Origin of the sequence: Demequina lignilytica (assembly GCF_030418305.1) — a bacterium.
Taxonomy (GTDB): domain Bacteria; phylum Actinomycetota; class Actinomycetes; order Actinomycetales; family Demequinaceae; genus Demequina; species Demequina lignilytica.
The window spans coordinates 457,676-511,266 of the sequence record NZ_JAUHPX010000001.1 but is presented as its reverse complement, the minus strand read 5'-3'; the positions used below and the strand labels follow the sequence as shown (position 1 = coordinate 511,266).

The following is a 53,591-nucleotide window of genomic DNA, read 5'->3' as shown; positions in this document are numbered from 1 at the left end:
GCGAAGCCGCCCAGCGTCGCGAGCAGCGGGCCCGCGACGCTCCCGGTCGGCGCGAGGTAGCCGCGCGCGTCGTCCTGCCACGGCCACAGCGCCACGAGCGACCCGGCCATCACGCCGGTCAGGATCACCAGCGTGAGCCGCCGGTGGTGCTCGAGCAGCCACTGCAGCAGCTTGACGATCGACACGAGGCCGATCACGGCGCCCACCGCGAACTGCGCGAGGTAGCCCAGGTCGCGGTCGTTGAGCGCCTCGAGCGTCGGCTCGTACAGTCCCATGGTCAGCAGCAGGAACGAACCCGACAGGCCCGGGAGCACCAGGGCGGAGACCGCGATCGCGCCTGCGGGCACGAGCACGTAGGGCGCGGGCTCGAGCTGGGCGACCGGCAACGAGAGGATCACCGCGACGACCACCGCGGCGGCCGCCGCGATCGCCCACTCGCGCGCGCCCAGCCGCCCCGGCCCCCGGCGCGGGGCGGACGATGCGGTGGCGTGCCGGTAGGGCACGGCGAGGGAGGCGAGCACCAGGCCGAGGAAGAAGCCGCGCATCGTCTCCGGATGCTCGGTGACCAGCGTCTCCATGACGTGGGCCATCGACACCAGCGCGATGCCCATGCCGATCAGCACGGGCAGGAGCACCGCCCAGCGGACGTTCGCGAACTGGGCTCGTGCCCGCGCGAGACCGCGTCCGCGGACCAGGTCGACGGCTCCCTCACGGATGCCGGCGATCGCATGGCCGGCGGAGGTCAGCAGCGTCTCGTAGACGCCCGTCATGAGCGCCACCGTGCCGCCGCTGACGCCGGGCACGGTCTCGGCGGTGCCGATCAGCGCGCCACGGACCACGTCCAGCGCCGCCTGGGCGGGGGTGCGGCGGCCATGCTCGAGGTGCGTGTCAACCATCGGTCACCACCGCATCGTCCGCCGTCGCCCGGGCCCGACGGCCGCGCAGCAGGAGCGTCAGCGCCACGATCGGGAGCGCGAGCGGCACCCAGCCGTAGGCGGAGCCGTAGCCGGTCCACACCGTCTCGTCGGGCCACCACGAGGACTCGACGTACCCGAGCGTGCCGACGATCAGCACGCCGGCGAGCTCGACAACGGTGCCCGCGACCGCGAGGCTCCTCCACCGCTTCCACAGCGCCACCGCGATCATCACGTACAGCACGGCGGAGACCGCCGACACGGAGTACGCGAGCGGGGCCTCGGAGAACTTGGTGGTGATCTGGACCACCGAGCGGCCGGTCGCCGCGAGCCCGAGGACGGCGTAGGCGACGATCAGCGCGATGCGCGCCACGGGGTTCATGCGGCGGTCTCCAGGATGATGAGCACGCGCCATGCGAGCACGGCGAGCGCGATCGCGACGATCGCGGCCGACGCGGCGTCGACGCGCGCGATCTGGGCGGGCGACAGGACGGGGCGCTCGGGGTCGGGATCGGCGGCCGCCGCCTCCGGCGTGCCCAGCCGTCCGATCCCCAGCAGGGGCAGCAGCGCCACCGAGGCGAGCAGGTAGCCGAGGGTGAGCACCAGCCCCGCCGAGCTTCCCGACAGCAGCAGGATCACCACGGCGACCAGGTGCACGCCGACCGCTCCCCAGGTCGCCGAGACCGCCCACTGGAGCACGCGGTGCGCCGGCGGGTACAGCAGGGTCACGATGCCGGTCACCGCCAGCACGGCGGCGACGATCAGCACCAGGGGGTAGATCACCCCGGTGTAGATCTCCACGCGTCAGGCCTGCTGAGCCGCCTGCTGGACGCGCATCGGCAGGCGCGTCATCTCCTCGCCGTCGATCGAGATCACCCAGGAGAACAGCCGGGCCTTGTCGAAGCGGAGGCCGTCGATGGTGAAGGCGAAGCTCGCGACCTGCTCGTCGCCGTCCACCAGGTGCGGGGGACGGCCGACGGTGAACTCGCCGCCCATCGCGCGCACGGGGGCGGGCTTGCCGTCCGCGTCCGGGCGCACGCCGATCGGGTACTCGACGCCGTCCTCGGTGAGCAGCTTGAGCTCGAAGTTGTGGGTGCGGTTGGTCTCCGTGAACGGGACGTGCACCACGGCGCCGACCGAGAGGCGGCGGTGGACCGCGGGGAAGCCGCGGACGAAGATGATGTTCCATCCCGCGCCCAGCGCGTAGATCTTGTTCTGCACGACCTCGGCCGAGTCGGCGAGGAATGCGTCCACTCTCACAGCTGATGTCCTTCCATCGGGATGCTCGTACCAGGGTAGCGGCCTGCGGTGCCAAGCTCCTCCCGAGCGTTGCGGTGAGGAGCGCTGCGGCCCGCTCCCGCGCCGGTACCCTTGGCCCGTGGCGGGCACGATCAACAGGGACGACATCGCGGCGGTCCGCGAGCGCGCACCCATCGAGGACATCGTGGGCCAGCACGTGTCCCTGAAGCCCGCGGGGGTCGGCTCGCTCAAGGGCCTGTGCCCGTTCCACGACGAGCGCTCCCCGTCCTTCCACGTGCGCCCCGCCGTCGGGCGCTGGCACTGCTTCGGGTGCGGCGAGGGCGGCGACGTGATCGAGTTCGTCATGCGGATGGACGGCCTGCCGTTCGCCGAGGCGGTGGAGTACCTCGCGGATCGCGCGGGTGTCACGCTCCGCTACGAGTCCGGGGGGCGCCGGGGCTCCGAGTCGGGCGCGGGCATGCGCCGCCGCCTGCTCGAGGCGCACCGCGTCGCGGCCGAGTACTTCGCCGAGCAGCTGGCCAGCCCCGAGGCCCGCATCGCCCGGGACTTCCTGAGGGAGCGGGGCTTCGACGGGGAGGCGGCGCGGACGTTCGGCTGCGGCTACGCCCCTCAGGGGTGGTCGCACCTCACCGATCACCTGCGCGGCAAGGGCTTCACGGAGGCCGAGCTGAAGGCCTCGGGGCTCGTATCCGAGGGTCAGCGCGGCGTCTACGACCGCTTCCGCGGCCGGCTCGTGTGGCCCATCCGCGAGGTCACGGGTGACGTCATCGGCTTCGGGGCCCGGCGCCTCCACGAGGACGACCAGGGACCCAAGTACCTCAACACCCCTGAGACGCAGATCTACAAGAAGAGCCACGTCCTCTACGGGATCGACCTCGCCAAGGGCGCCATCCGGTCGGAGCGGACCACCGTGGTGGTCGAGGGCTACACGGACGTGATGGCGTGCCACCTCGCGGGTGTGACGAACGCGGTCGCGACCTGCGGCACCGCGTTCGGGGAGGACCACGTCAAGGTGGTGCGCCGGCTCATGGGCGACACCGGCCAGGCGCAGCTCAAGGTCGGCTCCACCGGGGCGAAGGTGATCTTCACGTTCGACGGGGACGAGGCCGGGCAGAACGCCGCGCTCAAGTCCTTCGCGCTCGACCAGCAGTTCCTCGCGCAGACCTTCGTCGCCGTCGACCCCGAGGGCAAGGACCCGTGCGACCTGCGTCAGCTCTACGGCGACACGGCGGTCGCGCAGCTCATGGACCGGCGGGTGCCGCTGTTCGAGTTCGTCATCAAGGCCTCCCTCGCGGCGCACGACCTCGAGACCCCCGAGGGTCGCGTGGCCGCGCTGCGGACGGCCGCGCCGATCGTCGCCCGGATCCGCGACACCGCGCTGCGGCCCGAGTACGCGCGCCGTCTCGCCGGATGGCTCGGGATGGAGCCCGCCGACGTGCTGCGGGCAGTCTCGCGATCCTCCGGGAGGGACGATGCGCGGGGCGGGACCGGTGCGCGGCCTCCCGGAGCGGGGACGGCCCCCGCGGGCCGGGGCGCCGCATCGTCCCCCGCCGGAGCGGGGGAGGCACCGCGGCCGTACGACGACGGCCCGCCGCCGATGGACCCGGAGACCGGCCAGATCGCGACGGTGGGCGCGGTTCGGCCGAACCCGCGGGATCCCGTGGTGCGCGCCGAGGCGCTGTCGCTGGGCGTCCTGCTGCAGGCCGATCGTCAGGTCGCCGAGGATCCGGCGTGCGTGCAGATCTACCTCGAGCTGTCCCGCGACGCCTTCACCGTGCCGCAGTACGGCCTGATCTACGACGCGATCGAGGCGGCCGGCGGACCCGGCGGCGTCGACGGGGACTGGGTCGGCGCGGTGCTCGAGCAGGCCGGGCCGGACGTGGCCGCGACCGTGTCGCAGCTCGCGGTCACCCCGCTGCCGCACGACAAGCCGTCGGAGCTCGGCGCGTACGCGCGCTCGGTGCTGGCGCGGCTGCTGGACCACAGCCTCACCCGTCAGATCGCGGATCTGCGCGGCCGGATGCAGCGGGCCGGGGCGGGAAGCGAGGGCGCCCAGGAGGCCTTCGCCGAGATGATCCGTCTCGAGCAGCGTCGGCGGGAGCTCCGCGACGCAGGGTGACTCGCCAATTGTCTCGAAATGGCAAAGTGCCGATGAACGGCATGTAACCATGCGAAGAACTCTTGACGACATAGCGGCACTCGGCGCCTCAACCCGATTAGCCTGCCAGGAGGCCGTCCGTCCCCGGGCGGCCTCGCCGCCGGCAGGGCGGCTCAGGATTGACCTGGAGGGTTGAAGCTGTGAAGAACCGGATTTTCGCCTCGGCCGCCGTCGCGGCGGGCCTCGCGATCGCCGTCGCGGGCTGCTCGAGCTCGGGCGACACCACCGACGAGGCCACCGCGAGCGCGGACGCGACCATGGACGCGGGCTCGGGCCTGCCCGAGTCGCTCACCCTGGCGCTGGTGCCGTCGGACGACGTCGAGCAGATCACGACCGACGGCGAGGCGCTCGCGGGCGTGCTGTCGGACGAGCTCGGCATCCCCGTCGAGGTGTTCGTCCCCGACAGCTACAACGCGGTGGTCGTCGCGCTGCAGACGGGCCAGGCCGACATCGGCTTCCTCGGCCCGATCGCCATGTGGCAGGCGCACGAGGAGGCCGGCGCGGAGATCGTCCTCCAGGCGCTGCGCTACGGCTCGTCGGAGTACGTGGGCCAGTGGTTCACCAACGACCCCGGCACCTACTGCCTCGACGACGTCACCACCGAGGCCGACGACGAGGGCATCAACTACTCGTACTGCAACGGCGCCACCGGCTACTCCGGCCCGCAGGGTGAGGACGCGCTCGCGCTCGTCCCGGCCGACGCGAGCATCGCGTGGACCGACGCCACCTCGGCCTCCGGCTACTACTTCCCGGCGACCCAGCTCGCGACCATCCTCGGCGTGGACCCGATCAACGACCTCACCGGCGGCTTCTTCGCCGGCGGCCACTCGCAGACCGTCCAGGCGGTCTACGACGGCGAGGCGGCGATCGGCCTCTCCTACAACGACGCCCGCTCCAACCTCGCGGAGGAGTTCTCGGACGTCGGCGAGAAGGTCGTGGTGTTCGCCTACACCGACAACATCCCGAACGACGGCGTGGTCCTCTCCGGCGACCTCGACGCCTCGGTCCAGGAGACCCTGACCCAGGCGCTGCTCGACGTCGCCGCGACCGAGGACGGCCTCGCCGCCCTCGCCGCCGTGTACGACATCGAGGGCCTCGAGGCCGCGAACCAGGACGCGTTCGAGAACTTCGTCGCTCCGACGTACGAGAACTTCGGCTCCGAGTAAGCAGAAGCGTTCGTCCGTCCAACGCGCCGGCGGTCGGCCCTGTGGCTGGCCGCCGGCGCCCCTTTCTTGATAGGCAAGTCACATGATCGAGCTCTCAGGCGTCACCGTCCGCTACCCCAACGGGGTGGTCGGCCTGGACGACGTGTCCCTCACCATCCCCGACGGCCAGTTCGTGGTCGTCGTCGGCCTGTCGGGTGCCGGCAAGTCGACGCTGATCCGCACCATCAACGGGCTGGTGCCCGTCACCGAGGGCAGCCTCAAGGTCGACGGGGCCGAGGTCGCCGGCGCCTCGCAGCGCAAGCTCCGCGACGTGCGCTCCGGGATCGGGATGATCTTCCAGTCGTTCAACCTGGTGAAGCGCACCTCCGTCATGAACAACGTCATGATGGGCCAGATGCACGGGATCCCCGCGTACCGCTCGCTGCTCGGCGCGTGGACCGCCGACGAGAAGGAGCGCGCCTACCAGTCGCTCGAGCGCGTCGGGATCGTCGAGAAGGCCTGGACGCGGGCCTCGCAGCTGTCCGGCGGTCAGCAGCAGCGCGTGGCGATCGCCCGGGCCCTCGCGCAGGACCCGCGCGTGATGCTCGCGGACGAGCCGGTCGCGTCGCTGGACCCGCCCACCGCGCAGATGGTCATGAAGGACCTGCAGCGCATCAACCGCGAGCTGGGCATCACCACGCTCGTGAACCTGCACTTCCTTGACCTGGCCCGCCAGTTCGGCGACCGGGTGATCGGGATGCGCGCCGGGAAGATGGTGTTCGACGGTACGGGCGCCGAGGCGGACGATGCGGTGTTCGAGGACATCTACGGCCGCTCGCTGACCGCCGACGACGTCCTGCCCGGGCACGCATGACGGCCACGTCCGCGGGCGCCCCGGCGCCGTCGCGTCCCCGCAAGCCCCCGGTGAGCCGGCCGCTGGTCGCGGGCCTGCTCATCACGGCGGCCATCACGGTGTGGGCGGCGTGGGAGATCGACTTCACGCTCCGCCCGCTGTTCACCGACTTCGCCAACGGCTGGGTGGTGGTCGAGCAGTTCCTGCACCCCAACTGGGCGTACCTCGGCAGGTCGTGGAACGCGTGGGTGGAGACCATCTCGATCGCGCTCGTCGCGAGCTTCTTCGGCATCCTCGTGGGCCTGCTGCTCGCGTACATGGCGTCGAAGGTGACCAACCGGTCGAACGCCCTGTACCGGGCGACCAAGTGGTTCCTCGCGGTGCTGCGGTCCCTGCCCGACGTCGCGTACGTGCTGATCTTCGTCGCGCTCGTCGGCGTCGGCTCGCTCGCCGGCATCCTCGCGCTGTTCATCTTCAACATCGGCATCGCGGCCAAGCTCACGGCGGAGACCATCGACGCCGTCGAGCCCGGGCCGCTCGAGGCCGCGGACGCCTCCGGCGCGGGCACGTTCTCGCGCGCCCGCTGGGCGGTGCAGCCGCAGATCCTGCCGAACTTCCTGTCCTACGCGCTCTACATCTTCGAGCTCAACATCCGCTCGTCGGTGGTCATCGGCTACGCGGGCGGTGGCGGCATCGGCCAGCTGATCCAGGTGCAGTTCGCGCGCTTCAACTACGAGAACGTCTCGGCGATCGTCATCAGCATGTTCGTGGTGGTGCTGATCATCGACCAGGTCTCCCAGTACCTGCGAAGGAGGCTCGTGTGAGCGCCGAGACCGCGTCGCCGACGCGTACCGTCCGCCCCGAGGAGCCAGGCAAGGCCCGCGCCACCATCGGCGCGATCGTGCTCGTCCTGCTCGTCGTCGGCGGGGGCTGGCTGTCCAACGCCGACTGGGGCAAGCTGCCGGACATCTTCACCGAGGGCTGGCGGTACTTCTACCTGATGCTCAAGGGGCTCGTGCAGAACCCGTTCTCCGAGCCGTACAGCGAGTACTGGTCCGCCGCGCTGGGCGGCATGCTCGAGTCGATCTCGATGGCGTGGATCGGCACCATGATCGGGGCGGCGCTGTCGATCCCGATGGGCTTCCTCGCCGCGCGGAACGTCTCGCATCCCGTCGTGGTGCAGGTCACGCGCGTGATCCTCAACGCGATCCGCACGCTGCCCGAGCTGGTGTTCGCGATCATCCTGCTGCTCCCGATCTTCGGCTTCGGCGCCAACGCGGGCGCGCTGGCGCTCGGCATCGGAGCGGTCGGGACGCTCGGGAAGCTCACGGCGGAGGCGCTGGAGGGCATCGACCCCGGCCCCGTGGAGGCGGCCCGCGCATCGGGCGCGCCCGGCAGCGCCATCCTGCGCTGGACGTACTGGACGCAGGTGCTGCCCGAGGTGCTCGCGTTCTGGCTCTACCGCTTCGAGATCAACATCCGCGCCTCGGCGATCCTGGGCATCATCGGCGCGGGAGGCATCGGCTCGGTGCTGTCGCAGGCCTTCCGGTACCGCGAATGGGACTTCATCGGGATCCTGCTGTTCGTGATCATCGTGGTGACCGTGCTGGTCGACACGGTGTCCGGTGCCGTCCGTCACCGGATCATCTCCGGCACCGGGACCTCGGACGCGAAGGTCGAGCAGGACGCCGCCACGCTGTAGGTCGCGCGCGTAGGGTGGGAGCAGCCTCGAGAGGAGCCCGCATGCCCGCCCCGCGCGTGTCCTTCATCACCCTGGGGGTCGCCGACCTCGCCCGCTCCCGCGCCTTCTACGAGGCCTGGGGGTGGAGGCCCGCGCAGGCGCAGGAGGGCATCGTCTTCTTCCAGGCGAACGGCGTGGTGATCGGGCTGTTCGGGCGCGAGGATCTCGCCGCGGACCAGGGGAGGCCCGGCGCCGCTCTCGGGACGGGCGCCATGACGCTCGCTCAGAACTACCCGACGGAGGCCGAGGTGGACGCGGTGGTCGACCAGGCGCTGGCCGCCGGCGCGACCCTGCTGAAGCGACCGGAGAAGGTGTTCTGGGGCGGCTACAGCGGGTACGTCGCCGACCCCGACGGCCACGTGTGGGAGGTCGCGATGAACCCCTTCTCGCCCGTGGGCCCGGACGGCACGGTGGCGTTCGGGGGATAGCGCCGGTGCTCCACTTGCGTTCGGGGGCGCCGCTGGTAACGTCCCGAATATGGACGCCGTGCGCACGGTCCGCACGCGGGCGCGCCACGACGTGGCCGCGCTCGACGAGTCGCTCGTGCCCTCGACCCGGGCGCTGCGGGATGTGCGCGTCGCGGCGTTGACCCGGCACGCGCCGGGGGTGGTGCGCCGCGCGATGCGGGACGAGGGCTCCCTGCGCCCGTGGTGGGACCGCTCGCCGCTGCTGATCCTTGCGGCGCCCCTGGTGCTCGCATACGCGATCGTGTTCGGCGACCCCGGCGTGGGGCTGATCGGCGCCGCGCTGCTGGGGTGGGGCGTGCTCGCGGAGCCGCGGCTGAACCGCCGCGAGCGGATCGAGCGGCAGCAGCTCCTCACCGTCTACCGCAACACGGTGGCCGATGCGCTGGTCGAGCGGGCGCATCGCCTGGCGCGGTGAAAGGCCTGGAAAGAGAAGGAGCCGGCCCTCGATGAGGACCGGCTCCGGTGGCTCCCCCGACTGGACTCGAACCAGTAACCTGCCGATTAACAGTCGGCTGCTCTGCCAATTGAGCTACGGAGGATCGCGCTCGAATACTGTACCGGATCTTCGGGCATGGTGATGACACCGCGGGGGCGCCTGCGGCCCCGGCTAGACTGTCCGGCGGCCTCCTCGGGGGCCCCGGGCCAGTAGCTCAGCCGGTTAGAGCAGTGGACTCATAATCCATCGGTCGCGGGTTCAAGTCCCGCCTGGCCCACACGCAGGCACGACTCGGCGATGCCGGGGTCCTTCACGATCTGCGCGATCGAGCCGCCCTGACGGGTGACCGCGACGACATCACGACGGAACTCGGCGGGATAGGACTTGAGCACGGCCGAGATCCTTCCCGCACTGACCGGTGCTCGTGGCGGTCAGAGTCAACCGACACTCGGGCGCACCCACGCGGTGTCGGGACCGGGTGAGACCATTCCGGGAAGAGCGTGTGGCGACGGGAGGTGTGGGATGCGCGGCGAAGCGACGGTGCTCCACGCCGACCTCGACGCGTTCTACGCCTCGGTCGAGCAGCGCGACGAGCCCGCACTGCGCGGACGTCCTGTGATCGTGGGCGGCGGTGTCGTGGTGGCCGCGAGCTATGAGGCGAAGGCCCGGGGCGTGCGCACCGCGATGGGGGTGCGGCGGGCGCGTGCGCTCTGCCCCGACGCCATCGTCGTCCCTCCCCGCATGGAGGCCTACTCGGCCGCGAGCCGTGCAGTGTTCGCGATCTTCCGGGACACCACTCCGTACGTGGAGGGCGTCTCGATCGATGAGGCGTTCCTCGAGGTGGGCGGGCTTCGCCGTCTCGTCGGGACTCCTGAGGAGATCGCCGTGCGCCTGCGAGAGCGCGTACGTGCCGAGGTCGGGCTTCCGATCTCGGTGGGCGTCGCGAGAACCAAGTTCCTCGCGAAGGTGGCGAGCGCGGTCAGCAAGCCCGACGGTCTCCTCGTCGTGGAGCCGGAGAGCGAGGAGGCGTTCCTTCATCCACTCCCCGTCGAACGGCTCTGGGGCGTGGGCGCGGTGACCGCGGAGAAGCTTCACGGCAACGGCGTCTACACCGTCGGGCAGTTGGCCGAGCTCGAAGCGGCGACCGCCGAGCAGTGGCTCGGCAAGGCGGCGGGGGCGCATCTGCACGCGCTGGCCCGGCTCCGGGACCCGCGGCCGGTCGAGACGACCAAGCGCCACGGATCCATCGGCTCGCAACGCGCGCTCGGCAATCGGTCGTACACCGGTGGTGAGCTCGGGCTGATCCTCACCCAGATCGTCGACGGCCTCGCGAGGCGCCTGCGCGATCGCGGATCGGTGTGCGCCACCGTGGTCCTGAGGCTCCGCTACGGCGACTTCACGAAGGCGACCCGATCGCACACGCTTGCCGCGCCTACCGATCGCACCGAGGTGCTGCTCGGCGTCGCCCAGCGATTGCTCGCGGCGGCGGGTCCCGACATCTCCGGCCGGGGCGTCACCCTCATCGGCGTCTCGCTCGCGCAGCTGACCAGCGCCGGCTCGGTGCAGCCCGAGCTCCCGATCGACTGGCATGACGGGGCGCGCATCGACACCGCCCTCGATGCGGTCCGCGATCGATTCGGCTCAGCCGCCGTCACGCGCGCCGCGCTCATCGGCCGTGACCCTGGTTGGTCGGCGCCGCGGCTGCCTGAACACGAGTAGACACATGCAGGCCTGGTCGATGACGTGCACATGGCTCCCGTGGCGCGGAGATGGACGGCACGCAGGCCGGCCGTGGACCGGGGCTCCCGGTACCGTAGCGACATGCCTGCCAGGTCGATTCCGAGTCGTGGCCCAGGTGCGACGCAGCGTGCCCCTCTCGTCGTCGTGATGGGCCCGTCGGCGACCGGCAAGTCCACCATCGGGGCCGCGCTCGCCGCCGCGCTCGGGGTGCCGTTCGCGGACGGCGACGACCTCCACCCTGCCGAGAACACCGCCAAGATGGCCTCGGGCGTGCCTCTGACCGACGACGACCGTTGGCCCTGGCTCGACGCCTGCGGCGCGGCGCTCGCGGAGGCGGAGGCATCCGGAGGCCTGGTGCTCGCATGCTCGGCGCTGCGTCGTGCCTACCGCGACCGCATCCGTGCCGGCGCTCCCACCGCGTCCTTCCTGCACCTTCACCTGACGGAGGAGGAGGCCCTGCGTCGCGCATCGTCGCGCGAGGGGCACTTCATGCCCGCGAGCCTGGTCGCGTCGCAGTACGCGACGCTGGAGATGCTCGACGACGACGAGGCGGGCGTGGTGGTGGACGCCACGCTGCCGCCCGATTCCGTGGTGGCCGCCGCGGTCGCCGCGCTCCGCCGCGCGCTGTGAGGAGATGAGAGTACGAATCAGCCGATTCCGTACCCTCATCTCCTCCCGGGACGCATCGCGCTACCGCTCCTCGGGGATCATGTCGATCGCTCCGCACGGACACTCCGCCGCGCAGATCCCGCAGCCCTTGCAGTAGTCGTAGTCGATCTCGTACCTCATCCCGGGGCCGAGCTTCCGGATCGCGTCGTCCGGGCACATCCCGAAGCAGTTGTCGCACTCGAAGCACGACCCGCAGGACATGCATCGCCGCGCCTCGAACACCGCGTGCTCCGCGTCGAGTCCCGCCAGCACCTCCTCGAAACCGGTGACGCGCCGGGCCGCCTCGAGCTCCGCCCGGTGCTGCTTCGGGGCGTCGGAGTAGTACCAGGCGTTGAGCCGGGACGCCTCCGCCTCGCGGACCACCGGCTCGGCCGGCAGCACGCGCGAGGCCAGCCACGCGTCGACCGCGGCCGCGGCCCGCGCCCCCCGCCCGATCGCGAACGTCGCGGTCCGGGATCCCGGCGAGGCGTCGCCCGCCGCGAACACCCCGTCGCGCCCGGTCATCAGGGTGCCGGGGTCCACGGCGATCACGCCGTCGCGCACGTCGACGTCGTCCACGCCGGACAGCAGCGACAGGTCCGCCTCCTGGCCCACCGCCAGCATCACGGTGTCCGCGTCGAGCTCCTCGAACACCCCGGTTCCGACCGGGCGGCCGGACTCGTCGAGCTCCATCCGCTCGATGGTGACGGTCGGCCCCGACACCTCCGAGATGGTCGACAGCCACTGCACCCGGACGCCCTCGCCGACCGCGTCCTCGAGCTCCGTCGGATGCGCGGGCATCTGCTCGCGCGTGCGCCGGTAGACCACGACCGCGTCGGACGCCCCGAGGCGCCGGGCGGTGCGCGCCGCGTCCATCGCGGTGTTGCCGCCGCCGTACACCGCGACCCGGCGACCCAGCAGCGGAGCGTTGCCCGACGCCACGTCGCGGAGCACGTCGATCGCGTCGACGATCTTCGCCGCCGCGCCCGCGGGGATGTCCACGTGGTGCGCGACCCCGGCCCCCACGGTCAGGACCACCGCGTCGAACTCGGCCTGCGCATCGTCCAGGCTGTCCACCCGCACGCCGCACTCGATCCGGACGCCGGTCGCCTCGATGCGGCGGATCTCCGCGGCGAGCACCGTTCGCGGCAGCCGGTACGCGGGGATGCCGTAGCGCATCATTCCGCCCGGCTCGGCGGCCGCCTCCCGGACCGTGACGTCGTGCCCGCGCTGCCGCAGGTGGTACGCCGCGGACAGCCCCGCGGGTCCGGATCCGACCACCAGGACGCGGCGTCCGGACGATGCGGTGGGCACCGGCAGCGCCCACCCCCGCTCGAGCGCGGTGTCGCCCAGGAAGCGCTCGACCGCGTTGATGCCGACCTCCTCGTCGACCTCGCCGCGGTTGCAGGCCGCCTGGCAGGGGTGGTAGCAGATGCGACCCATGACGGCGGGCAGCGGGTTCGCGGCGACGATGCGCCGCCACGCGGTCTCGAAGCCCGCCTCGCCCTCCTGGGTGGAGCCCAGCCAGGAGCGGATGTCCTCGCCCGAGGGGCACGCCAGCGAGCACGGGGGAGCGAGGTCGACGTAGACCGGCCGCTCGGTGCGCCACGTGCCCGTGTGATAGCTCAGCGAGGTCGCCGGACCCGTGCTCAGCCCCAGGGTCGGAGGGGCGTCGTGGCCGCTCATGGTCGTCCTCCCAGCAGGTCGTAGCGACGGATGTTCGCCTCGGCGAGCGCGCGCCAGCGGTTCAGGGCGTCCTCGCCGCCGGGCTTGAACAGGTGCGCGAAGCGCGCCTGCGGCCGCAGGTACGCCTCGACGTCCATGCGCTCGCGGATGCGCTGGACGTCGGTGAGCTCGCCCGCGCGCGCCTCGACCACGGGGAAGATCCCGGACTGCACGGCGGCCCGCGACAGGGAGATCGACTCCGAGGAGCTCGATCCCCAGCCCAGCGGGCACGGCACCAGCACGTGCAGGTACCGCGCGCCGTGGATCGACATCGCGGTGCGGACCTTGGCCTCAAGATCGCGGAGGTCCGCCACCGTGGCGCTCGCGACGTAGGGGATCTCGTGGGCCATCGCGATCTTCACCATCGACTTGCCGGTGCCCTGGGGCGCGCCCGGCTGGCGGCCCACGGCCGGCGTGGTCGCGGTGCGAGCCGAGGGCGGGGTGGCCGACGAGCGTTGCACGCCCGTGTTCATGTAGCCCTGGTTGTCGTAGCAGACGTACAGCACGTCGTCGTTGCGCTCGAACATGCCGGACACGGCAGCGAGCCCGATGTCGACGGTGCCGCCGTCGCCGCCCTGGGCCAGGACACGCACGTCGTCGCGGCCCTGCGCGTGCAGGGAGGACGCGATCCCGGTCGCCACGGCGGCGGCGTTGGCGAAGAGCGAGTGGATCCACGGCGGCTTCCAGGCGCTCTCGGGATAGAGCGTCGAGAACACCTCGAGGCAGCCAGTCGCGTTCGCGACCACCAGCCTGCCGTCGGCCGCCTCGACCGCCGTGTCCATGACCCAGCGCGCGGCGAGCGCCTCGGCGCAGCCCTGACACGCACGGTGACCCCGGGTGAGCGAGGACGGTCGGTCGGCCTGCGACTGGACCGAGCGCTCCGCATCGTCCAGCAGCCTCCCGCCCACGGCGAGGGTGCCGGTCTGCAGGAACGGGATGTGGACCGTGCTCATCGCGCCACCTCCGTCGCGCCCACGGGCGGCACGGGGACGCCGCCCGTCTTGAGGTCGAGGAACTCGAGCCCGCGCTGCTCGCCCGCCAGCGCCCGGGCGATGACGTCGCGCAGGGAGCCCTCGAGGATCGGGCGACCGCCGAGCCCCGCGACCACGGAGTGGATGCGGGAGCCCGTGCCGGCGAGGGCGCGGCCGACGCATCCCGTGAGCACGCCGCCCGAGCCCAGCTCCAGGGCCCGGTCGATCACCACGATGTGCCGCGACTCGCCCAGCGCCGCCTTGAGCGCCTCCCGCGGGAACGGCCGGTACGCGGAGATCCCGACCAGGCGGACCGGCAGGCCCTCGGCGCGCATCGGCGCGATCGCCTCCTGCAGGGTGCCGATCACCGACCCCATGGCCACCACGACCAGGTCCTCGGCGCCCGCCGGGGGAGCCGACCGGTCGCGGTCCAGCGTGTCGGGGTCGTAGCGGACCGCGAGCCCTCCGGCCTCACGACCGAACGCCTCGGTGAACCGGTCCGACCAGGCCTCGACCACGTCGGCGGCGTCGAGGAACCGCAGGTGCTGCAGGTACTTCGTCTCCGTGAACGACTCCGGGCCCGCCATGGTGCCGATCGTGGTCGGCCGGTCGATGTCGAGCACCTGGGTGGGGGAGTAGGGCGGCAGGAAGCCGTCGATCTGCTCCTGCGTCGCGAGCTCCAGGACGTCCGTGGCGTGGGTGAGCACGAACCCGTCCATGCACACCATGGCGGGGATGCCGAGCTCCTCGGCGGCCGCGAACGCGATCACGTGGAGGTCGGCGGCCTCCTGGTTGTCCGCGGCGTACAGCTGCAGCCAGCCGGAGTCGCGCATCGCCATCGCGTCGGAGTGGTCGTTCCAGATGTTGATGGGCGCGCCCACCGCGCGGTTCGCGACCGTCATGACGATCGGCAGCCCCATCCCGGCGGCGTTGTACACGGCCTCCGCCATGTAGAGGAGGCCCTGCGAGGCGGTCGCGGTGTAGGCCCGCGACCCTGCGGCGGACGCGCCGATCGAGACGGACATCGCGGAGAACTCCGACTCGACGTTGACGTACTCGCAGTCGCGCAGCTCGCCCGTGCGCGCCATCACGGACAGCGCCTCGACGATGTGGGTCTGCGGGGAGATCGGGTACGCGCACACCACGCCCGGACGGCACCGCGCGACGGTGCGCGCCACGGCCTGAGAACCCTCGAGCACCTCACGCATGGGACACCTCCGCGGACGGGACGATGCGCGGGTCGGGCTCGCCGCGCACGTGGGCGTAGGCGACGGCGGCGGCCGTCGCGTTGGCCTCCCCGACCCGGCCGGGGAAGCGGTCGCGGAACACCTGCTGGACGGCGGCGAGGGTGACGTGGTCCGCGCGCCCGGCGTACGCGCCGAGCATCGCAGCGGACGGCTTGGGCAGCCCCACCGTGTCGAGGCTGATCCGGGTGGCGGGCACCGTCACCACGGTCGCGTCGACCTCGCCGTCGCCCGCGTGCTCGCGCACCCAGGGCGCGTCCTCGGTGGTGTTGACGATCACGAGACCGCCGGGGCGCACCCCGGCGAACGGCTGCGCCGGACCCAGCAGCGTGGGGTCCTGGACCAGCACGACGTCCGGCTCCAGCACCGGCTCGCGCGTGCGCAGCGGCACGTCGGCGAACCGGCAGTACGCGACCACCGGCGCCCCGGTCCGCTCGGAGCCGAAGCTCGGGATCGCCTGCACCTCGTGGCCCGCCAGGAAGCCCGCCCGGGCGAGCATCTCCGCGGCGGTGACCACGCCCTGACCGCCGCGTCCGTGGATGCGAATCTGGGTCATGCGCCCGCCTCCAGGGGCGTCGCCGGCGGCTCGCGCGTGGGTCGCGCGGAGACGTCGTCGGTGACGCCCGCTCCCTCCACGCTATGCCCGGAGGGGTGTCCCGCCCGGGACGGAGGTCCCATCCCGCTGCTAGGTTCGCGACATGGCCGAGCACACCTTCGAGGCGACCCTCTACCGGTGGGAGGCGCAGTCCGCGGCGTGGACCTTCGTGGACCTGCCCTTCGACGTCGCCGACGAGATCGAGGACGCCCAGCAGGGGCCGCGCCGAGGATTCGGCGCGGTCAAGGTGGACGTGGCGCTCGGCGGATCGCGGTGGCGCACCAGCATCTTCCCGTCGAAGGAGCGGAAGACCTTCGTGCTCCCGGTCAAGCAGGCGATCCTGCGCGCGGAGGCGATCGCGAACGGTGACCGCGTCACGGTGACCGTGACGCCGGTGTCCTGACCCCTGTCGCAGCATCGAGGTCGCTGGCACACTGGTGCCGAGAACGCCGCAGACGGCGACCCGAGGAGGCCACCGTGTCCGAGCTCCAGTCCCCGCCCGACCCCGTGGCGAGCGTCGGCGCGACCAGCGCGGCCTGGCTCGCGACCGCGATCGGCATCCCGGTCTACGGCGCGTCCGCGCTGATCCTGTCCTACGTGGGCGGACCCGTGGTGAGCGCGCTCGCCCCCGATGCGCAGGGTGAGGAGCACTCGTGGGTGTTCATCGGGGTGGCGTTCACCAACGTCGCGATCGCGCTGCTGGGGATCGTGCTCGTCTCCCACACGGCCGGACGTGTCCTGTTCTCCCGCACCCGCGGGCTCGCGCCCATGGCCGCCGGCCGGGCGTTCGCGATCATGGGAGCGCTGCTGGCCGTCGTACCCGTGGTGTTCATCGCGATGGGGCAGCCGCTCCACGTGGTGGGCGGGCTCTACGCCGCGATCGCCGTCGGCGTCCCGTGCGGCCTGACGGCGGGCCTCACGCGAGCCGTGCTGCCCGGCATCCTCGAGTCGCCGTTCGCGCGCCGCACGGCCGTCTGGGTGGGGGTGCTCGGGTACGTGGTGGTCCTGGGGTGGACGGCCGTCGTCATGTTCGGCATCGGGCGGTAGGCGGGCCGTCGCGAACGCGCCCGACAGCCGCTGTGGTGGGACGATGGAGGTGACGGCGCAGCCGTCCCGCGCCGCCGCTGAGGAGGTGCATCATGGACACCCTCGCGCACGGGAGCCGAACCGTCCGACGTGTCTCTCCTGACGACCTCAGGAGCCTGGCGCTGCCGGTCGGCATGCTCTCCTATCTGCTCGCCACCCTGGTTCTGGTCCCGCTCGGCGCGTTGCTGTACGCGGCGCTCTCGGGCGACTCGATGGCGGATACGAGCGCCCTGATACTCGCCATGGTCGACGGACTCGTCGCCTTGGTCGCGCTCGTCAGCGTGGTCCCGCTCGCCGCCGTCGTCTTCGGACAACGGTACGCCGACCGTGCCGCCGGTCTCGAGCCGTCCCGGCACGTCCTGCTGCAATCCGCGGCAGCGTCGGCGCTCGCGACGCCGTTCGCGATCACGATGGTCGTCATGTCGCTGCTCGGCGACGGAGAGATCGTCGCGACGCTGCTGTCGGTGCTTGTCGGGGTGATCGGCCCGGCGGCGCTGGGAGCGGCGATGGCCGCCGCGGTGGCACGCAGGATCGCCACGCGTCGCGGCTCCTGAGTCCAGGGGTTCGCGAGCCGCCGACGCGAACGTGGCGGGCTACCTGCGGCCGTCGAGAGCGTCCGCGACGGCCGCGGGAACCGCGTCCGCGACGTCGAGCGCCGCGATCGGACCCCCGCCGGACGCCAGCTCCGCGGCGCGCGCGTGGACCCAGGCCGCGCAGGCGCCCGCCTCGGGCGCCGCGACCCCCTGGGCCAGGAGCGCGCCGGCGATGCCGGCGAGCACGTCGCCCGCGCCCGCCGTCGCCAGCCACGCCGGCGCCTCGGGCAGCTCGATCACGCCTCCGCCGGGCAAGGCGATCATGGTCACCGCGCCCTTGAGCAGCACCGTCGCGCGGGCGGCCTCGGCGAGGAGCCGCGCGTGGCCGACCCGGTCGCGCTCGACGTCCGCGGGGGTGACGTCATGACGGAGCGAGTCGAGCGTGCGCACCAGCTCGCCCGCGTGCGGCGTGAGGAGCACGCGGTCCGCGCCGATCGCCCTCGCGCCCGCGGCGCGCGCCCGCGCCACGTGCGTCAGGGCGCCCGCGTCCACCACGAGCGGGGAGCCCTCGGCGATCGCGGCGCCGATCGCCGCCTCCTGCTCCGGCGAGTCCGTCACGCCCGGCCCGAGGATCCATGCCGCCGCGCGGGGGAGCCTCTCGGCCACGTCGGACGGATGGTGGACCACCACCTCGGGACGGTGCCGCAGCACCAGGTCCTGCACGCGCGGGGGGCCGACGTAGCGGACCATCCCGATGCCCGCGCGGACGGCGCCCGACACGACCAGCGCAGCCGCGCCGGGGTACGCCTCGGACCCGGCGATCACCCCGAGGACGCCGCGCGAGTACTTGTCGTCGGCGGCGCCGGGCACGGGCCAGGACGCGGCGACGTCGGCACGTTCCCAGCGACGCGCCGCGGTCATCGCTCGATGATCAGCGCGTAGAGGTCGGAGTCCATCCACCGGCCGTCGCGCTCGAGGTCGCGCTCGATGCGGCGCACGTGCTCGAGTCCCAGGTGCGCCATGACCTTGGCCGAGGCGCGGTGCTCCGGTCGGCAGCGGGCGTGCACCTCGCGGATCTCGAGGTCGGCGATCAGGGCGTCGATCACGGCGCGGACCGCCTCCGTCGCCAGGCCGCGGCCCCACAGGTCACGGCGGATCACCCAGCCCAGCTCGCGGACCTCGGGCGTCTCGTGGATCGGTGCCCGGTCCTCGCCGTAGACGCCGATGCCGCCCACGACGCTGCCTGCCCTCACCGTGCCGCGCGAGCCCAGCGCATCGTCCTTCAGCGTGACCGCCCAATGCGCGGGAAGGCCGGCCGCGGCGGCGCCCTCCACCCAGTGCTCCGTCTGCTCCCGTGTGTTGGGCCCCCAGTCGGTGAACTGGCACACGGCGGGGTCCGATGCGTACAGGTGGACGTCGTCGGCGTCGTCGGCGACGAACGGACGTAGCAGGAGTCTCGCGGTCTCGAGCGTCATATTCCGACGATACGCCCCCTGTGGGGGCATGGAACAATACCGGCATGGCAATGCGTGACATCCGAGTGATCGGCGACCCCGTCCTCCGCACCCCGTGCGAACCCATCGCCCAGATCGACGACCGCGTGCGTCAGCTGGTGGAGGACCTGGTCGAGACCGTGGACCACGAGGGTCGCGCCGGCCTCGCCGCCAACCAGATCGGCGTCTCGCTGCGCGCGTTCTCGTGGAACATCGACGGTGAGATCGGCTACATCCTCAACCCCGAGATCGTCGAGGTGGCCACCGAGCTCCAGGAGCTCGGCGAGGAGGGCTGCCTGTCGGTGCCCGGGCTCTGGTACCCGTGCGAGCGCACCTTCTACGCGCGAGCCGTGGGCACCGACCTCGACGGCGAGAAGGTCGAGATCGAGGGCGAGGAGATCTGGGCCCGCCTGATCCAGCACGAGGTCGACCACCTCGACGGCAAGCTCTACCTGGACCGCCTCAAGCGTGACGTGCGCAAGAAGGCGATGCGCGAGCTGCGCGAGTCGCTCGAGGCGAAGGGCTAGCCGAGCTCGATCCCGACGTCGGCGAGCACCACGCGTCCCGCCGCCGCCCGCGCGGGAACGTCGACCAGGCAGCGCTTGGGCGCCGTGAACGTGACGGTCACGTCCGCACGGACGTGGGCGAGGTCGGCGGCCGCAGAGTCGGCGTCGAGCCCGCTGGGCAGGTCGACCGCCACGACCGGGGCGACGATGCGCGCCACCAGGGCCGCCGCATCGTCCCGAAGGCCGGGCCGGGATCCGATCCCGACGATGCCGTCGACGACGGCGTCGGCGTCCGCGACGGCGGCGTCCGCCTCGATCCCCGGCGGGAGGATGCGCCCACCCGCGGCCTCCAGCAACGTCCGGCCGCGGAGGTGGACCGAGGACCCGAGCGCGACCGCCGTCACCTCCGCCCCCTCGCGGGCGAGCAGGGCTCCGGCGAGCAGCGCGTCGCCGCCGTTGTTGCCCGAGCCGGCGAGCACCGCGACGCGGGGCCCGTCCGATCCGGCCACCAGCAGGCGGACCTCGGCGGCCACCGCCGCCGCGGCCCGGTCCATGAGCGCGTCCTCCGCCACCGCGTGCATCGTCCGCTCCTCGGCCGCCCGGATCTGGGCGACCGTCATCACGGCGTTCGTGGTGGCCATGGCGCCACTGTGCCACGGTGCTGGCGAAACCGGCGATCGTGAGGCACGATAGGTCACGTACACCACGGTGGCCGCAGCTCGATTCCTTCGAGGTCGTAGGGGAAGACGCACCTCACAGGAAGGAAAAGGCTCATGGCAGCAATCACCCGCGGTGTCCTTTTCGTGCACTCGGCCACTCGAGCGATGTGCCCGCACATCGAATGGGCCGCGCAGGGAGTGCTGGGTTCGCGCGCCTCGCTCGAGTGGACCGACCAGCCCGCCGGCTCCGGCCTGCTCCGCGCCGAGCTGTCGTGGCAGGGCCAGCAGGGCACCGGCGCGCGCCTCGCGTCGGCGCTGCGCGGGTGGGAGCACGTGCGCTACGAGGTCACCGAGGAGCCGTCGTTCGGATGTGACGGCGGACGCTGGTCGCACACCCCGTCGCTCGGCATCTTCCACGCCGTCACCGACGTGCACGGCAACATCGTGGTGCCGGAGGACCGGATCCGGGCGACCCTGGAGGTCGGCGGGTCGATGGCGGACTTCAAGCGCGCGATGGACCTGGCGCTGGGCACCGCGTGGGATGACGAGCTGGAGCCGTTCCGCTACGCCGGGCACGGCGCCCCCGTGAGGTGGCTCCACCGGGTCGGGTGATGGCCCCACCATGGCGCTGACCGGCGACCAGACGCTCACCCTCCACGCGCTGGAGGAGGCGATGTGGCGCGCGGAGACCCGGTTCGACTACGCATTCATGGAGCGGATCCTCGATCCCCTGTTCGTCGAGATCGGGTACTCCGGACGTCGGTGGACCCGGGCGGAGACGCTCGACCTGGACCCGATGGACATCGACGTGCGGCTGCCTCTCGAGGACTTCGCGGCCGTCGAGGTGGTGCCGGGTGTCGCGCAGGTGACCTACCGTTCGACCCCGGACCATGGGGTGCGCGGCGCGGCGCTGCGGTCGTCGCTCTGGGTGCTGACCGACGCCTGGCGCATCCGCTTTCACCAGGCCACGCCGACGCCCACCTGACCAGGCACGACGTTGCGCGCTAGGGTGGAGTCGTGACCGAGCACCGCCGCCCCGGGCGACCGCAGATCGCCGATCCGGATGCGATCGCGCTGATCGCCGTCGGCCTGTTCGCGGAGCGCGGCTTCGACGCGGTCACCATGGACGACATCGCGGCCGCGTCCGGGATCTCGCGGCGCACGCTCTTCCGCCACTTCGCCACCAAGAACGATCTGGTGTGGCGCGACTTCTTCGCCACCTACGAGCGGATCTCCCGGCGGATGGAGCAGTCGCCGCCCGCGCCGGGCATCGCCGGGCTGCGTGACGTCATGCGGGAGGGGCTCGCGATCCCCGAGGGGGCCGAGGAGAACGCGCGCATCCGCCTGCGCATCATCGGCGACTCGCCCGAGGTGTTCTCCGCGGGCATCGCGGCGATGAGCGACGTGCGCGACACCCTCGCGCAGCACTTCGCGCGAGGACACGAGGGCGAGGGCATGCCCCTCGAGCCGTGGACCACGGCCTACGCCGTGCTCGCCGGGATGCTCGCCGCGTCCGTGTGGTGGGCGAAGAAGTCGGAGGAGCCGCTCGCGGACGTCGTCGACCAGGCGCTGGTGCGGCTGCAGGCCGGTCTCGCCTAGCCAGCGCCGGACCGGACCGGGCCACCCCGACCCACGATGCTCCGCACGGATCGGGCGGCGACACGCTGAGGCGCGCCCCGCATCGTCCCGACGTCCGCGGCGTGTCGCCCGCGGATCCGTGCAGAGCACGCTGCGGGGGGAGGCGTCAGACCGTGCCGAACACCAGCGCCACGTTGTGGCCGCCGAAGCCGAACGAGTTGTTGATCGCCGCGGTCTGACCCTCGGGCAGCGCGCGCGGGGCGTCGCGGACCAGGTCGACCTGGAGCTCGGGGTCGGGCTCGGTGACGTTGATGGTCGGGGGAGCGGTGCGGGTCTCGAGCGCCTTGATGGTGAAGACGGACTCGAGCGCGCCGGCGCCGCCGAGCAGGTGGCCGGTCATCGACTTGGTCGCGGACAGCAGCACCTGGTCCGCGTGCGCGCCCAGCAGGGACCGGATGCCGCGCGCCTCGATCATGTCGCCCACGGGCGTCGAGGTCGCGTGCGCGTTGACGTGCGAGATGTCGGCGGTGGTGAGCCCGGCCCGCTCGAGGGCGAGCTCCATCGCGCGGGTCTGGCCGGCGCCGTTGGGCTCCGGCGCGGCGATGTGGTGCGCGTCGGCCGTCATGCCCAGGCCCAGCAGCCGGGCGTAGACCTTCGCGCCGCGCGCCTGGGCGTGCTCCTCCGACTCGAGGATCACCACGCCCGAGCCCTCGCCCATGACGAAGCCGTCGCGGCTGACGTCGTACGGGCGCGACGCGCCCGCGGGGTCGTCGTTGCGCTTGGAGAGCGCCTGCATCGAGGCGAAGGCGGAGATCGGCAGCGGGTGGATCGCCGCCTCGGTGCCGCCGCAGATGACGATGTCGGCGCGTCCCGACTGGATCATCTCGAAGCCCATGCCGATCGCCTCGGCGCCGGAGGCGCACGCGGAGACGGGGGCGTGCGCGCCGGCGCGCGCCTTGAACTCGAGCGACACGTACGCGGTCGGCGAGTTCGGCATCAGCATGGGCACGGTGAGGGGCAGGACGCGCGAGGCGCCCCGCTCCTTCACCGTGTCCCAGGCCGTCAGGAGCGTCCACACGCCGCCGATGCCGGAGGAGACGATGCTCCCCAGGCGCTCGGGGTCCACCTCGGGCGATCCCGCGTCGGCCCAGGCCTCGCGCGCGGCCACGATCGCCATCTGGGCGGACGGGTCCATGCGCTTGGTCTCGGGGCGGGACAGCACCTCCGACGGCGGCACCACGAGCTGGCCGGCGAAGGTGACGGGGATCCCGTACTTCTCCTCCCAGTCGTTCTCGAGCGTGCGCACGCCCGAGCGGCCCGCGAGGGCACCCTCCCAGGTGCTGGCGACGTCCCCGCCGAGGGGCGAGGTGGTGCCGAGTCCGGTGACGACGACGTTCATGGGGGGATCTCCGAAGGTGATGAGGGGGATGGGACGCGCAGGAGGCGGAGGCTTACGCCTGCGCCTCGGTGATGTAGGACACCGCGTCGTCGACGGTCACCAGGTCCTTGACCTTCTCGTCGGGGATGCGGACGTCGAACTTCTCCTCGGCGAGGGTGACGATCGTCATCATCGACAGCGAGTCGATGTCGAGGTCGTCGGTGAACGACTTGTCGAGGGTCACCTCGGCGGTGTCGATGTCGGTCTCCTCGGAGACGATCTCGGCAAGACCGGCGAGGACCTCGTCCTTGGACAGTGCCATGTGCTTCTCCTTCATGTCGGCGGCGCACGGTGCGCCGTGTTCGTTGCGAACGGATATGAACTTACTGGGGGTGCCGCGGCTACGGCAGGACCACGACCTGCGCGGCGTACACCAGCCCGGCGCCGAAGCCGATCTGGAGGGCGACGTCGCCGGACTTCGCGACGCCGTCGCGCAGGACCCGCTCGGTGGCGAGCGGGATGGACGCGGCCGATGTGTTGCCGGAGTCGACGATGTCCTTCGCGACCACGACGCTCTCGGGCAGCCCGATCTGCTTGACCATCTGGTCGATGATCCGCAGGTTGGCCTGGTGGGGGATGAACACGTCGATGTCCTCGGGCGTGAGGCCGGCGGCCTCGATCGCCTCGAGCGCGACGGGCGCCATCTTGAAGGACGCCCACTTGAAGACGGACGGCCCCTCCTGGCGCAGGGTGGGGAACGGCAGGTCGCGGTCCTCGCGGATCTCGAGCCAGGTGTGGTTCTGCTTGATCAGCTCGGAGGCGCCGCCGTCCGAGCCCCAGATGGTGGGGCCGATGCCGGGAGTGTCGGAGCCGCCGATGACCACGGCGCCCGCGGCGTCGCCGAGCAGGTACGAGATCGACCGGTCGGCGGGGTCGACGAAGTCGCTCAGCTTCTCCGCACCCACCACGAGCACGTTGCGGGCCGCGCCGGACCGCACCAGCGCGTCGGCCTGGCCGATGCCGTAGCAGTAGCCCGCGCAGGCCGCCGAGATGTCGAAGGCCGCGGCCGGCGTCGCGCCGATGCGGTCCGCCAGCACGGGCGCGCCGCCGGGGGTGATGCGCGGGTAGGAGATGGTCGACAGGATCACCGCGTCCAGCTCCGACGCGTCGATGCCGGCCTGCGCGAGCGCGTCGCGCGCGGCGGCCTCCGAGAGGTCGATCACCGAGGTGTCCTCGTTCGCGCGGACGCGGGTGACGATGCCCGTCATCTTGCGGATCCACTCGTCGGAGGAGTTGATCGGCTCGATCAGGTCGTCGTTCGGCACCGCGTTCTCGCCGCGGGCGACGCCGAGGCCGAGGATGCGCGTGAACTCGGGTCCGCGACGGACGTTCAGGGTGGTCACTCTCAGGCCTCCAGGAGCTCGCGGGCGGCGGCAAGGTCGTCGGGCGTCTTCAGCGCCACGGCGGGCACGCCCTTCATGGCCCGCTTCGCGAGCCCGGTGAGGACGCCGCCCGGGGCCACCTCGACGATACCGGTGACGCCGAGCTCCAGCATGGTCCGCATGCACAGGTCCCAGCGCACGGGGTTGGCGACCTGGCGGACGATGCGGGCGAGGGCGTCCGCGCCGTCCGCGACCTGGGCACCGTCCGCGTTGGACAGCAGTATCGCCGCCGGGTCCGCGGGGGTGGTGACGCCGGCGGCCGCGTCGAGAGCCGCGACGGCGGGGGCCATGTAGGTGGTGTGGAAGGCGCCGGCCACCTGGAGCTCGATGACGCGGGCGCGCGCCGGGGGCGCGGCGACGAGCGCCTCGATGGCCGCCTTGGATCCCGCGGCCACCACCTGACCGCCGCCGTTCACGTTGGCGGGGGTGAGGCCGTGCTCGGCGAGCGCGGCCGCGACATCCTCCTCGACGCCGCCGAGGACGGCGGCCATGGAGGTCGGCTCGGACGATGCGGCGGCCTCGGCCATCGCGTTCGCCCGGACCGTGACCAGGCGCATCGCGTCAGCGTCGGTGAGGGCTCCCGCGAGGGCGGCCGCGCCGAGCTCGCCGACGGAGTGGCCCGCGGTCAGCGCGGGGATGGCGCCGCCGAGCAGCTCGCGGCCCGTCGCGATCGCCGTGGCGACCAGGAGGGGCTGGGCGATGGCGGTGTCGCGGATGGTGTCGGCGTCCGAGGAGGTGCCGTGGCGGACGATGTCGACGCCGGAGGCCTCGGCGAGCTCGCCCAGGCGCGCCGCGACGCTCGGGAGCTCGAGCCACGGAGCCAGCATGCCGGGTGCCTGCGCACCCTGTCCGGGACAGAGAACAGCGATCATGGTGATTAAGCCTGCCTCACAAATCCAGAGGGTCGGGGGCCACGCAGGTACCGATTCGGGCCCGGATTGTTGTGTGAAACCTACAAGCGGTGGCTGTTCGCGTCGCGTAGCCGGCCGAGCGCGAACGCCGTCTCCAGGACGTGGGCGTCGCGGGTGGACAGGACGTCCCAGCCGGTGAGCTCCGCCACCTTCTTGAGCCGGTAGCGCACGGTGTTCGCGTGGACGAACATGGTGCGGCTCGCGAGCTCGAGCGACCGCCCGCAGTCGAGGAACGTGGCGACCGTCTCCCGCAGCGACCCGCCGGCGGCGGCGATCGGGTCGTACGCGACCGCGATCAGGCGGTCGGCGGCGGCCGCATCCCCGACCAGGACCCGCTCGGGCAGCAGGTCGTCGGCGCCGACCGGGCGCGGCGCGAGCGCCCACGCCGGTGCCGCGGCGGCGCCGTTGATCGCCGCCCGGGTCGACCGTGCGACCTCGACCAGCGTGACGGCCGGCGGTCCGACCACGACGGGCCCCGGGCCGAAGCTCGACAGCAGCGATTCCGTGACCGCGTCGCCGCGGGAGTCGGAGCGGGCGATGACCACCAGGTCCTCGCCATGGATCCCCACCAGGGCGCCGGGGGCGGCGCGCCGGATGGATCGGCGCAGCTCCGCGGACTGGACCTCGCCGAGCGGGCCGTCCGTGCGGCCCACGACCACCACGGTCGGCCCTGTCTTCCAGCCGAGCGCTGCGGCGCGCGACGGCAGGTCGTCGTCGACCTCGCCGCGCACGAGCGCGTCCACCACCAGCGCCTCGAGGCGCGCGTCCCACGCGCCGCGGGACTCGGCCGCACGGGCGTAGACCTCCGCCGCGGAGAACGCGATCTCCCGCGAGTAGCGCAGGATCGACTCGCGCAGGAGCGCCTCCGCGCCGGGGGCGGCGAACTCGTCCGAGTGGGACTCGACGATCGCGACGTAGGTGCGCACGATGCTGACGGTGTGCTGCAGCGAGATCGAGCGGGTGAGCTCCGGCGGCGCGGCGGAGAACATCTCGTAGGTGCCGCGGTGGCCCGCCTGCGGATCCGCGAAGTAGGCGACGAACGAGTTGATGCCGGCCTGCGCGACTCCGCCGACCCACGATCGCTCGCGGGCGGGAAGCTCGCGGAACCACGGGTACTCGGCGTCGAGCGACTTGAGGGCGGCGGTGGCGAGCCGGCCGGTGCCAGCGCGGAGTCGACGCAGCGTCTCTGCACGCATCTCGGCCGTCACCATGGGTGTCAGCGTAGCGGTCGATTGTGGATCAGGAACAACGCGAGGTCGCCCTTGAGCGGGGGATGCCCGTATCCGCTCCTTGCTTTTTGGACGATCGCACAAGAGTCGCGGCCGAGGGGCCGTGCCTGCCGGTCATCGCGAGCGGTCGCGGGGCGCTCACGTTAGCGTGAGGACCAGGACTGTTGCAGCCGAGGAGGAACCGATGACACCACGTCCGCGCCCCCTGTTGGGGCTCGTGCTCGGAATGCTGCTGGGGCTGGTGGTGATCGGGTTGCTGTGGCAGCTCGCGCTGGTCGACCCGGGCCGGACGGTGCTGTTCCTGACGGTGGCCGTCGCGGTGCTGGCCGTCGCGGGCCTGCTCACACGGCAGATCTCGGCGGCGCGCGGCCGATTCGTCACGGCGGCGGTGATCGCGGGCGTCCTGGCGGGCGTCGGGCTGACGGGGATCCCGGAGCTCGTGTCCGTGGGACGCGTGAGCGACGGCTGCACGCTCGAGGTCACCGCTGGCGGGCTGACGGCGGCGCCGTCCGACACGAGCGCGCTCACCGCATTCTCGATCGCGGAGGACGACGTGGTCGAGTGGGCCATGACGTCCTCGACCCCGATCGCGGTCGACACCCGGATGGCGGGGATCACGGTCGGCGGCTTCTCGATCCCCGTGCGGACCGTGAGCTCCGACCCAGCCTCGGGGGAGGCCCAGGAGGTGACCGGCACGGTCGACGTGGCGGACGGTCTTGCGACCATCCAGGACAGCACGGGCCTCGAGCTGACGGGCGTCTATCACGTGTACGGCGAGGTCTCGGGGGAGCAGGCGACCTGCGCCGCGGACGGATGGGTGCGGCTCGAGCCGGCCGGCCTGTTCGCGACCAACGTGCTCGTCGGACTGTGGATCGCGCTGGGCGTGCTGCTCCTGCTGATCGCATGGGCGGCCCTTGCCGTCCGCTCGTCGTTCGTGAAGGCGCGTCGCGCGGCGCTCGAGGGCGAGCGTGTCCACACCGGCACGGTGACCACCGCCGCCGGGGGCGCGCTCGCCGGGGGCGCTGGAGCGGGCCACGTCGCCGCCGACGCCGAGCCCAGCGGCACCACCTCGCCCGAGGCCGCCGCCGAGCCGGTGGCTCCCGCCCCGGCCTTCACGCCGGAGGCGCGCCCGGAGGACATGCCTCCCGCCAGCATCGCCCCTGCCCCCGCCGCGGCTGGGGCCGCCGCCGGCGCGGGTGCCGAGGCCCAGGACGTCGCACCGGTGGAGGACGCGGAGCCCGTCCAGGACCCGCCCGAGGATCTGGCAGGTTCCGAGGCGGAGTCCGACGCGGACGCCGAAGGCGAGCCGGAGCCGGCGAGCGACGCCGAGGCTCATGACGAGGCTGAGGACGGCACAGATCCCCAGCCCGAGGGCGACGCGGAGTCCGGGCCCGACGCCGCCGCTGACGACGACCCCGATCGCCGCTGAGCCTGGCGCCCGTGGGCTAGGTGCGTGACGCTCCCGATTTCATGCGCGAGGAGACGGGGGTGATCACGCTCCTTCGTGCATGAATACGGGAGCGTCGCCGACCTCATCCCCCCACGCTGCCCGGTCCGCGTGCTCGCACCGACGCCGACCGCATCGTCCGGACACGACGACGGGGCCCGGTCCGATGATCGGACCAGGCCCCGTCGAACGTCAGAGCGGACGGCTCAGGCGTCGCCGCCCGCGTTGCCCGACGTCCCCTTGCGGACGTCGTGGAGCTCGTAGCGGCGGATCGCCTCGGCGTAGGTGCCGGGCTGGACCTCGCCGCGGCGCTCGAGCTGCTGGAGCACACGCACCGCCGTCGAGGCGCCGTCGATGTGGAAGAAGCGTCGCGCCGCGGCTCGGGTGTCGGAGAAGCCGAAGCCGTCCGCGCCGAGGGTGGCGTAGTCGCCCGGGATCCACGCGCGGATCTGGTCGACGACCAGGTGGTCGTAGTCCGAGGTCGCGATGAACGGACCCGCCGCGCCCTGCAGCTTCTGCGTGAGGTACGGCGTGCGGAGGCCCTGCTCGGGGAACAGGAAGCCCTGCTCCTCGCAGGCCAGCGCCTCGCGGCGCAGCTCGCTCCACGAGGTCACCGACCAGATCGCGGCGCGCACGCCGTAGTCGCGGAGCAGCATCTCCTGGGCCTCGTAGGCCCACGGCACGGCCACGCCGGACGCGAGGATCTGCGCCTCGGGACCGTGGCCCTCGGGGGCCTCCGAGACCTTGTGGATGCCCTTGAGGATGCCCTCGACGTCCACGTTCTCCGGCTCGGCGGGCTGCTGGTACGGCTCGTTGTACACGGTGAGGTAGTACATGACGTTCGGGTCGCGCTGGTCGTCGGGCCCGTACATGCGCTGCAGGCCGTCCTTGACGATGTGGCGGATCTCGTAGCCGTACGCCGGGTCGTAGTGCACGATCGCGGTGTTGGTGCCCGCGATCAGCGGCGAGTGACCGTCGGCGTGCTGGAGGCCCTCGCCCGTGAGGGTGGTGCGGCCGGCGGTGGCGCCGATGATGAAGCCTCGGGTCAGCTGGTCGCCCGCCGCCCAGAACTGGTCGCCGGTGCGCTGGAACCCGAACATCGAGTAGAAGATGTAGAACGGCACCAGCGGCTCGCCCTGCGTCGCGTAGGACGTGCCCACCGACTGGAACGCGGCCGCGGAGCCGGCCTCGTTGATGCCGGTGTGCATGATCTGACCGGCCTCGGACTCCTTGTAGGACAGCATCAGCTCGCGGTCCACCGGCAGGTAGTTCTGGCCGTTCGTGTTGAAGATCTTCGCGCTCGGGAAGATCGAGTCGAGTCCGAAGGTGCGGGCCTCGTCGGGGATGATCGGCACCACGCGGTGGCCGAACTCCTTGTCGCGGACCAGGTCCTTGAACAGGCGGACGAACGCCATCGTGGTGGCGACCTCCTGCTTGCCCGAGCCCTTCGCGAGCAGCTCGTAGGCCTTGTCGTCCGGGAGCGCGATCTGGTTCCGGTCGCCCCGGCGCTCGGGCACGAAGCCGCCCAGCGCGCGCCGGCGCTCGAGCATGTACTGGACCGCGGGGTCCTCGAAGCCGGGGTGGTAGTACGGCGGGTTGTACGGGTCCGCCTCGAGCTCCTCGTCGGAGAACGGGATGTCGAAGGTGTCGCGCAGGACCTTGAGGTCGGCGGCGGCGAGCTTCTTCATCTGGTGCGTGGCGTTGCGGGCCGCGAAGTTCGAGCCGAGGCCGTAGCCCTTGATGGTCTTCGCGAGGATGACCGTGGGCTTGCCGTTCTTCTCCTGCGTCGCACGCGCGTACGCGGCGTACAGCTTGCGGTAGTCGTGGCCGCCGCGCTTGAGGGCCCAGATCTCGTCGTCCGTCATGTCCTTGACGAGCTCCTTGGCACGCGGGTCGCCGCCGAAGAACTGGTCGCGGATGAAGGCGCCGGACTCGGCGCGGAAGGTCTGGAAGTCGCCGTCGGGCACGGTGTTCATGAGGTTGACCAGGGCGCCGTCCTCGTCGCGCTGCAGGAGCGGGTCCCACCCGCGGCCCCACACGACCTTGATGACGTTCCAGCCGGCGCCACGGAAGAAGGCCTCGAGCTCCTGGATGATCTTGCCGTTGCCGCGCACGGGGCCGTCGAGGCGCTGCAGGTTGCAGTTGACCACGAAGGTGAGGTTGTCGAGGTTCTGGTGGGCCGCGAGCTGAAGCATGCCGCGGCTCTCGGGCTCATCCATCTCGCCGTCGCCCAGGAACGCCCACACGTGCTGCTCCGAGGTGTCCTTGAGCCCGCGGAGGTGCAGGTAGCGGTTGGTCCACGCCTGGTAGATCGCCGACGCCGGGCCCAGGCCCATGGACACCGTGGGGAACTCCCACACGTCGGGCATGAGGCGGGGGTGCGGGTACGAGGAGAGGCCGCGGCCGGGGCCCGACTTCTCCTGGCGGAACGAGTCGAGGTCGTCGGCGCCGAAGCGACCCTCGACGAACCCGCGCGCGTACACGCCGGGCGCGGCGTGACCCTGGAAGTAGACCTGGTCGCCGCCGCCGGGGTGGTCCTTGCCGCGGAAGAAGTGGTTCAGGCCCACCTCGTACAGGGTCGCCACCGAGGCGTACGACGAGATGTGACCGCCCACGCCCTTGCCGGCCGCCTGCGCGCGCGTCACCATGACGGCGGCGTTCCAGCGGATCCAGCCGCGGTAGCGGCGCTCGATCTCCTCGTCGCCGGGGAACTCGGGCTCGTCGTCGACGTGGATGGTGTTCACGTACGGCGTGTTGAGGCTGAGCGGGACGCTGAGCTGCTTCTTCGCCGCGTGGTCGACCAGCTGGTCGATGATGTACTCGGCCCGGCTCTCGCCGCGGTCGGCGATGAGGCCATCAAGGGACTCCATCCACTCCGCGGTCTCGTTCGGATCCTTGTCCACCTCGCCGTGATGTGCCACGAGTGACCTTCCTGTCGGGCGCGCGGTGGCGCGCCTATGAATGGGGAGCCGCGGCTGGTATGCCGCCATCGGACACATTCTTCCCACATCTGAGGGGAATGTCACGCCAGCGCCGACGCGCGCGGAACGTGCGTGGCACCCCGCGCCGATTGCACCCGGATGCGGGGTACCTCTACTGTGGTCGGCAGGCACGCCGGCAGATGCGTGTCATCGACTGAAGGGGGTCCCGCCACCGTGGCGACACAGGAGGACGCGAAGGCCGCGACGGAGGCGGCGGTCGCGAGGCTCGGATTGAAGTCCGGGCAGATCATCCAGGAGTTCGGCTACGACGACGATGTTGACGCGGCCTTCCGCGCCGGCGTCGAGGCGGCGACGGGCGAGGATCTGGCCGACGAGGACTACGGGGACGTCGTGGACGGCGCGCTCGTGTGGTTCCGCGACGGCGACGGCGATCTCACGGACCTGCTGATGGACGCGCAGACGCTGCTCGACGATGCGGCCCCCGTGTGGGTCTGCACCCCCAAGGCGGGCAACGGCGGGCACGTCTTCCCGCGCGACGTTCAGGAGGCGGCGTCCCTGTCGGGGCTGCACGCCACCTCGACGTTCGTGCTCGGCGGCTCGTGGACGGCGACCTCGCTGGTCGAGAAGGGCCGCTCGAAGTGAGCCATCCCCTCATCGGCGCTCCGGCGCCGACCTTCGCGATGACGAACACTCATGGGCGCACCGTCACCTCGGCGCAGCTGTCGGGCACGGCTTACATGCTCGTGTTCGTGCCGTTCGCGTTCTCGGACACGTGCACCAACGAGCTCATCGACCTGCGGGGGGCCGAGGACCTGCTCGCGCGCGACGACCTGAAGGTCATCGTCGTGAGCTGCGACTCGATCTACACCCTCAAGGCGTGGGCGGACACGCACTCGTACAAGGCGGAGCTCCTGAGCGACTTCTGGCCGCACGGCGAGGTGTCGCGTCAGTACGGCGTGTTCAACCCCCAGAAGGGTCTCGCGACGCGCGGCACGTTCCTGGTCGACGCCGCGGGCGTGGTCCGGTGGGCGATCGTCAACCCGGAGGGCGAGGCACGCGACCTGGCGGACTACCGCCGCGCGGTGATCGACCTGCTCGACTGAGCACCGGTGCGCGTAAACGCTTATATCTCTACCGTATAAGTGCTAATGTGTCCGATATGGACGCTGTCGCAGCGGTGATCGTCGACATCGTGCGCTCTCGCGAGCTGCGCGACCGTGCCGCTGCACAGGATGCGGTGCTCGCCGCGTTCGCGCGCGCGGAGGCTGCCGCGGAGGTGCTCCGGCCGTTGCGCGCGACCGTGGGCGACGAGTTCCAGTCCGTCTACGCGACGCCGGCGGACGCCATCCGCGTCACCGCGCTGGCGGCGCTCGTCCTGCCTGACGGCGTCGAGGTGCGTGCCGGCATCGGGCTCGGCGAGGTGGTCGATGTCGACGGCGACATCTCCGACGGCAGCGCCTGGTGGCGCGCTCGCGACGCGATCGAGGAGGCGCACCGGCGCGAGGACGCCGGCGAGGGGTCCGTCCGGAGCTGGTGTGTCGGTGGTGACGGGGAGGATGTGTCCATGACCGTCGCCGTCCTCCTGCTCCGCGACCACGTGCTCGACCGCATGAAGGCGCGGGAGCGGCGGATCGCGGCGGCGCTGCTCGAGGGTGACACCCAGTCGGCGATCGCTTCGCGCGAGTCGATCAGTCAGGCCGCGGTGTCGCAGGCCGCGCACCGCTCGGGAGCGGTCGCGCTCCGCGAGGCGCTCGACGGGCTCACCGGGGGAGTCGCATGACCGCCGCGGTGCTGGTCGCGATGGTGGCCGGCGCCGAGGCCCTCGGCTGGCGGCTCGGCGGTCGCACGCGCCTCTTCGCGGTCATGGCGTGGCTGGTGATCGCGTTGGCCGCGGCGGGCGTCACCGGCGCGGTGGGCGGGTGGGGTGCCGCCGGTCTGGGCCTCGGTGCGGGCGCGTGGCTCGTGCTCCGGTGGCGCTGGGGTGCGGACGCCGCGATCGGCTCGCTCGTGGTGATCGCGGGGCTGCTGCTGCTGGCCGACCCCGAGCCGAGCCGCGCCGCCGCGATCCTCGCCGGGCTCGGTTCCGCGGTTCTCCTCACGCACACCGCGAACGATGTGTGTCGCGACGTGATCGCCCGCGCGCGGGTCCTCCCGGGCGAGGACGCGCCGGCGGAGCGTGCGGAGGACGCGCCGCGTCTCCGCGGGGGCAGGTTCATCGGTCCGCTCGAGCGCTGGCTGATCGTCGGGCTCGCGCTGGTGGGGGCCCAGGCCGTGATCGTCGGCCTGATGGCGGCCAAGGGCATCGGTCGGTTCCCTGAGATCTCGGGTGACCGGGGGAGGGGATCCACGGCCGAGGAGTTCCTGGTCGGATCGCTGGTGAGCTGGGCCCTCGCGGGCGCGGCCGCGCTGCTCATCGCGGTGCTGATGCCCTGACGGGTCGAGCGGGCGCACGCGCGCCTGGCAGAATGGTCGGGCCCGTCGCAGGGCCCTTAGCTCAGTTGGTCAGAGCACTGCGTTTACACCGCAGGTGTCATCGGTTCGAGTCCGGTAGGGCCCACCATGGAGCCCCGTCCCGCCTGCTCGCGGGGGGCGTGCCAGGATTGAGGGAGGACGGCCGTCGCCGACGACCGCCGTGCCGAGCGGAGGCACTCATGAGCGCCATGGACCGCGACCTGGCGAGGATCGCCGTCGAAGGCTTCCAGTACTTCTACCCGCTGGTCCTCATGGACGTGACCCGCCGGGTGGCGACCTCGCTGCCGGCCGGGATCCGGCACGGCTTCGCGCCGCCCGACACCTTCGCGCACGCGCGAGCGTTCCCTCCCGGGGACTTCAGGGAGGTGGTGCGTCCGAACTTCGACACCCTGTACTCGACCGCGTGGCTCGATCTCCGTGACGGCCCGCAGGTGGTGTCGATCGCCGCGCCCATCGAGCGGTACTTCATGCTGCCGCTCCTCGACCTGTGGTCGGACGTCTTCGCGGTCATCGGGAGCCGCACGACCGGCGGCGCGCCGGCCGATTACGCGATCGTCCCACCCGGGTGGCCCGGCGAGGTCCCGGACGGGATGGTCAGGATCGATGCTCCCACCGCATGGGTGTGGGTCCTCGGGCGCACGCGCACCGACGGCATCGCGGACTACCCGCGCGTGCATGCGATCCAGGACGGCCTCGCGATCCGGCCGCTTCGCGGTGCGACCGCAGGCGGGGTCGCTCCGGGCGACGACCCGGGCGTGCGCACCTCCCCGATGGATCACGTGGCCGCCATGACCGGCGAGGAGTTCTTCCGGATCGCAGCCGACCTGCTCGCGGACAACCCGCCGCACCTCACCGATCAGCCGATGGTCGCGCGCCTGCGCGCGCTCGGCATCGTCCCGGGGCGCCCGTTCGATGCCGGTGCCGCGTCGCCCGAGGCCCGCGAGGCGATCTCTGCCGCACCGCAGGCCGGGCTCGCGGCCATGGCCGCGGCGGTGACGGGCCTGGCGCAGGCGTCCAACGGGTGGTCGATCCGCCGCTCCGGCATCGGCGTGTATGGAACCGACTACCTGTTCCGCGCCATGATCGCCATGATCGGCCTGGGCGCGAACCTCGCCGAGGACGCGGTCTATCCGATGCTGCTGGTCGACGAGGCGGGGACACCACCCGTGGGCGAGGTCGACCACGTGCTGCACTTCGACTCCTCCGAGCTCCCGCCGGCGGACGCGTTCTGGTCGGTCACCATGTACGACGGAACGGGGTTCCCCGTCCCGAACGCCCTCGAGCGCTACGCGCTCGGCGACAGGGATCCGCTGACCTACGGCGCGGACGGCTCGCTCGACATCTGGATCGGCCGCGAGAGCCCGGGTCCGGAGCGCGACAGCAACTGGCTTCCCGCCCCGGCGGGGCCGCTCGGCCTCACCCTGCGCCTGTACGGTCCGCGGCCCGAGGTGCTCGATGGACGGTGGTCGCCTCCGCTGCTCCGGCGCGCGTGACGCGAGCGCGACGCGATGGACGGCGCTGAGGGGCTGACGCTCGCGACCATCGCGGGGCTGATCGTGACCTGGGCGCTGGTCGGTCGTCGGCTCGAGCGCGCCGGTGTCACGGCGCCGATGGCGTTCATCGTCGCCGGCATGGCGCTCGCGGCCACCGTCGGTGACGGCATCTCGGCGACGACCATCCATCTTCTCGCCGAGATCACGTTGGTGATGGTCCTCTTCCACGACGCGAGCACGGTGCGCCTGAGCTCCCTGCGTCACGACCCGTGGATCGCGGTGCGGCTCCTCGCCGTCGGCTTCCCGCTCGCGGTCCTGCTCGCGACGGGGCTCACGTGGCTGCTGATCCCGGCGCTCGGCGGCGCGGGCGCGCTCCTGGTCGGGGCGGCGGTGAGTGCGACCGACGCGAGCCTGGGGGCTCCCACCGTGCTCAACCCCGCCGTTCCCGAGCGGGTCCGGCGCGCGCTCAACGTGGAGAGCGGCCTCAACGACGGCCTGGCGACGCCGATCGTGATGGTCGCGCTCGGGGTGCTGGTCGACCAGACCGCCGGCGAGGCGCCGGCGCACGCGCTCGACATGCCGCGAGCCGCGTCCGGAGTGGCGGTGGGGGTGAGCATCGGGCTGCTCGCCGCCGTCGCGATGGCGTCGACGCGCCGCGCGGGATTCAGCGACGCCCGCGCGCGCAGCGTGGGTGTGCTGGCGCTCCCGCTGCTCACGTTCGGCTTCGCCGAGCTGGCGCACGGCAACGTGTTCCTCGCCGCGTTCGTCGCGGGCCTGACGTTCGGAGCCGCGGGCCGCGGCGTCGAGCGCGAGCCCGAGGTGTCCGAGGCTCTCGAGATCGCGGCCGACGTGATGGGCATGATCCTGTGGTTCCTGGCGGGCGGCATGCTCGTCCTGGTCCTTGCGCGAGGCTTCGAGCCGGTCTGGCTGCTGATCGCGGTGCTCGCGCTCACCATGCTGAGGCTGCTGCCCGTGGCCCTCGCTCTGGTGGGCGCCGGGGTGCGGACGCCCACCGTCCTGTTCATCGGGTGGTTCGGTCCGCGCGGGGTCGCGACCATCGTCTTCGGCCTGCTGGCGGCCGACGCGCTGGGCGAGGACCCACGGCGCTACGACATCGCGGGCATCTTCGCCCTCACCGTGCTGATCAGCGTCTTCGCGCACGGCCTGTCGGCTCCGCCGCTCACGCGGCTGTACGCGCGCTGGTCGCGGCCTGCGGGGGACGGGGTGGGTGAGCGCGTGTGAGCGCGGGTCGGCTAGCGGGTCACGGAGTCGAGCAGGCCGCGAACACCTGCCATCGCGTCGGGTGACACGGTGTAGTGCGCCCAGCGCCCTCGCTGCTCGCGCGTGACCAGCCCCGCCTTCACCAGCTTCTGCATGTGGTGGCTCATGGTCGGCTGGCTGATGCCGAGCGCGTCGGGGAGGTGGCAGGCGCAGGCGGTGCCGTCCTCGGTGCGGGCGATGTGCTCGAGCAGGCGCACCCGCGTGGGGTCTGCGAGCGCCTTGAAGACCTCGGCCAGGTCGGCGGCGCGCCCCGCGTCGATCAGGTCCGGGCGCTCGTCGGCGCAGCAGGCGGTGGGGACGACGTCGAGCTCGATCATGGGACCACCGTACGCCTCGTATTGACATATGTCGATACATGAGTAGCGTGTGACGTATCGACGAACATCTATAGGAGATCCGATGCCCGAGCCGATCAGCCTGATGCCCGCCCCGCCGCAGCAGCGGCCCCGGTGGCGGGTCTGGGCACCCCCGGCCGCCGCCTACGCCGCCGGAGGACTGCTCTACGCGGTCAACGGTCGGCTCTGGGACACGCTCCTGTGGGACGTCGTCGGACTGGACCCTGCGAGCCGCCTCGGCGGCGCCCTGCACTTCTTCCTCTACGACACCGTCAAGATCCTGCTGCTGCTCGCCGGGATCGTGTATGCGATCACCGTCGCGCGGTCGTTCATCACCCCCGAGCGCATGCGGGCGATGCTCGGCGGGAAGCGCGAGGGCGTGGGCAACGCGATCGCGGCCACGCTCGGCGTCGCGGCCCCGTTCTGCAGCTGCAGCGCGGTGCCCGGCTTCATCGGCTTCGTGTCCGCGGGCGTGCCGCTCGGGGTGACCATGAGCTTCCTCATCGCGTCTCCTCTGGTCAACGAGGTGGCGCTGGTGCTGCTGCTCGGCAGCTTCGGCCTGGGTCCCGCGGTCCTCTACGCCGTCACCGGATTCGCCATCGCCGTGATCGCGGGCCTCGTGATCGGGCGGATGAACCCCGAGCGGTGGGTCGAGCCGTTCGTGCTCGAGGCGCGCGGCCGGACGGCGGTCGCGATGGCGGGAGGGCTCCGGCCCGCCTGGTCGGATCGCCTCGACCTCGCCCGCACCGAGACCGTCGCGCTGCTGCGCAAGATCTGGCCGTGGCTGCTCGCCGGCATCGGCATCGGCGCGTTCATCCACGGGTGGGTGCCCGAGGACCTCATCGCGACCATCGCCGGCTCCGACAACCCGTTCGGCGTGCTCGCGGCGGTCGCGCTCGGCGTGCCGCTCTACAGCGGCGCGGCCGGAGTGCTCCCCCTGGTGGACGCGCTGTTCGCCAAGGGTGTCCCCATGGGCACGCTGCTCGCCTTCATGATGGCTACCGTCGCGCTCTCCGTCCCCGAGATGGTGATCCTCCGACGCGTGCTCAGGCCCCGCCTGATCGCGATCTTCGTCGCCGTGGTCGCCGCCGGCATCGTCGCTGCCGGGTACCTGTTCAACGCGGTCCTGTAGGGCCGCTCTCACCGCAAGGAGACCATCATGGACGTCACCATCCTGGGACACGGATGCAAGAACTGCGATGCGCTGGAGGCCCGCACGGTCGAGGCGCTCGCCGGGCTGGGAAGGACCGCCGAGGTCGCCCACATCAAGGACGATGCGCAGATCGCCGCCTACGGCGTCATGCGCACCCCCGCGCTCGTCGCGGACGGCCGCGTGCTCGTCGAGGGGCAGGTCCCCACGGCGGCGCGGCTCGCCGAGATCCTCGCCACGGTCCCCGCGACCTGACCGGCGCATCGTCACGGGCGCCGGGGCGCCTCACCTCGCCCTCGCATGGTCCCGCGCTAGGGTCGGACCCAGCAGCAGGCGCGGACGAGGGGAGATGCCCGTGGCGGTGCCCGAGGTGGTGAAGGTGATCAAGGGCGACAGCGCGCGCTACGACGCGTACGCGAGGCGCGCCGATCTCGCCATGCTGGTGATGGCGTTCGCCTTCCTGGTCGTGTGGTCCGCACGGATCGCCTTCCGCGACTACATCCCCGGCGCGCTGCGCGGCACGCTCATCACGATCCAGGCGTTCATCTGGCTCGCGTTCGTCGTCGACATCATCATCCGGCTGGCCCTCACCGACCGGCGCTGGCACTTCCTCAAGACGCACCCGATCGACGTGATCGCCGTCTTCATCCCGCCGGCGCGACCGCTCAAGATCCTCTCGGTCTTCACCTCGGGCACCATGCTGGCCAGCCGCAAGGGCGCGGTGAAGTCCACGCAGGCGATCCTGATCTCGGTGGTGCTGCTCATGTGGATCGGGGCCGTGTCGATCCTCGACGCGGAGCGCGGTGCGGCCGATGCGCAGATCACGAACTTCGCCGATGCGATCTGGTGGGCGCTCGTCACCATGACCACGGTCGGCTACGGCGATTTCGCGCCGGTGACCGGTCAGGGTCGCGCCATCGCGACGGTGCTGATGCTCATGGGCATCGCCCTGATCGGTGTGATCACGGCCTCCGTGGCGGCGTGGTTCGTCGCGCTGACCGAGGGCGAGGACGAGGAGCGTGACGAGGTCACCCGCACCCAGCTGCTCGACCGGCTGGCGGAGCTCGAGTCCAAGCTCGACGCGATCGCCGCGAGAGAGGACGCCGCAGCGTCGGGGCTCCCGCATCAGACGCCGAAGGCACCGAGGCGAAAGGCGCGCGCGACGCCGCCTGCGGAGGACGACGCGACCTAGTCGCGCGACTGCGCTCTCAGCACGGTCCACCGCCACCAGGCCACCGAGGCCGCGCCGATCAGCAGCGTGCCGCCGAGCGACACCGCTCGCCACACGAGCATGCCCGCCACCAGCGTGGCCTCGGGCGCGGGGCTGTCGTCAGTCAGCCACAGCGAGACGAGCGCGGCGTCCAGCACCCCCAGGCCGAGGAACGGCAGGATCGTCAGCGGGTAGGCGAGCAGGAACACGCCGAGGATCTCGATGCTCGACAGCGACGACGGGACGCCCACGAACCGGAGGCTGGCGAGCAGCAGCAGCGCCTCCACGAGGACGCCGGTGAGCATGAGCGTGAGGGCGGCGACCAGGTGCTCGCGCAGCGTCGCCGCGACGCGGGCGCGGAAGCTGACGACGGCCTCCGCCCAGCCCTCGGCGTCGGCGCGCCGCCCGAACCGTGCGACCGTGCGGGCCGCCGCGGCACCCAGCCAGGCCGCCCAACGCGCGTCGCGGAGCATGAGTCCGAGCGCGCCGAGGATCGCCGCGGCGACCACCAGGCAGGCGCCGGCGACCCACCATTCGTGGCGTTCGATGCCGCGCCACGCGAGGAACGCCAGCCCCATCACGGGAGCGAGGAACCGCGCACCCCAGAACACGACCGTGGCGAGGGTGACGCCTGCCATGCCGGACACCGGATCCAGGCCCCACGACCGGAACATCGCGATGCGCAGCACGATGTCCGCGGGCGGCGGCGTCACGGTCGCCACCAGGTTCGCCGCGAGCTCGTTGTGCAGCGCGCGCAGCTGGCCGAGTCCTGCGGTGAAGCGGGCGATCGGGGCCGAGGTGAGCAGCTGCCGGAGCAGCAGCAGCCCGACCAGGATCGGCGCCTGCCACCAGGCGAGCTGGCCGAGCGCCTCCAGGACCGCGTCGGCGTCGACACGCCCGGCGAGGTCGGTGAGGGCCCAGATCACGGCGGCCGCGAGGGCGAGCAGGACGATTCGTCTCAGCCACGGCCGGGAGCGGCGCGTGGGCGCGGCGGGCGTGCTGGTCACGCCGCCAGGCTAGCGGCCGGCGCACGAGGTCTCCGTCGCCGTCCAGCGAGTAGCCTGGTCCCATGACCTCGGTGGCTGACGTTCTCGACGCGCTCGACAGCCGCTTCCCTCCCGATCTGGCGGAGGACTGGGACGTCAACGGGCTCACCGTCGGGCGCCCCGAGGCCGAGGTCACGCGCGCGCTGTTCGCCGTCGATCCCACGCTCGCGGTGGTCGAGGAGGCGATCGAGGCAGGCTGCGACCTGATCGTCACGCACCACCCGCTGCTGCTGCGCGGGGTGACCACCGTCAACGCCGGCACCCCCAAGGGCGCGGTGATCCAGACGCTGATCGAGAACGGCGTCGCGCTGATCAACGCGCACACGAACGCCGACCACGCCGGGACCGGCGTCGCGGAGGCGCTCGCCGAGGTCCTCGGCGTCGACGGCGCGCTTCCGCTGGTGCCGCTGAAGGACGATGCGGAGCAGGGCACCGGGCGCATCGGTCGCCTCGACGCGCCTATCACCCTGCTCGAGTTCGCCCAGCGCGCGGCCGCGGTGCTGCCGGCCACGGCGCACGGCGTGCGGGTGGCGGGGGAGCTCGACGCCAGCGTGCAGACCATCGCCGTGGTCGGGGGCGCGGGCGACTCGTTCCTCGGGGCCGCCGCGGCCGCCGGCGCCGACGTGTACCTCACCTCCGACCTGCGTCACCATCCGGCGTCGGACGCGCGCGAGGCCGCGCTGCTCGCCGGCGGTCGGCCCTTCCTGGTCGACGTCGCCCACTACGCCTCCGAGTGGACCTGGCTCGCCGCCGCCGCCGAGTACCTCGGCGACGCGACCGGCCTCGACACGATCGTCTCGACCCTCATCACCGACCCCTGGACCGCGCGCTTCTAGCGCCGAGGAGCATCCGTGCCTTCTGCACCCGTCACCGACCAGATCCGCCTTCTCGAGGTGCAGGATCTCGACCTGCGCACCCAGCAGGCCCGCCACCGCCGCGACCACCTGCCCGTGGTCGAGCAGATCGCCGAGCTGCGGGCACGGCTGACCGACCTCGACGAGGAGCGCGTCGCCCGCAGCACCGAGGTCTCCGACATCAAGCGCGAGGTGGCGAAGGCCGAGGACGACGTCGAGGTGGTGCGCTCCCGCGCCGCGCGCGACACCGCCCGGCTCGAGTCCGGTCAGGGGACACCGAAGGACCTCCAGGCGCTGGCGAGCGAGCTCGAGGTGCTCAAGCGTCGCCAGAGCGCGCTCGAGGACGTCGAGCTCGAGGCGATGGACCGGCTCGAGACCGCCGAGGCGGCACTCGCGTCCGCCAAGGAGCAGGTGGAGGCGATCCAGGCGCAGGTCACCGCGCTGGAGTCCGAGCGCGACCAGGCGTGGGAGGAGATCGACGCCGAGCTGGTCGAGCTCGCCGCGCAGCGCACCTCCGCCGCGTTCAACCTCGACGCGGACATGATGGCGCTGTACGAGAAGCTCCGGGCCAGCCACGGCGGCATCGGCGCGGCCGCGTTGCAGCACGGCGAATGCCTCGGCTGCCGCATGAAGCTCAACCCGGCTGACCTGCGCGACATCGAGGGGCGCCCGGACGATGCGGTGGTCCGCTGCGAGGAGTGCGGACGCATCCTCGTGCGCGGGGCCGGCGCGTGACCGACACCCAGGTCGAGCCGCCGGTGCCGCATCGGCCGCATCACTACGACGACGGGACCGACCTGGGATCGGACCCGGCGGCGTCGTCGCCCGCGCCCGCCGCCCCCAAGGTCCAGTCGCCGTTCTCCCCGAACGAGGAGGACCTGGTCGCGCCGCTCACGGTGGTCCTGGTCCGCCACGGCGTCACCGAGATGACCACGTCCCGACGCATGTCCGGCGGCGGGGTGCCCGGCCCGCCGCTCAGCGCGCCCGGACGGGTCCAGGCCGCGAAGGCCGCCGATGCGCTGTACTCGATGGGGAGGCGCACCTGGCTGCAGCTGCCGCACGTCACGCGCGTGATCGCGTCGCCGATCATCCGCACGCAGGAGACCGCCGGGTCGATCGGCCGGCGCCTGGGCGCGCATGTCGAGACGGACGACCGCCTGCGCGAGGTCGTGTTCGGCGAATGGGAGGGGCTGACCGTCCCCGAGATCGTCGAGCGTGACGGCGATGCCATCCACGCGTGGCGCGGAGCGGAGATCGCCGCGCCCGGCGGCGAGGCGATCGCGGACGTCGGGACCCGGACCTGGGGACTGGTGCGCGAGCTCGCGGCCACGCACGCCGCGGAGTGCCTGGCAGGTCGCGACGTGCCGCGTGGCCTCGCGCTCGTGTCCCACGCCGTGGCGATCAAGTCGACCGTCGGCATGGCGCTGGGCATGGACCCTGCGCGTTGGGGTGCGATCTGGCCCTCGCCCGCGTCGCAGAGCATCCTCCAGGTGCGCGCGCGCCAGGACGGATCGATCGCGGAGACCCACGTCCTCGCCGTCGGCATCCCCGTCGAGTAGGGGAGCTCCGGCTGGCGGAGGCGGGTGTCCCTCCGGGCCGTTCCGCTCTCCGGCGCAACAGCGCGCGATGGTCCGCATCCGGCGGCCTTCCCTGGCGCTCGGGCCCCGTGCCGCGCCGGTGGTTCGCGCCGCCTCACGCGGCCGCGAGAATGGAGCCATGAAGGCCACCTACATGTTCGGCGCGGGCGACGTCCGCGTGCTCGACGTCCCCGACCCGCGCATCGTCGACCCGACGGATGCGGTGGTGCGCGTGGTCCGCGGCTGCATCTGCGGCTCGGACCTGCACCCGTTCCACACGATGGAGCCGACGGAGCAGGGATCTCTCAAGGGACACGAGGCGATCGGCGTCATCGAGGAGGTCGGGCCCGAGGTGCGCACCGTCGCTCCCGGGGACTTCGTCATCATGCCCTTCGCCACGCAGGACAACACCTGCGTGCACTGCCGCGACGGCGTCCACACCTCATGCGTGAACGGCGGCTTCCTCGCCGGCGGTCAGTCCGAGGCGCTCCGGTTGCCGCAGGCCGATGGCAGCGCCGTCACGGTCCCCGGCGTCGACCCCGCCGCGGCGGACGATGCGCTGCTCGCCTCGCTCCTCACGCTGTCCGACGTGTACCTCACCGGCTGGCACGCCGCGGCGATGGCGCGCGTCGCGCCGGGCGCGACGGTCACCGTCATCGGCGACGGCGCGGTCGGGCTCTGCGCCGTGCTCTCGGCACGCGAGATGGGCGCCGAGCGCATCATCCTCATGGGGCGTCACCAGGTCCGCACGGACCTCGGGCGCGAGTGGGGCGCGACCGACGTGGTGTCCGCGCGCGGGGAGGACGGCATCGCCGAGGTCCTGGAGCTCACGGACGGAGCCGGCAGCCCTGTGGTCCTCGAGGCGGTGGGATTGGAGCCGGCGTACCGGCAGGCCCACGGCATCGTGCGCCCGGGTGGCGTGATCTCCCGGGTCGGGGTGCCGCAGTACGCCACCGATCCTGTGTCCTCGCGCTCCCAGTTCTCGCGCAACGTCACCCTCACCGGGGGAGTGGCGCCGGTGCGCGCGTACATCGACGCGGCGATCCCGAAGGTGCTGGACGGCGCCATCGATCCGGGTCGCGTGTTCGACATGACGGTGGGCGTCGCCGACGTGCCGGCGGGCTACGCGGCGATGGACGAGCGCCGCGCGCTCAAGGTGATGGTCGACCCGAGCTTGTAGCGACTACTCCGTGGGCGTGGCGCCGCGCTTGCGCAGGTACCTGCGGTCGTCGTTGGCGTACGCGTAGTACCAGCCGATCAGCAGGCCGCCGCCGACGAAGTTGCCGAGCAGGACGACTCCGAGCTGGGCGAGGGCCGGGCCGTAGTCGATGCCGTGGGTGAGCGCGGCGACGGTGAACACCACCGTGTTCGCCACCGAGTGCTCGAAGCCCACGAACGCGAACACGAAGACGCTCATGATCATCACGATCGCCTTGGTCAGGTCCTCCTTGATGAGGCCGTTGTAGACCAGCAGCATGCCCAGGTTGATCATGAAGTTGCACAGGATCGCGCGGAAGAACAGGTCGGAGACGCCCGCGAGACCGCTGTCGAAGTAGGACAGCTTGTGCTCGACCGAGGCGTCGAGCTGGTCGCCCATCGCACCCGACGCGAGCGTCGAGCCGGCGATCATGAGGGCCAGCGCCAGGCCGCCGACGAAGTTGCCGCCGTAGCACATCGCCAGCACCCGCAGCGAGCGCAGCGGGCTGATGCGACGCCAGTACAGGCCGATCGAGACGATCATCATGTTCGACGTCAGCAGCTCGGACTTCGAGTAGTAGATGAACACCAGGGCGAACCCGAAGATCAGCGCGCCCAGCAGCTTGCCCAGGTTGACCAGCGAGCCGTCGCTCGCGCTCTCGAACGCCGCGATCACCGCGAAGTTCGTGAGGTACATGATGCCGATGATCACCCCGGCCATGGCCGCCCGCATGAGGTAGACGCGCGCGAGCCCGCCGCTCATCTCCGTCTTGGTGTCGAGAGCGTCGAGCACCGTGGAGATGAACGTCTTGCCTGGGAACAGGTGGCTCGGGTCGCTCATGGCACCACCGTACCGAGTGCGCGGCCTCGTCGGCGGGACCGTCGGACCCCTGGGGGGTACCGCCGGTACCCGTGTCCTCCCGCTCTCCCGCGCATCGTTCCGCGCCGCGACGCTGATGGTGACACAACGACCCCGATCGAGGAGATCCACCAGTGAAGGCTGCACTCATGTACGGCGCGGGCGACGTCCGCGTCGAGGACGCCCCCATCCCGACCCTCCAGGAGCCCACCGATGCGATCGTGCGCACCGTGCGCGCGTGCATCTGCGGCTCCGACCTGCACCCGTACCACTCGATGCCCGGCTCGGAGCACGGCATCCGGATGGGCCACGAGCTCATCGCCGTGGTCGAGGAGGTCGGCACCGCGGTCACCACCCTGACCAAGGGCGACTTCGTCGTGGTGCCGTTCGCGTACGCGGACAACACCTGCGCCATCTGCCAGGAGGGCTTCCAGACGGCCTGCCCGCACGGCGGCTGGTACGGCACCCCGGACACGCCGGGGCTCCAGGCCGAGTACGCTCGCGTGCCGCAGGCGGACGGCTCGGCCGTCGTGGTCCCGGGCGTGGACCCCGCGACCGCCTCCGACGAGCTGCTCGCGTCGCTGCTCGCGCTGTCGGACGTCTACCTGACCGGTTACCACGCCGCGTTCATGGCGGACATCCAGCCGGGGCAGACCGTCACGGTGATCGGTGACGGTGCCGTGGGCCTGTCCGCGGTGCTCGCGGCCAAGCAGATGGGCGCGGAGCGGATCATCCTGATGGGCCGTCACGTCTCGCGCACCGATCTGGGCCGCGAGTTCGGCGCCACCGACGTGGTCGCCGAGCGCGGCGCCGAGGGCGTGGCGAAGGTCATGGCGCTCACCGGCGGCGAGGGGAGCCACGTCGTGCTCGAGGCCGTGGGCCACATGCCCGCCTACGAGCAGGCGTACGGCATCGTCCGCCCCGGCGGCATCATCTCGCGCGTGGGCGTGCCGCAGTACGAGGAGGCCCCGATCGGGTTCGGCTCGCTCTTCGGCAAGAACGCGCGCCTGGCCGGCGGTCCCGCCCCCGTGCGCGCCTACCTCGAGCAGGCGATCCGGGACGTGCTCGACGGCACCATCAATCCGGGCAAGGTGTTCGACCGCACGGTCGGCCTCGACGGCGTCCCCGCGGGCTACGCCGCCATGGACGCCCGCGAGGCCCTCAAGGTGATGGTGGACCCGGCGCTCAGGTGAGCGAGGCTCCCGCGGTCGACGATGCGCGGTGGCGGTCGACCAGGCCGATGAGCGCCTCCGCGTCCACGTTCGCGCCGAACGCGGGGGTGCCGGGCTGGAGATGCCTGCCCTCGGCGAGAGTCCCGATCGGGACCGGGTCGAAGCCGAGGGAGTCGATCAGGTCGGCGACCGCCTCGATGCTGTCCGCATCGTCGCCGGCCAGGGCGATCGCGCGCCGGTCCGCGTGGTCCGCCGGCCGCGACCCCTCGTCCAGGTCGTGGTAGCCCATGTGGTTGAACGCCTTGACGAGGCGCGCGCCGTGCAGGTGCGCGGCGACGATCGCGGAGGAGGTGGTGCGGGGGTCCGTCAGGTCGTCCCGCACGCCGTCCACCTCCCACCAGTAGTTCATCGCGTCGATCACGAGCGCGCCGTCGAGCGCGTCTGCGGGAACCGTCCGGTGCTTGCCCAGCGGCAGCGCGAGGATCACCGCGTCGGCCTGGGACGCGACCTCGCGCGCGGTGGCGACCCGTGCGCCGGGGGAGAGGACCTCGATGGTCAGCTCGATGCGCTCCGGGTCGCCGGACCCGGCGACCACCACCTCGTAGCCGGCGGCGACGCCGAGCCGGGCGAGCGCCGTGCCGAGCTTGCCGGCGCCCAGGATGCCGACGGTCCGCACCGCGCTCACGCCGCGCCGCCGTCGGCGAGCAGCTCCCGGACCCGCGGGACGACCTCGGTGCCGAAGAGCTCGACGGCGCGCATGCGGGAGGACGCCGGCATCGCGCCGCCACCCGTGTAGACGAAGTCGAAGCGGCTCACGTCCAGGGCGCCGATCGCGGCCGCCATCTTCGCCGCCACCGTCGCGGGCGAGCCCACGTAGAGCGACCCGTAGGTGACCTCCGCGTCGAACTGCGAGCGGGTCATCGGCGGCCAGCCGCGGTCGGCGCCGATCCGGTCCCGCATGGCCTTGTAGCCGGGGAAGTAGGACTCGCGCGCCTCCTCGTCGGTGGGTGCCACGAAGCCGTGGCTGTGCATCCCGACCGGGTGCGCCGTGGTGCCGAACTTCTCGGCGGCGCGGCGGTACAGGTCGACATAAGGGGCGAAGCGGCCGGGGTCGCCGCCGATGATCGCGAGCATCAGGCGGAAGCCGTAGCGCGCGGTGCGCAGGACCGACTCGGGCGAACCCCCCACGCCGACCCAGGTGGTGAGCGCGCCGGAGTCCGTCTTCGGATAGACGTCGGCCTCGTGCAGGGAGGAGCGGGTGGTCCCGGACCACGTGACCGGCTTCTCGGTGAGCAGTCGCGAGAACAGCTCGAGCTTCTCCTCGAACAGGACCTCGTAGTCGGCGAGGTCGTAGCCGAACAGCGGGAAGGACTCGGTGAAGGATCCGCGCCCGAGGATCACCTCGGCGCGACCGTTGGACACGGCGTCGAGGGTGGAGAAGCGCTGGAACACGCGCACGGGGTCGTCCGAGGACAGCACCGTGACGGCGGAGCCGAGCGTCACCTTCTCCGTGCGCGAGGCGATGGCCGCCAGCACCATCTCGGGGGAGGAGATCGCGAAGTCCGCGCGGTGGTGCTCGCCGAGCGCGACCGCGTCGATGCCGACCTGGTCGGCAAGCGCGGCCTCCTCGACCACCTGGCGCAGGGACGCCGCATGCGTCATCGGCTCCCCGGAGTCGTGCAGCGGCAGGTCGCCGAAGGTCTCGATGCCGAACTTCACGTCCGACGCGGGCGTGCTCATGGGGGCTCCTCGATGTCGCAGGTGGTTGAGGTGTCAACTAAGTAGCGTAGCCTGGCCTCGCGCTATTCCTGCCGCGGCCGCTGACGCGTCCACCGCGGAATCCTTGGCGCCGCGCAATCGTTCCCGAGGAAGAACCCCATCGGAAGGACCGTCATGACCAGTGTGCCCGTGCCCCCGTCCACCTTCGAGCGTCCGCGCGTGACGCCTGGCGCGCTCACGGACTCGACCGTGCTCGTCGTCGGCGGCTCCTCCGGCTTCGGCCGCCAGGTGGTGGTCGACGCCGCCACAGCGGGCGCGCGGCTGGTCGTGGTCGGCCGCGACGCCGCGAAGGCCCACGCCGTCGCGCATGAGGCGAGCGGCGTCGGCGGCAAGGCGACGGCCTTCGCGCTCGACGCGACCACGGAGGACGGCCTCGAGCGGCTGATCGAGATCGCGGGCGATGTCGACCACGTGGTCTCGACGCTGGGCGGAGCCATGGGCGGAGGGTTCCTCGAGGCCCCGTTCGATGAGATCCGCGCCGCGGTCGACGACAAGGTCTTCGACAACCTCCGCCTGGCCCGTGCGCTCGCTCCCCACCTCAACGACGGCGGCTCGATGACGTTCACCGCGGGCACCGGGGGCGCGCCCCACACCGCGTCGGGCGCCTACCTGGGCAACCAGGCGATCGCCACCATGGTGCGCGGGCTGGCGCTCGAGCTCGCGCCGCGCGGCATCCGGGTCAACGCCGTCGCCCCCACATGGACAGCGACGCCGCTGTGGCGCGACCACGACGAGGCGGAGGTCCGCGAGACCCAGCGTCAGATGGCGGCGACCATCCCGCTCGGGCGCACCGGCGAGGTCGGCGAGGTGGCGGAGGCGTACCTGTTCCTCCTCACCTGCGGCTTCATCACGGGCCAGACGATCGCGGTCGACGGCGGGATGAACCTGCTCTGACGGGCGCGGAGGCGATCAGCCCGCGATGACGAGCGTGAGCTCGTCGGGACCCTTGGCCCGGGGTGTCAGCGCCACGTCGACCAGCGCATCGCCGATCATGCCGGCCGCCGCATCGGCGAGGTCGGCGGCGCTCTCGGGCGCCGCATCGTCCCGCATCAGGTGCGCCGCGAGCAGGCCGCGCGTGTGCTTGGCCATGTGGCTGACCACGGCGCGCTTGCCGTTCAGCTCCCGCTGGACTCCGACGCTCACCCACAGCGCGTCCGTGGGGCGGTAGGCGGCGACGTACGACGCGCTACGGCAGTCGATCACGAGGCCGCCGTCGGCGAGCGCGTCCAGCTCCGGGCTCAGGCGCGGGCGCCAGAAGGCGGCGAGGCCGCCGATCCGTCCCAGCGAGGTTCCCATCGACAGGCGGTAGGCCGGGATGGCGTCGCCGGGCGCGACGGCGCCCCACAGCGCGGAGACGGTCCGCAGGCGGGACGACGCGCGATCCAGCGTCGACGCATCCCAGCCGGCCATGTCGGCGGCGTCGTAGAGCACTCCGGTGTAGACGCGCGCGGCCGGCGCCGCGGGGTTGTCCCACACCGTGCGGTTGCGCTCGACCTCGCCGGCGAGCGAGGCGCCGACCTCCAGCGCCTGCATCGCGTTGCGCTGGCCGCTGACCTTGGCGAGGGCGTCCCCCACGCGGCGGCGGTGCGGCGCGAGCCCCGGGTGGCTCAGCGCGTCCAGGTCGACGGGGTCGCCGGTCGGGGGAGCGGTCTTGCCCTCGGAGGGCGGGAGCAGGATCAGCACGGGGACCAGGGTAGTGGCGCGGCGCGTCACCCGGACCGCAGGGTGTCGAGCCAGCGTCCCAACCGCTCGAGCCCGAGCGTGATGTCCTCGGCGCTCGCGGCGTAGGACAGCCGCACGTGGGTGTCGCCGTGGGCCGTGCCGAAGTCCCGGCCGGGCGTGAGCGCGACGTGCGCCTCGCGCAGCGCGCGCCCGCAGAACATCCAGGCGTCCATCCCGGTGCTCGAGACGTCCGCGAAGGCGTAGAAGGCGCCGTCGGGCTCGACCTCGACGGGAAGGCCGATGCGCGCCAGCCCGTCGAGCATGAGCCGCCGACGCCCGAGCAGGTCGAGGCGCCGGCCCTCCGCCTCGGCGAGCGAGGCCGGGGTGAAGCACTCGAGCGCGGCGATCTGCACCGGCGCCGCCGCGGAGAGGAAGTAGTTGACCGCGAGCCGCTCCACCGGGTCGACCAGCGCCTCGGGCAGCACCATCCAGCCGAGCCGCCAGCCCGTCATGCCGAAGGCCTTCGAGAACGAGCTCACGACGATCGCGTCGGGGTCATGCGCGAGCGCGGTCGGCTGCGGCGTGCCGTCGGGCGAGGGGTCGGCGGTCTCCAGGTAGATCTCGTCGATCAGCCGCCACGCGCCGCGTTCGCGGGCGAGGTCGCAGATCGCGGCGAGCTCGGCGGGCGGGATCGAGGTGCCGGTCGGGTTCGACGGCGTCGCCGCCATCACCACGCGGGTGGCCGGCGTCCAGTGCTGCTCGATCAGGTCGCGCGTCAGCTGGAAGCGCGTCGCGGGCGAGGTGGGGATCGTGACCGCCCGGCCTCCGAACGAGGCGACATCCTGGCGGTTGCAGGGGTAGCTCGGGTCGGCCATGAGCACGTCGTCACCCTCGTCGACCGTTGCGGCGATCGCGAGCACCAGGGCGGCGGAGGCACCCATCGTGATCGCGACGCGGGCGGGGTCCAGGTCGACGCCGTGCCGGTCGCGGTAGAACCCGGCGATCGCTGACCGGAGCGCCGGCATCCCGAGCGCCGAGGTGTAGGACAGCGGGCGGCCGTCCATCGCCTCGACCATCGCGCGGCGGACGGCTGCGGGCGCGCCGAAGTCCGGCTCGCCCAGGTTCAGGCGGACGGTGCGGTGGCCGGCGGCCTCGAGCTCGCTCGCGAGGTCGCCGAACGCCATCGCGTGGAACGGCTCGATGGCGAGCGCTCGGCGTGATGGTCGCATCGTTCCTCCTTGTCCCGCTCCCATCCTGGCGCATGCGCGGACCCGACCCGCGCATCGTCCCCGGTATCCTGGAGGCGCGGATGAGCTGGCCAGGCGGTCGCGTGACCCTTCGGGGTCCCGAGGAACGTCCGGGCTCCGTAGAGCAGGGTGATGGCTAACGGCCACCCGGGGTGACCCGCGGGACAGTGCCACAGAGAGGAGACCGCCTCGCGCCTTCGGGAGCGAGGTAAGGGTGAAAGGGTGAGGTAAGAGCTCACCGCGCGACTGGTGACAGGAGCGGCAAGGTAAACCCCACCCGGAGCAAGACCAGACAGGGTGCGTTCGAGGGCTGCTCGCCCGAGCACTCGGGTAGGTTGCTTGAGCCGTGGAGCAATCCACGGCCTAGATGGATGGCCGCCCCCCGGTCGCGGTGACGCGGCCGGGAGACAGAACCCGGCGTATCGGCCAGCTCATCCGCTCTCACGCCCGCTGCTCCCGCGTGCCGCGGATCGCTCGCGCCGTGGGCGAGAGCGTGTCATCGTGACCTTGTTGTTACCAAAACGAGAGCAATAGGCGCCCACTTTCGATGATTTCGACTTGACGGCCCCCTCGGCTGCCCGTAGATTGCTTTCAAGACGAAAGTTATTCGGAGGTGATCCGAGTGGCAACGATGCCTCTCACGGGGACCCCTCGCCGCAAGGCGAAGGTCTCCCGCAAGCGTGGACAGCTGGTCCCGGCCTTGCTCTTCCTGCTTCCGGCGCTGCTGGGCTTCATCGCGTTCTTCGCGTGGCCGGCGGTGCGCGGCATCTACCTCAGCTTCACGGATTACAACCTGCTGAGCGACCCCGAGTGGGTCGGTCTCGAGAACTACCAGAGCATCGGGAGCGATCCCGTGTTCTGGCGCTCGATGGTGGTCACGCTGCAGTACGTCCTCATCAACATCGTGGTCCAGACCATCGCCGCGCTGGGCCTCGCGGTGCTCCTCCACCGGTTCACCAAGTCGATGGTGATCCGCGGCGTGGTGATGCTTCCCTACCTGATCGCCAACGTGATCGTCGCGCTGGTCTGGTACTGGCTCGCGGACTACAACCTGGGCCTCATCAACTCCGCGCTGGACGCGATCGGGCTCGATCGCATCGGCTTCTTCGGCGACCAGCAGTACGCCATGACCACCATCGCGCTGGTCAACGTGTGGCGGCACCTCGGGTACACCACCCTGCTGATCTTCGCCGGCCTGCAGGCCATCCCCGGCGACGTCTACGAGGCCGCCGCCGTCGACGGCGCGGGGGAGTGGCGCGTGTTCCGCTCGATCACGATGCCGCTGCTGCGTCCCGTGCTCGCGTTCGTGCTGGTGGTCACCGTGGTCGGGTCCTTCCAGATATTCGACACCATCGCCGTGACCACGCAGGGCGGCCCGGTCGACGCGACCAACGCGATCACCTACTACATCTACGACAGGGCGTTCACGCGGTTCGACTTCGGCTACGCCAGCGCCCTGTCCGTGATCCTCATGATCATCCTGGCGGTGATCGCGCTCGTGCAGATGCGGGTGCTTCGCGCCAACCAGTCGGATCTGGAGCGCTGACATGGCCACCATGACCCCCGCCCCCTCGCGCCGTGCCGGACGCAAGCAGCGCCCGGTCGGACACCACCGCAACCCGATCGCGCGCGTGCTGGGCTGGACCGCGATCGGCCTGGTGGTCGCCGGCACCCTGTTCCCGTTCTACTGGATGCTCCGCACCGCGCTCAGCAACAACCGGTCGATGTTCTCCGAGCCGCTCAGCCTGCTGCCGGTCGACACCACGCTCGGCCCCATCCAGCGCGTGCTCGGCCTGCAGTCCACGGCCGACGCGCTCGCGGAGGGCGGCTCCGTCGGGGACATCAACTTCGCCCAGTACCTCATCAACTCCGTGATCGTCTGCACGTTGATCACGGTCTTCCAGGTGCTGCTCAGCGCGATGGCGGCCTACGCGTTCGCGATCCTCGAGTGGCGCGGCCGCGAGGTGGTCTTCGGGATCTTCCTCGTCGCCCTGCTCGTGCCGGGCATGTTCACGCTGCTCCCGAACTTCCTCCTGGTGCGCGACCTCGGGCTGCTCAACAGCTACCTCGGAATCGCGCTGCCGGCGATGTTCTTCTCACCCTTCGTCGTGTTCTTCCTGCGCCAGTTCTTCCTGGGGGTGAACCGCAGCTTCATCGAGGCCGCGGTCATCGACGGAGCCGGTCAGTGGAGGATCTTCTCCCGCATCGCCCTGCCGATCGTCATGCCGCAGATCATCACCATCGGCATCCTCCAGTTCATCTTCTACTGGAACGACTACCTCTGGCCCCTCCTGATCGGCCAGACCGAGGAGTCGACGCTGCTCACCGTCGGCCTGGGCATCTTCCGCTCCCAGACGCCGCAGGGCAGCCCCGACTGGGCGGGCCTCATGGCCGGCTCGCTGATCGCGGCGATCCCGATCTTCATCCTCGTGCTCATCTTCGGCCGCCGCATCGTCGGCTCGATCCAATCGTCCGGGGTGAAGTAGCGGGCGCCCGCCCGCCGCATCGTCCCGGTGGCGCCACCCGGCGCATCTCCTCCCGCACCACCCATCCCACCCCACCACCACACACCCAAGGAGGGACCTCGATGAAGAAGTCCATCATCCTCAGCACCACGCTCGCACTCGCTGTGGGCGCCCTGGCCGGCTGCAGCAGCGGCGGCTCCGACGACGGCTCGAGCTCCGGCACCGACGGCGGCGGCGACGTCACCACCATCAGCTACGGGCTGTGGGACTCGAACCAGCTGCCCGCCTACCAGCAGTGCGCCGACGACTTCGCCGCCGCGAACCCGCAGTACGTGGTCGACATCGAGCAGATCGGCTGGGACGACTACTGGAGCAAGATCACCACCGGCTTCGTCTCAGGCGAGAACTACGACGTCTTCACCAGCCACGTCGCCTACTACCCCGAGTTCCAGAAGAACGGACAGGTGCTCGCCCTCGACGAGTACATCGAGCGCGACGGCCTCGACATGTCGATCTACCAGGACGGCCTGGTCGAGCTGTGGCAGAGCCCCGAGGGCGAGCAGTACGGCCTGCCCAAGGACTTCGACACCATCTCGCTGTTCTACAACGAGCAGATGACCGAGGCCGCCGGCTACACCGCCGAGGACGTGCAGAACCTCACGTGGAACCCCGAGGACGGGGGCACCTACGA

59 protein-coding genes, 3 tRNA genes and 1 other RNA gene (2 of these 63 running past the window's edge) are annotated in these 53,591 nt (G+C 72.0%); 38 read left to right on the top strand and 25 right to left on the bottom strand.

Annotation, left to right across the window (positions count from 1 at the left end; genetic code table 11):
* The 4 genes in view from QQX10_RS02355 to QQX10_RS02340 are tightly spaced (at most 3 nt apart) and all read right to left on the bottom strand, a layout consistent with a single transcriptional unit that may run on beyond the window.
* Positions 1-896 carry the 5' portion of a DUF368 domain-containing protein gene (locus tag QQX10_RS02355; RefSeq protein ID WP_301120373.1) on the bottom strand. Its footprint begins 76 nt before the window's first position, so only the first 896 of its 972 coding nucleotides appear in the window; its start codon is at positions 894-896; the stop codon falls past the left edge of the window.
* A complete protein-coding gene (locus QQX10_RS02350) occupies positions 889-1,296 on the bottom strand; it encodes a hypothetical protein (protein ID WP_301120375.1) in 408 nt (135 codons plus the stop codon). The genes QQX10_RS02355 and QQX10_RS02350 overlap by 8 nt, the downstream gene beginning before the upstream one ends.
* Positions 1,293-1,715 carry a hypothetical protein gene (locus QQX10_RS02345; protein WP_301120377.1) on the bottom strand — a complete coding sequence of 141 codons (423 nt, stop codon included), beginning with the start codon at positions 1,713-1,715 and terminating at the stop codon, positions 1,293-1,295. The genes QQX10_RS02350 and QQX10_RS02345 overlap by 4 nt, the downstream gene beginning before the upstream one ends.
* A 3-nt stretch (positions 1,716-1,718) precedes the next feature.
* A complete protein-coding gene (locus QQX10_RS02340; protein ID WP_301120379.1) occupies positions 1,719-2,174 on the bottom strand; it encodes a DUF6941 family protein in 456 nt (151 codons plus the stop codon).
* A 118-nt stretch (positions 2,175-2,292) separates the two neighbouring features.
* Between QQX10_RS02340 and dnaG the strand changes: the two genes are divergently transcribed.
* From dnaG to QQX10_RS02305, 7 genes are all read left to right on the top strand, one after another.
* Positions 2,293-4,293: a DNA primase gene (gene dnaG, locus QQX10_RS02335; RefSeq protein ID WP_301120381.1), complete on the top strand. Its 2,001-nt coding sequence runs from the start codon at positions 2,293-2,295 to the stop codon at positions 4,291-4,293.
* A gap of 179 nt (positions 4,294-4,472) precedes the next feature.
* Positions 4,473-5,498 (top strand): phosphate/phosphite/phosphonate ABC transporter substrate-binding protein, encoded by a 1,026-nt coding sequence (gene phnD / locus QQX10_RS02330; RefSeq protein ID WP_301120383.1) that lies wholly within the window; start codon positions 4,473-4,475, stop codon positions 5,496-5,498.
* Positions 5,499-5,580: 82 nt separating this feature from the next.
* On the top strand, positions 5,581-6,351 hold the full coding sequence (phnC, locus tag QQX10_RS02325; protein WP_301120385.1) for a phosphonate ABC transporter ATP-binding protein: 771 nt from the start codon (positions 5,581-5,583) through the stop codon (positions 6,349-6,351).
* A complete protein-coding gene (gene phnE, locus QQX10_RS02320; RefSeq protein ID WP_301120387.1) occupies positions 6,348-7,154 on the top strand; it encodes a phosphonate ABC transporter, permease protein PhnE in 807 nt (268 codons plus the stop codon). Before phnC ends, phnE (QQX10_RS02320) begins: the two co-directional genes overlap by 4 nt.
* Positions 7,151-8,032 (top strand): phosphonate ABC transporter, permease protein PhnE, encoded by an 882-nt coding sequence (gene phnE, locus QQX10_RS02315; protein WP_301120389.1) that lies wholly within the window; start codon positions 7,151-7,153, stop codon positions 8,030-8,032. The genes phnE (QQX10_RS02320) and phnE (QQX10_RS02315) overlap by 4 nt, the downstream gene beginning before the upstream one ends.
* Before the next feature lie 41 nt (positions 8,033-8,073).
* A complete protein-coding gene (locus tag QQX10_RS02310) occupies positions 8,074-8,499 on the top strand; it encodes a VOC family protein (protein ID WP_301120391.1) in 426 nt (141 codons plus the stop codon).
* 49 nt (positions 8,500-8,548) lie between these two features.
* Positions 8,549-8,953 carry a hypothetical protein gene (locus tag QQX10_RS02305; RefSeq protein WP_301120393.1) on the top strand — a complete coding sequence of 135 codons (405 nt, stop codon included), beginning with the start codon at positions 8,549-8,551 and terminating at the stop codon, positions 8,951-8,953.
* Positions 8,954-9,001: 48 nt separating this feature from the next.
* Here the strand turns inward: QQX10_RS02305 and QQX10_RS02300 are convergent.
* A tRNA-Asn gene (locus tag QQX10_RS02300) sits at positions 9,002-9,077 on the bottom strand.
* Positions 9,078-9,177: 100 nt separating this feature from the next.
* On the opposite strand from QQX10_RS02300, the gene QQX10_RS02295 reads away from it, so the two are divergent.
* The 3 genes from QQX10_RS02295 (at position 9,178) to QQX10_RS02285 (ending at position 11,344) form a co-directional block, all read left to right on the top strand.
* Positions 9,178-9,251, top strand: a tRNA-Ile gene (locus tag QQX10_RS02295).
* Positions 9,252-9,496: 245 nt separating this feature from the next.
* Positions 9,497-10,693, top strand: a complete 1,197-nt coding sequence (gene dinB / locus QQX10_RS02290; protein ID WP_301120566.1) for a DNA polymerase IV — start codon at positions 9,497-9,499, stop codon at positions 10,691-10,693.
* Positions 10,694-10,861: 168 nt separating this feature from the next.
* A complete protein-coding gene (locus tag QQX10_RS02285) occupies positions 10,862-11,344 on the top strand; it encodes a gluconokinase (RefSeq protein WP_301120568.1) in 483 nt (160 codons plus the stop codon).
* 60 nt (positions 11,345-11,404) lie between these two features.
* Here QQX10_RS02285 and QQX10_RS02280 read toward each other — a convergent pair whose 3' ends face one another.
* Genes QQX10_RS02280 through QQX10_RS02265 form a run of 4 tightly spaced genes read right to left on the bottom strand, consistent with a single transcriptional unit; the run spans position 11,405 to position 15,858 of the window.
* Positions 11,405-13,048 carry an NAD(P)-binding protein gene (locus tag QQX10_RS02280; RefSeq protein ID WP_301120395.1) on the bottom strand — a complete coding sequence of 548 codons (1,644 nt, stop codon included), beginning with the start codon at positions 13,046-13,048 and terminating at the stop codon, positions 11,405-11,407.
* Positions 13,045-14,040 carry a thiamine pyrophosphate-dependent enzyme gene (locus tag QQX10_RS02275; RefSeq protein ID WP_301120397.1) on the bottom strand — a complete coding sequence of 332 codons (996 nt, stop codon included), beginning with the start codon at positions 14,038-14,040 and terminating at the stop codon, positions 13,045-13,047. Before QQX10_RS02275 ends, QQX10_RS02280 begins: the two co-directional genes overlap by 4 nt.
* Positions 14,037-15,266 (bottom strand): hypothetical protein, encoded by a 1,230-nt coding sequence (locus QQX10_RS02270; protein ID WP_301120399.1) that lies wholly within the window; start codon positions 15,264-15,266, stop codon positions 14,037-14,039. Before QQX10_RS02270 ends, QQX10_RS02275 begins: the two co-directional genes overlap by 4 nt.
* Positions 15,259-15,858, bottom strand: coding sequence for a 2-oxoacid:acceptor oxidoreductase family protein (locus tag QQX10_RS02265; protein ID WP_301120406.1), 600 nt, complete (start codon positions 15,856-15,858; stop codon positions 15,259-15,261). The genes QQX10_RS02270 and QQX10_RS02265 overlap by 8 nt, the downstream gene beginning before the upstream one ends.
* A 142-nt stretch (positions 15,859-16,000) precedes the next feature.
* Here QQX10_RS02265 and QQX10_RS02260 point away from each other — a divergent pair, with 142 nt between their 5' ends.
* The 3 genes from QQX10_RS02260 (at position 16,001) to QQX10_RS02250 (ending at position 17,537) form a co-directional block, all read left to right on the top strand.
* Positions 16,001-16,300 (top strand): DUF1905 domain-containing protein, encoded by a 300-nt coding sequence (locus tag QQX10_RS02260; protein WP_301120408.1) that lies wholly within the window; start codon positions 16,001-16,003, stop codon positions 16,298-16,300.
* A 74-nt stretch (positions 16,301-16,374) separates the two neighbouring features.
* On the top strand, positions 16,375-16,944 hold the full coding sequence (locus QQX10_RS02255; protein WP_301120410.1) for a hypothetical protein: 570 nt from the start codon (positions 16,375-16,377) through the stop codon (positions 16,942-16,944).
* A gap of 92 nt (positions 16,945-17,036) precedes the next feature.
* On the top strand, positions 17,037-17,537 hold the full coding sequence (locus QQX10_RS02250) for a hypothetical protein (protein WP_301120412.1): 501 nt from the start codon (positions 17,037-17,039) through the stop codon (positions 17,535-17,537).
* A gap of 39 nt (positions 17,538-17,576) precedes the next feature.
* On the opposite strand, the gene QQX10_RS02245 is transcribed toward QQX10_RS02250, so the two are convergent.
* Together QQX10_RS02245 and QQX10_RS02240 are read right to left on the bottom strand one after the other, a co-directional pair.
* On the bottom strand, positions 17,577-18,437 hold the full coding sequence (locus tag QQX10_RS02245) for an NAD(P)H-hydrate dehydratase (RefSeq protein WP_301120414.1): 861 nt from the start codon (positions 18,435-18,437) through the stop codon (positions 17,577-17,579).
* Positions 18,434-18,991: a GNAT family N-acetyltransferase gene (locus QQX10_RS02240; RefSeq protein WP_301120416.1), complete on the bottom strand. Its 558-nt coding sequence runs from the start codon at positions 18,989-18,991 to the stop codon at positions 18,434-18,436. The genes QQX10_RS02245 and QQX10_RS02240 overlap by 4 nt, the downstream gene beginning before the upstream one ends.
* A gap of 44 nt (positions 18,992-19,035) precedes the next feature.
* Here QQX10_RS02240 and def point away from each other — a divergent pair, with 44 nt between their 5' ends.
* Positions 19,036-19,536 carry a peptide deformylase gene (gene def, locus QQX10_RS02235; RefSeq protein ID WP_301120418.1) on the top strand — a complete coding sequence of 167 codons (501 nt, stop codon included), beginning with the start codon at positions 19,036-19,038 and terminating at the stop codon, positions 19,534-19,536.
* Here def and QQX10_RS02230 read toward each other — a convergent pair.
* A complete protein-coding gene (locus tag QQX10_RS02230) occupies positions 19,533-20,156 on the bottom strand; it encodes an NAD(P)H-hydrate epimerase (protein ID WP_301120420.1) in 624 nt (207 codons plus the stop codon). The two genes, def and QQX10_RS02230, sit on opposite strands and share 4 nt — an antisense overlap.
* Before the next feature lie 132 nt (positions 20,157-20,288).
* On the opposite strand from QQX10_RS02230, the gene QQX10_RS02225 reads away from it, so the two are divergent.
* From QQX10_RS02225 to QQX10_RS02215, 3 genes are read left to right on the top strand one after another with little or no spacing between them, the layout of a single operon-like run.
* A complete protein-coding gene (locus tag QQX10_RS02225; protein ID WP_301120422.1) occupies positions 20,289-20,786 on the top strand; it encodes a DUF3145 domain-containing protein in 498 nt (165 codons plus the stop codon).
* A 10-nt stretch (positions 20,787-20,796) separates the two neighbouring features.
* Positions 20,797-21,159: a nuclear transport factor 2 family protein gene (locus tag QQX10_RS02220; RefSeq protein WP_301120424.1), complete on the top strand. Its 363-nt coding sequence runs from the start codon at positions 20,797-20,799 to the stop codon at positions 21,157-21,159.
* Between the two features lie 32 nt (positions 21,160-21,191).
* Positions 21,192-21,773, top strand: a complete 582-nt coding sequence (locus QQX10_RS02215) for a TetR family transcriptional regulator (protein ID WP_301120426.1) — start codon at positions 21,192-21,194, stop codon at positions 21,771-21,773.
* A gap of 145 nt (positions 21,774-21,918) precedes the next feature.
* Here QQX10_RS02215 and fabF read toward each other — a convergent pair whose 3' ends face one another.
* From fabF to QQX10_RS02190, 5 genes are all read right to left on the bottom strand, one after another.
* Positions 21,919-23,151 (bottom strand): beta-ketoacyl-ACP synthase II, encoded by a 1,233-nt coding sequence (gene fabF / locus QQX10_RS02210; protein ID WP_301120428.1) that lies wholly within the window; start codon positions 23,149-23,151, stop codon positions 21,919-21,921.
* A 52-nt stretch (positions 23,152-23,203) separates the two neighbouring features.
* Positions 23,204-23,452 (bottom strand): acyl carrier protein, encoded by a 249-nt coding sequence (locus QQX10_RS02205; RefSeq protein WP_301120430.1) that lies wholly within the window; start codon positions 23,450-23,452, stop codon positions 23,204-23,206.
* Between the two features lie 79 nt (positions 23,453-23,531).
* Entirely contained in the window at positions 23,532-24,533 is a 1,002-nt protein-coding gene (locus QQX10_RS02200; RefSeq protein WP_301120432.1) for a beta-ketoacyl-ACP synthase III, read from the bottom strand.
* Positions 24,534-24,535: 2 nt separating this feature from the next.
* Complete coding sequence (locus QQX10_RS02195) at positions 24,536-25,444, bottom strand: ACP S-malonyltransferase (RefSeq protein ID WP_301120434.1); 909 nt, start codon at positions 25,442-25,444, stop codon at positions 24,536-24,538.
* Between the two features lie 80 nt (positions 25,445-25,524).
* Positions 25,525-26,694 (bottom strand): PucR family transcriptional regulator, encoded by a 1,170-nt coding sequence (locus QQX10_RS02190; protein ID WP_301120436.1) that lies wholly within the window; start codon positions 26,692-26,694, stop codon positions 25,525-25,527.
* 202 nt (positions 26,695-26,896) lie between these two features.
* Between QQX10_RS02190 and QQX10_RS02185 the strand changes: the two genes are divergently transcribed.
* A complete protein-coding gene (locus QQX10_RS02185) occupies positions 26,897-28,141 on the top strand; it encodes a hypothetical protein (protein WP_301120438.1) in 1,245 nt (414 codons plus the stop codon).
* A 224-nt stretch (positions 28,142-28,365) separates the two neighbouring features.
* Here the strand turns inward: QQX10_RS02185 and aceE are convergent, their stop codons facing one another.
* Positions 28,366-31,149, bottom strand: coding sequence for a pyruvate dehydrogenase (acetyl-transferring), homodimeric type (gene aceE, locus QQX10_RS02180; protein WP_436968545.1), 2,784 nt, complete (start codon positions 31,147-31,149; stop codon positions 28,366-28,368).
* A gap of 165 nt (positions 31,150-31,314) precedes the next feature.
* Here aceE and QQX10_RS02175 point away from each other — a divergent pair, with 165 nt between their 5' ends.
* The 7 genes from QQX10_RS02175 (at position 31,315) to QQX10_RS02145 (ending at position 36,308) form a co-directional block, all read left to right on the top strand.
* Entirely contained in the window at positions 31,315-31,743 is a 429-nt protein-coding gene (locus tag QQX10_RS02175; RefSeq protein ID WP_301120442.1) for a DUF3052 domain-containing protein, read from the top strand.
* Positions 31,740-32,204: a redoxin domain-containing protein gene (locus tag QQX10_RS02170; RefSeq protein ID WP_301120444.1), complete on the top strand. Its 465-nt coding sequence runs from the start codon at positions 31,740-31,742 to the stop codon at positions 32,202-32,204. Before QQX10_RS02175 ends, QQX10_RS02170 begins: the two co-directional genes overlap by 4 nt.
* Before the next feature lie 56 nt (positions 32,205-32,260).
* Entirely contained in the window at positions 32,261-32,881 is a 621-nt protein-coding gene (locus QQX10_RS02165; RefSeq protein ID WP_301120446.1) for a SatD family protein, read from the top strand.
* A complete protein-coding gene (locus tag QQX10_RS02160) occupies positions 32,878-33,534 on the top strand; it encodes a hypothetical protein (RefSeq protein WP_301120448.1) in 657 nt (218 codons plus the stop codon). The genes QQX10_RS02165 and QQX10_RS02160 overlap by 4 nt, the downstream gene beginning before the upstream one ends.
* A gap of 50 nt (positions 33,535-33,584) precedes the next feature.
* A tRNA-Val gene (locus tag QQX10_RS02155) sits at positions 33,585-33,661 on the top strand.
* Positions 33,662-33,752: 91 nt separating this feature from the next.
* Positions 33,753-35,066 carry a DUF1254 domain-containing protein gene (locus QQX10_RS02150; RefSeq protein WP_301120450.1) on the top strand — a complete coding sequence of 438 codons (1,314 nt, stop codon included), beginning with the start codon at positions 33,753-33,755 and terminating at the stop codon, positions 35,064-35,066.
* Between the two features lie 15 nt (positions 35,067-35,081).
* A complete protein-coding gene (locus QQX10_RS02145) occupies positions 35,082-36,308 on the top strand; it encodes a cation:proton antiporter (RefSeq protein ID WP_301120452.1) in 1,227 nt (408 codons plus the stop codon).
* A gap of 11 nt (positions 36,309-36,319) precedes the next feature.
* Here QQX10_RS02145 and QQX10_RS02140 read toward each other — a convergent pair whose 3' ends face one another.
* Positions 36,320-36,664 (bottom strand): ArsR/SmtB family transcription factor, encoded by a 345-nt coding sequence (locus QQX10_RS02140; protein ID WP_301120454.1) that lies wholly within the window; start codon positions 36,662-36,664, stop codon positions 36,320-36,322.
* 82 nt (positions 36,665-36,746) lie between these two features.
* Between QQX10_RS02140 and QQX10_RS02135 the strand changes: the two genes are divergently transcribed.
* The 3 genes from QQX10_RS02135 (at position 36,747) to QQX10_RS02125 (ending at position 39,024) form a co-directional block, all read left to right on the top strand.
* Positions 36,747-37,814 carry a permease gene (locus QQX10_RS02135; RefSeq protein WP_301120456.1) on the top strand — a complete coding sequence of 356 codons (1,068 nt, stop codon included), beginning with the start codon at positions 36,747-36,749 and terminating at the stop codon, positions 37,812-37,814.
* A 27-nt stretch (positions 37,815-37,841) separates the two neighbouring features.
* On the top strand, positions 37,842-38,087 hold the full coding sequence (locus QQX10_RS02130; RefSeq protein WP_301120458.1) for a thioredoxin family protein: 246 nt from the start codon (positions 37,842-37,844) through the stop codon (positions 38,085-38,087).
* Between the two features lie 100 nt (positions 38,088-38,187).
* Positions 38,188-39,024, top strand: a complete 837-nt coding sequence (locus tag QQX10_RS02125) for a potassium channel family protein (RefSeq protein WP_301120461.1) — start codon at positions 38,188-38,190, stop codon at positions 39,022-39,024.
* Here QQX10_RS02125 and QQX10_RS02120 read toward each other — a convergent pair.
* A complete protein-coding gene (locus QQX10_RS02120) occupies positions 39,021-40,049 on the bottom strand; it encodes a lysylphosphatidylglycerol synthase domain-containing protein (protein ID WP_301120463.1) in 1,029 nt (342 codons plus the stop codon). The two genes, QQX10_RS02125 and QQX10_RS02120, sit on opposite strands and share 4 nt — an antisense overlap.
* Before the next feature lie 62 nt (positions 40,050-40,111).
* Here QQX10_RS02120 and QQX10_RS02115 point away from each other — a divergent pair, with 62 nt between their 5' ends.
* The 4 genes from QQX10_RS02115 (at position 40,112) to QQX10_RS02100 (ending at position 43,699) form a co-directional block, all read left to right on the top strand.
* On the top strand, positions 40,112-40,924 hold the full coding sequence (locus tag QQX10_RS02115; protein WP_301120465.1) for a Nif3-like dinuclear metal center hexameric protein: 813 nt from the start codon (positions 40,112-40,114) through the stop codon (positions 40,922-40,924).
* Positions 40,925-40,939: 15 nt separating this feature from the next.
* Positions 40,940-41,677, top strand: a complete 738-nt coding sequence (locus tag QQX10_RS02110; protein ID WP_301120467.1) for a zinc ribbon domain-containing protein — start codon at positions 40,940-40,942, stop codon at positions 41,675-41,677.
* Complete coding sequence (locus QQX10_RS02105; protein WP_301120469.1) at positions 41,674-42,501, top strand: histidine phosphatase family protein; 828 nt, start codon at positions 41,674-41,676, stop codon at positions 42,499-42,501. Before QQX10_RS02110 ends, QQX10_RS02105 begins: the two co-directional genes overlap by 4 nt.
* Before the next feature lie 157 nt (positions 42,502-42,658).
* Entirely contained in the window at positions 42,659-43,699 is a 1,041-nt protein-coding gene (locus QQX10_RS02100) for a zinc-binding dehydrogenase (protein WP_301120472.1), read from the top strand.
* A gap of 3 nt (positions 43,700-43,702) precedes the next feature.
* Here the strand turns inward: QQX10_RS02100 and QQX10_RS02095 are convergent, their stop codons facing one another.
* Positions 43,703-44,557: a formate/nitrite transporter family protein gene (locus QQX10_RS02095; protein WP_301120474.1), complete on the bottom strand. Its 855-nt coding sequence runs from the start codon at positions 44,555-44,557 to the stop codon at positions 43,703-43,705.
* Positions 44,558-44,724: 167 nt separating this feature from the next.
* Here QQX10_RS02095 and QQX10_RS02090 point away from each other — a divergent pair, with 167 nt between their 5' ends.
* Positions 44,725-45,768, top strand: a complete 1,044-nt coding sequence (locus QQX10_RS02090; RefSeq protein ID WP_439710123.1) for a zinc-binding dehydrogenase — start codon at positions 44,725-44,727, stop codon at positions 45,766-45,768.
* Here the strand turns inward: QQX10_RS02090 and QQX10_RS02085 are convergent.
* Both QQX10_RS02085 and QQX10_RS02080 read right to left on the bottom strand, forming a co-directional pair.
* On the bottom strand, positions 45,761-46,432 hold the full coding sequence (locus tag QQX10_RS02085; RefSeq protein ID WP_301120478.1) for an NADPH-dependent F420 reductase: 672 nt from the start codon (positions 46,430-46,432) through the stop codon (positions 45,761-45,763). The two genes, QQX10_RS02090 and QQX10_RS02085, sit on opposite strands and share 8 nt — an antisense overlap.
* The gene (locus tag QQX10_RS02080) at positions 46,429-47,487 is read right to left on the bottom strand and encodes an LLM class flavin-dependent oxidoreductase (RefSeq protein ID WP_301120480.1); all 1,059 of its coding nucleotides are present in this window, start codon (positions 47,485-47,487) and stop codon (positions 46,429-46,431) included. Before QQX10_RS02080 ends, QQX10_RS02085 begins: the two co-directional genes overlap by 4 nt.
* Before the next feature lie 153 nt (positions 47,488-47,640).
* On the opposite strand from QQX10_RS02080, the gene QQX10_RS02075 reads away from it, so the two are divergent.
* The gene (locus QQX10_RS02075) at positions 47,641-48,420 is read left to right on the top strand and encodes an SDR family NAD(P)-dependent oxidoreductase (protein WP_301120482.1); all 780 of its coding nucleotides are present in this window, start codon (positions 47,641-47,643) and stop codon (positions 48,418-48,420) included.
* Positions 48,421-48,435: 15 nt separating this feature from the next.
* On the opposite strand, the gene QQX10_RS02070 is transcribed toward QQX10_RS02075, so the two are convergent.
* Both QQX10_RS02070 and QQX10_RS02065 read right to left on the bottom strand, forming a co-directional pair.
* On the bottom strand, positions 48,436-49,209 hold the full coding sequence (locus tag QQX10_RS02070; protein WP_301120484.1) for a YaaA family protein: 774 nt from the start codon (positions 49,207-49,209) through the stop codon (positions 48,436-48,438).
* A 26-nt stretch (positions 49,210-49,235) separates the two neighbouring features.
* A complete protein-coding gene (locus QQX10_RS02065; RefSeq protein ID WP_301120486.1) occupies positions 49,236-50,417 on the bottom strand; it encodes an aminotransferase class I/II-fold pyridoxal phosphate-dependent enzyme in 1,182 nt (393 codons plus the stop codon).
* Between the two features lie 81 nt (positions 50,418-50,498).
* On the opposite strand from QQX10_RS02065, the gene rnpB reads away from it, so the two are divergent.
* The 4 genes from rnpB to QQX10_RS02045 form a co-directional block, all read left to right on the top strand.
* Positions 50,499-50,873: RNase P RNA component class A (gene rnpB, locus QQX10_RS02060), an RNA gene on the top strand.
* Positions 50,874-51,066: 193 nt separating this feature from the next.
* Entirely contained in the window at positions 51,067-51,981 is a 915-nt protein-coding gene (locus tag QQX10_RS02055) for a carbohydrate ABC transporter permease (RefSeq protein ID WP_301120570.1), read from the top strand.
* Between the two features lies 1 nt (position 51,982).
* Positions 51,983-52,921, top strand: a complete 939-nt coding sequence (locus QQX10_RS02050) for a carbohydrate ABC transporter permease (protein ID WP_301120488.1) — start codon at positions 51,983-51,985, stop codon at positions 52,919-52,921.
* Between the two features lie 101 nt (positions 52,922-53,022).
* On the top strand, positions 53,023-53,591 hold the 5' end (the start) of the coding sequence (locus tag QQX10_RS02045; protein WP_301120490.1) for an ABC transporter substrate-binding protein. It continues 799 nt past the right edge of the window; the window shows 569 of its 1,368 coding nt (coding positions 1-569); it begins with the start codon at positions 53,023-53,025; its stop codon lies beyond the right edge, outside the window.

What these genes read in the sequence shown, in the direction of transcription:
- QQX10_RS02350 (WP_301120375.1), bottom strand. Translation starts at nt 1,296, where the DNA reads ATGAACCCCGTGGCGCGCATCGCGCTGATCGTCGCCTACGCCGTCCTC.
- phnC (WP_301120385.1), top strand. Translation starts at nt 5,581, where the DNA reads ATGATCGAGCTCTCAGGCGTCACCGTCCGCTACCCCAACGGGGTGGTC.
- phnE (WP_301120387.1), top strand. Translation starts at nt 6,348, where the DNA reads ATGACGGCCACGTCCGCGGGCGCCCCGGCGCCGTCGCGTCCCCGCAAG.
- QQX10_RS02310 (WP_301120391.1), top strand. Translation starts at nt 8,074, where the DNA reads ATGCCCGCCCCGCGCGTGTCCTTCATCACCCTGGGGGTCGCCGACCTC.
- QQX10_RS02305 (WP_301120393.1), top strand. Translation starts at nt 8,549, where the DNA reads ATGGACGCCGTGCGCACGGTCCGCACGCGGGCGCGCCACGACGTGGCC.
- dinB (WP_301120566.1), top strand. Translation starts at nt 9,497, where the DNA reads ATGCGCGGCGAAGCGACGGTGCTCCACGCCGACCTCGACGCGTTCTAC.
- QQX10_RS02285 (WP_301120568.1), top strand. Translation starts at nt 10,862, where the DNA reads ATGGGCCCGTCGGCGACCGGCAAGTCCACCATCGGGGCCGCGCTCGCC.
- QQX10_RS02280 (WP_301120395.1), bottom strand. Translation starts at nt 13,048, where the DNA reads ATGAGCGGCCACGACGCCCCTCCGACCCTGGGGCTGAGCACGGGTCCG.
- QQX10_RS02275 (WP_301120397.1), bottom strand. Translation starts at nt 14,040, where the DNA reads ATGAGCACGGTCCACATCCCGTTCCTGCAGACCGGCACCCTCGCCGTG.
- QQX10_RS02270 (WP_301120399.1), bottom strand. Translation starts at nt 15,266, where the DNA reads ATGCGTGAGGTGCTCGAGGGTTCTCAGGCCGTGGCGCGCACCGTCGCG.
- QQX10_RS02265 (WP_301120406.1), bottom strand. Translation starts at nt 15,858, where the DNA reads ATGACCCAGATTCGCATCCACGGACGCGGCGGTCAGGGCGTGGTCACC.
- QQX10_RS02260 (WP_301120408.1), top strand. Translation starts at nt 16,001, where the DNA reads ATGGCCGAGCACACCTTCGAGGCGACCCTCTACCGGTGGGAGGCGCAG.
- QQX10_RS02250 (WP_301120412.1), top strand. Translation starts at nt 17,037, where the DNA reads ATGGACACCCTCGCGCACGGGAGCCGAACCGTCCGACGTGTCTCTCCT.
- QQX10_RS02245 (WP_301120414.1), bottom strand. Translation starts at nt 18,437, where the DNA reads ATGACCGCGGCGCGTCGCTGGGAACGTGCCGACGTCGCCGCGTCCTGG.
- QQX10_RS02240 (WP_301120416.1), bottom strand. Translation starts at nt 18,991, where the DNA reads ATGACGCTCGAGACCGCGAGACTCCTGCTACGTCCGTTCGTCGCCGAC.
- def (WP_301120418.1), top strand. Translation starts at nt 19,036, where the DNA reads ATGGCAATGCGTGACATCCGAGTGATCGGCGACCCCGTCCTCCGCACC.
- QQX10_RS02230 (WP_301120420.1), bottom strand. Translation starts at nt 20,156, where the DNA reads ATGGCCACCACGAACGCCGTGATGACGGTCGCCCAGATCCGGGCGGCC.
- QQX10_RS02225 (WP_301120422.1), top strand. Translation starts at nt 20,289, where the DNA reads ATGGCAGCAATCACCCGCGGTGTCCTTTTCGTGCACTCGGCCACTCGA.
- QQX10_RS02220 (WP_301120424.1), top strand. Translation starts at nt 20,797, where the DNA reads ATGGCGCTGACCGGCGACCAGACGCTCACCCTCCACGCGCTGGAGGAG.
- fabF (WP_301120428.1), bottom strand. Translation starts at nt 23,151, where the DNA reads ATGAACGTCGTCGTCACCGGACTCGGCACCACCTCGCCCCTCGGCGGG.
- QQX10_RS02205 (WP_301120430.1), bottom strand. Translation starts at nt 23,452, where the DNA reads ATGGCACTGTCCAAGGACGAGGTCCTCGCCGGTCTTGCCGAGATCGTC.
- QQX10_RS02195 (WP_301120434.1), bottom strand. Translation starts at nt 25,444, where the DNA reads ATGATCGCTGTTCTCTGTCCCGGACAGGGTGCGCAGGCACCCGGCATG.
- QQX10_RS02190 (WP_301120436.1), bottom strand. Translation starts at nt 26,694, where the DNA reads ATGGTGACGGCCGAGATGCGTGCAGAGACGCTGCGTCGACTCCGCGCT.
- QQX10_RS02185 (WP_301120438.1), top strand. Translation starts at nt 26,897, where the DNA reads ATGACACCACGTCCGCGCCCCCTGTTGGGGCTCGTGCTCGGAATGCTG.
- aceE (WP_436968545.1), bottom strand. Translation starts at nt 31,149, where the DNA reads ATGGCGGCATACCAGCCGCGGCTCCCCATTCATAGGCGCGCCACCGCG.
- QQX10_RS02165 (WP_301120446.1), top strand. Translation starts at nt 32,261, where the DNA reads ATGGACGCTGTCGCAGCGGTGATCGTCGACATCGTGCGCTCTCGCGAG.
- QQX10_RS02160 (WP_301120448.1), top strand. Translation starts at nt 32,878, where the DNA reads ATGACCGCCGCGGTGCTGGTCGCGATGGTGGCCGGCGCCGAGGCCCTC.
- QQX10_RS02150 (WP_301120450.1), top strand. Translation starts at nt 33,753, where the DNA reads ATGAGCGCCATGGACCGCGACCTGGCGAGGATCGCCGTCGAAGGCTTC.
- QQX10_RS02145 (WP_301120452.1), top strand. Translation starts at nt 35,082, where the DNA reads ATGGACGGCGCTGAGGGGCTGACGCTCGCGACCATCGCGGGGCTGATC.
- QQX10_RS02140 (WP_301120454.1), bottom strand. Translation starts at nt 36,664, where the DNA reads ATGATCGAGCTCGACGTCGTCCCCACCGCCTGCTGCGCCGACGAGCGC.
- QQX10_RS02135 (WP_301120456.1), top strand. Translation starts at nt 36,747, where the DNA reads ATGCCCGAGCCGATCAGCCTGATGCCCGCCCCGCCGCAGCAGCGGCCC.
- QQX10_RS02130 (WP_301120458.1), top strand. Translation starts at nt 37,842, where the DNA reads ATGGACGTCACCATCCTGGGACACGGATGCAAGAACTGCGATGCGCTG.
- QQX10_RS02115 (WP_301120465.1), top strand. Translation starts at nt 40,112, where the DNA reads ATGACCTCGGTGGCTGACGTTCTCGACGCGCTCGACAGCCGCTTCCCT.
- QQX10_RS02100 (WP_301120472.1), top strand. Translation starts at nt 42,659, where the DNA reads ATGAAGGCCACCTACATGTTCGGCGCGGGCGACGTCCGCGTGCTCGAC.
- QQX10_RS02095 (WP_301120474.1), bottom strand. Translation starts at nt 44,557, where the DNA reads ATGAGCGACCCGAGCCACCTGTTCCCAGGCAAGACGTTCATCTCCACG.
- QQX10_RS02090 (WP_439710123.1), top strand. Translation starts at nt 44,725, where the DNA reads ATGTACGGCGCGGGCGACGTCCGCGTCGAGGACGCCCCCATCCCGACC.
- QQX10_RS02080 (WP_301120480.1), bottom strand. Translation starts at nt 47,487, where the DNA reads ATGAGCACGCCCGCGTCGGACGTGAAGTTCGGCATCGAGACCTTCGGC.
- QQX10_RS02075 (WP_301120482.1), top strand. Translation starts at nt 47,641, where the DNA reads ATGACCAGTGTGCCCGTGCCCCCGTCCACCTTCGAGCGTCCGCGCGTG.
- QQX10_RS02065 (WP_301120486.1), bottom strand. Translation starts at nt 50,417, where the DNA reads ATGCGACCATCACGCCGAGCGCTCGCCATCGAGCCGTTCCACGCGATG.
- QQX10_RS02055 (WP_301120570.1), top strand. Translation starts at nt 51,067, where the DNA reads ATGCCTCTCACGGGGACCCCTCGCCGCAAGGCGAAGGTCTCCCGCAAG.
- QQX10_RS02050 (WP_301120488.1), top strand. Translation starts at nt 51,983, where the DNA reads ATGGCCACCATGACCCCCGCCCCCTCGCGCCGTGCCGGACGCAAGCAG.